Annotated in this window: 54 protein-coding genes, 1 other RNA gene and 2 pseudogenes (2 of these 57 only partly in view); 27 read left to right on the top strand and 30 right to left on the bottom strand. The window is 60.0% G+C overall.

Annotation, left to right across the window (positions count from 1 at the left end; translation table 11 throughout):
• A protein-coding gene (locus tag FHT77_RS09895) for a branched-chain amino acid aminotransferase (protein ID WP_183754712.1) crosses the window boundary here: on the top strand, positions 1-918 show its 3' portion. Its footprint begins 183 nt before the window's first position; the window shows 918 of its 1101 coding nt (coding positions 184-1101); its start codon lies beyond the left edge, outside the window; it ends in the stop codon at positions 916-918.
• Positions 919-1112: 194 nt separating this feature from the next.
• Here FHT77_RS09895 and FHT77_RS09890 read toward each other — a convergent pair whose 3' ends face one another.
• Positions 1113-1583, bottom strand: coding sequence for a YidB family protein (locus FHT77_RS09890; protein ID WP_183754710.1), 471 nt, complete (start codon positions 1581-1583; stop codon positions 1113-1115).
• Between the two features lie 151 nt (positions 1584-1734).
• On the opposite strand from FHT77_RS09890, the gene FHT77_RS09885 reads away from it, so the two are divergent.
• Both FHT77_RS09885 and FHT77_RS09880 read left to right on the top strand, forming a co-directional pair.
• Positions 1735-1992, top strand: coding sequence for a GlsB/YeaQ/YmgE family stress response membrane protein (locus tag FHT77_RS09885; protein ID WP_183754708.1), 258 nt, complete (start codon positions 1735-1737; stop codon positions 1990-1992).
• 92 nt (positions 1993-2084) lie between these two features.
• On the top strand, positions 2085-2672 hold the full coding sequence (locus tag FHT77_RS09880; RefSeq protein WP_183754706.1) for a bifunctional 2-polyprenyl-6-hydroxyphenol methylase/3-demethylubiquinol 3-O-methyltransferase UbiG: 588 nt from the start codon (positions 2085-2087) through the stop codon (positions 2670-2672).
• 49 nt (positions 2673-2721) lie between these two features.
• On the opposite strand, the gene ilvC is transcribed toward FHT77_RS09880, so the two are convergent.
• The 3 genes from ilvC to FHT77_RS09865 form a co-directional block, all read right to left on the bottom strand.
• Positions 2722-3741: a ketol-acid reductoisomerase gene (gene ilvC / locus FHT77_RS09875; RefSeq protein WP_183754704.1), complete on the bottom strand. Its 1020-nt coding sequence runs from the start codon at positions 3739-3741 to the stop codon at positions 2722-2724.
• Between the two features lie 46 nt (positions 3742-3787).
• A complete protein-coding gene (locus FHT77_RS09870) occupies positions 3788-4438 on the bottom strand; it encodes a TetR/AcrR family transcriptional regulator C-terminal domain-containing protein (protein ID WP_405049309.1) in 651 nt (216 codons plus the stop codon).
• Positions 4439-4592: 154 nt separating this feature from the next.
• A complete protein-coding gene (locus tag FHT77_RS09865; protein ID WP_183754702.1) occupies positions 4593-5498 on the bottom strand; it encodes an AraC family transcriptional regulator in 906 nt (301 codons plus the stop codon).
• Positions 5499-5683: 185 nt separating this feature from the next.
• On the opposite strand from FHT77_RS09865, the gene FHT77_RS09860 reads away from it, so the two are divergent.
• A complete protein-coding gene (locus tag FHT77_RS09860) occupies positions 5684-6730 on the top strand; it encodes an NAD(P)-dependent alcohol dehydrogenase (RefSeq protein WP_183754700.1) in 1047 nt (348 codons plus the stop codon).
• A 36-nt stretch (positions 6731-6766) separates the two neighbouring features.
• Here the strand turns inward: FHT77_RS09860 and FHT77_RS09855 are convergent, their stop codons facing one another.
• Both FHT77_RS09855 and FHT77_RS09850 read right to left on the bottom strand, forming a co-directional pair.
• On the bottom strand, positions 6767-8038 hold the full coding sequence (locus FHT77_RS09855; protein ID WP_183754698.1) for an NAD(P)/FAD-dependent oxidoreductase: 1272 nt from the start codon (positions 8036-8038) through the stop codon (positions 6767-6769).
• Positions 8039-8156: 118 nt separating this feature from the next.
• Positions 8157-8621, bottom strand: coding sequence for an Lrp/AsnC family transcriptional regulator (locus FHT77_RS09850; protein WP_183754696.1), 465 nt, complete (start codon positions 8619-8621; stop codon positions 8157-8159).
• A gap of 160 nt (positions 8622-8781) precedes the next feature.
• On the opposite strand from FHT77_RS09850, the gene FHT77_RS09845 reads away from it, so the two are divergent.
• The 4 genes from FHT77_RS09845 to FHT77_RS09830 all read left to right on the top strand — a co-directional run bounded on the left by FHT77_RS09845 (position 8782) and on the right by FHT77_RS09830 (position 12461).
• A complete protein-coding gene (locus FHT77_RS09845; protein ID WP_183754694.1) occupies positions 8782-9501 on the top strand; it encodes an aspartate/glutamate racemase family protein in 720 nt (239 codons plus the stop codon).
• Between the two features lie 64 nt (positions 9502-9565).
• Positions 9566-10483 carry a bifunctional helix-turn-helix transcriptional regulator/GNAT family N-acetyltransferase gene (locus FHT77_RS09840; RefSeq protein ID WP_183754692.1) on the top strand — a complete coding sequence of 306 codons (918 nt, stop codon included), beginning with the start codon at positions 9566-9568 and terminating at the stop codon, positions 10481-10483.
• Positions 10484-10543: 60 nt separating this feature from the next.
• Positions 10544-11161: a TetR/AcrR family transcriptional regulator gene (locus FHT77_RS09835; RefSeq protein WP_183754690.1), complete on the top strand. Its 618-nt coding sequence runs from the start codon at positions 10544-10546 to the stop codon at positions 11159-11161.
• 70 nt (positions 11162-11231) lie between these two features.
• Positions 11232-12461 (top strand): MFS transporter, encoded by a 1230-nt coding sequence (locus FHT77_RS09830; RefSeq protein ID WP_183754688.1) that lies wholly within the window; start codon positions 11232-11234, stop codon positions 12459-12461.
• On the opposite strand, the gene FHT77_RS09825 is transcribed toward FHT77_RS09830, so the two are convergent.
• Positions 12447-12863 (bottom strand): winged helix-turn-helix transcriptional regulator, encoded by a 417-nt coding sequence (locus FHT77_RS09825; protein WP_183754687.1) that lies wholly within the window; start codon positions 12861-12863, stop codon positions 12447-12449. The two genes, FHT77_RS09830 and FHT77_RS09825, sit on opposite strands and share 15 nt — an antisense overlap.
• A gap of 117 nt (positions 12864-12980) precedes the next feature.
• Between FHT77_RS09825 and FHT77_RS09820 the strand changes: the two genes are divergently transcribed.
• A complete protein-coding gene (locus FHT77_RS09820; RefSeq protein ID WP_183754685.1) occupies positions 12981-13868 on the top strand; it encodes an SDR family oxidoreductase in 888 nt (295 codons plus the stop codon).
• A 57-nt stretch (positions 13869-13925) separates the two neighbouring features.
• Here FHT77_RS09820 and FHT77_RS09815 read toward each other — a convergent pair whose 3' ends face one another.
• Positions 13926-14678, bottom strand: a complete 753-nt coding sequence (locus FHT77_RS09815; protein ID WP_183754683.1) for a pyridoxine 5'-phosphate synthase — start codon at positions 14676-14678, stop codon at positions 13926-13928.
• A 420-nt stretch (positions 14679-15098) separates the two neighbouring features.
• Here FHT77_RS09815 and FHT77_RS09810 point away from each other — a divergent pair, with 420 nt between their 5' ends.
• The gene (locus tag FHT77_RS09810) at positions 15099-15785 is read left to right on the top strand and encodes a MerR family transcriptional regulator (RefSeq protein ID WP_183754681.1); all 687 of its coding nucleotides are present in this window, start codon (positions 15099-15101) and stop codon (positions 15783-15785) included.
• A 13-nt stretch (positions 15786-15798) separates the two neighbouring features.
• On the opposite strand, the gene FHT77_RS09805 is transcribed toward FHT77_RS09810, so the two are convergent.
• On the bottom strand, positions 15799-16926 hold the full coding sequence (locus FHT77_RS09805; protein WP_183754679.1) for an ATP-dependent RecD-like DNA helicase: 1128 nt from the start codon (positions 16924-16926) through the stop codon (positions 15799-15801).
• Between the two features lie 212 nt (positions 16927-17138).
• Between FHT77_RS09805 and FHT77_RS09800 the strand changes: the two genes are divergently transcribed.
• Genes FHT77_RS09800 through FHT77_RS09790 form a run of 3 tightly spaced genes read left to right on the top strand, consistent with a single transcriptional unit; the run spans position 17139 to position 18824 of the window.
• The gene (locus tag FHT77_RS09800; RefSeq protein ID WP_016554447.1) at positions 17139-17519 is read left to right on the top strand and encodes a lipoprotein; all 381 of its coding nucleotides are present in this window, start codon (positions 17139-17141) and stop codon (positions 17517-17519) included.
• Between the two features lie 10 nt (positions 17520-17529).
• Complete coding sequence (locus tag FHT77_RS09795) at positions 17530-18045, top strand: RNA polymerase sigma factor (protein WP_183754677.1); 516 nt, start codon at positions 17530-17532, stop codon at positions 18043-18045.
• Complete coding sequence (locus tag FHT77_RS09790; RefSeq protein WP_183754675.1) at positions 18042-18824, top strand: anti-sigma factor family protein; 783 nt, start codon at positions 18042-18044, stop codon at positions 18822-18824. Before FHT77_RS09795 ends, FHT77_RS09790 begins: the two co-directional genes overlap by 4 nt.
• Before the next feature lie 3 nt (positions 18825-18827).
• Here the strand turns inward: FHT77_RS09790 and FHT77_RS09785 are convergent, their stop codons facing one another.
• The 4 genes and pseudogenes from FHT77_RS09785 to FHT77_RS09770 all read right to left on the bottom strand — a co-directional run bounded on the left by FHT77_RS09785 (position 18828) and on the right by FHT77_RS09770 (position 21140).
• Complete coding sequence (locus tag FHT77_RS09785) at positions 18828-19217, bottom strand: nitrile hydratase accessory protein (protein WP_409527439.1); 390 nt, start codon at positions 19215-19217, stop codon at positions 18828-18830.
• Positions 19186-19845 carry a nitrile hydratase subunit beta gene (gene nthB, locus FHT77_RS09780; RefSeq protein WP_183754671.1) on the bottom strand — a complete coding sequence of 220 codons (660 nt, stop codon included), beginning with the start codon at positions 19843-19845 and terminating at the stop codon, positions 19186-19188. The genes FHT77_RS09785 and nthB overlap by 32 nt, the downstream gene beginning before the upstream one ends.
• The gene (gene nthA, locus FHT77_RS09775) at positions 19842-20471 is read right to left on the bottom strand and encodes a nitrile hydratase subunit alpha (RefSeq protein WP_183754669.1); all 630 of its coding nucleotides are present in this window, start codon (positions 20469-20471) and stop codon (positions 19842-19844) included. The genes nthB and nthA overlap by 4 nt, the downstream gene beginning before the upstream one ends.
• A gap of 75 nt (positions 20472-20546) precedes the next feature.
• A pseudogene (locus FHT77_RS09770) lies at positions 20547-21140 on the bottom strand (LysE family translocator).
• A gap of 159 nt (positions 21141-21299) precedes the next feature.
• Here FHT77_RS09770 and FHT77_RS09765 point away from each other — a divergent pair.
• Entirely contained in the window at positions 21300-22148 is an 849-nt protein-coding gene (locus tag FHT77_RS09765; protein WP_183754667.1) for an aldo/keto reductase, read from the top strand.
• Here FHT77_RS09765 and FHT77_RS09760 read toward each other — a convergent pair.
• Positions 22072-23337, bottom strand: coding sequence for an alkene reductase (locus FHT77_RS09760; RefSeq protein ID WP_246719756.1), 1266 nt, complete (start codon positions 23335-23337; stop codon positions 22072-22074). The genes FHT77_RS09765 and FHT77_RS09760 overlap by 77 nt on opposite strands.
• Before the next feature lie 73 nt (positions 23338-23410).
• On the opposite strand from FHT77_RS09760, the gene FHT77_RS09755 reads away from it, so the two are divergent.
• The gene (locus tag FHT77_RS09755) at positions 23411-24400 is read left to right on the top strand and encodes a LysR family transcriptional regulator (RefSeq protein WP_246719754.1); all 990 of its coding nucleotides are present in this window, start codon (positions 23411-23413) and stop codon (positions 24398-24400) included.
• Between the two features lie 71 nt (positions 24401-24471).
• On the opposite strand, the gene ilvN is transcribed toward FHT77_RS09755, so the two are convergent.
• Both ilvN and FHT77_RS09745 read right to left on the bottom strand, forming a co-directional pair.
• A complete protein-coding gene (gene ilvN, locus FHT77_RS09750; RefSeq protein ID WP_016554457.1) occupies positions 24472-25044 on the bottom strand; it encodes an acetolactate synthase small subunit in 573 nt (190 codons plus the stop codon).
• 26 nt (positions 25045-25070) lie between these two features.
• The gene (locus FHT77_RS09745; RefSeq protein WP_183754663.1) at positions 25071-26864 is read right to left on the bottom strand and encodes an acetolactate synthase 3 large subunit; all 1794 of its coding nucleotides are present in this window, start codon (positions 26862-26864) and stop codon (positions 25071-25073) included.
• Positions 26865-27209: 345 nt separating this feature from the next.
• On the opposite strand from FHT77_RS09745, the gene FHT77_RS09740 reads away from it, so the two are divergent.
• A complete protein-coding gene (locus tag FHT77_RS09740; RefSeq protein WP_183754661.1) occupies positions 27210-29303 on the top strand; it encodes a helicase HerA domain-containing protein in 2094 nt (697 codons plus the stop codon).
• 11 nt (positions 29304-29314) lie between these two features.
• On the opposite strand, the gene miaA is transcribed toward FHT77_RS09740, so the two are convergent.
• A complete protein-coding gene (miaA, locus tag FHT77_RS09735) occupies positions 29315-30205 on the bottom strand; it encodes a tRNA (adenosine(37)-N6)-dimethylallyltransferase MiaA (protein WP_183754659.1) in 891 nt (296 codons plus the stop codon).
• Position 30206: 1 nt separating this feature from the next.
• On the opposite strand from miaA, the gene serB reads away from it, so the two are divergent.
• Both serB and FHT77_RS09725 read left to right on the top strand, forming a co-directional pair.
• Positions 30207-31097, top strand: coding sequence for a phosphoserine phosphatase SerB (gene serB / locus FHT77_RS09730; RefSeq protein WP_183754657.1), 891 nt, complete (start codon positions 30207-30209; stop codon positions 31095-31097).
• Positions 31094-31660: a GNAT family N-acetyltransferase gene (locus FHT77_RS09725; protein WP_183754656.1), complete on the top strand. Its 567-nt coding sequence runs from the start codon at positions 31094-31096 to the stop codon at positions 31658-31660. The genes serB and FHT77_RS09725 overlap by 4 nt, the downstream gene beginning before the upstream one ends.
• A gap of 120 nt (positions 31661-31780) precedes the next feature.
• On the opposite strand, the gene FHT77_RS09720 is transcribed toward FHT77_RS09725, so the two are convergent.
• The 5 genes from FHT77_RS09720 to FHT77_RS09700 all read right to left on the bottom strand — a co-directional run bounded on the left by FHT77_RS09720 (position 31781) and on the right by FHT77_RS09700 (position 37055).
• The gene (locus tag FHT77_RS09720; RefSeq protein WP_183754654.1) at positions 31781-33376 is read right to left on the bottom strand and encodes a DegQ family serine endoprotease; all 1596 of its coding nucleotides are present in this window, start codon (positions 33374-33376) and stop codon (positions 31781-31783) included.
• A gap of 189 nt (positions 33377-33565) precedes the next feature.
• On the bottom strand, positions 33566-34492 hold the full coding sequence (gene hflC, locus FHT77_RS09715) for a protease modulator HflC (RefSeq protein WP_114713142.1): 927 nt from the start codon (positions 34490-34492) through the stop codon (positions 33566-33568).
• 3 nt (positions 34493-34495) lie between these two features.
• Positions 34496-35581 carry an FtsH protease activity modulator HflK gene (gene hflK / locus FHT77_RS09710; protein ID WP_016554465.1) on the bottom strand — a complete coding sequence of 362 codons (1086 nt, stop codon included), beginning with the start codon at positions 35579-35581 and terminating at the stop codon, positions 34496-34498.
• 151 nt (positions 35582-35732) lie between these two features.
• Complete coding sequence (locus FHT77_RS09705; protein ID WP_183754652.1) at positions 35733-36248, bottom strand: dihydrofolate reductase; 516 nt, start codon at positions 36246-36248, stop codon at positions 35733-35735.
• A 12-nt stretch (positions 36249-36260) separates the two neighbouring features.
• Positions 36261-37055 carry a thymidylate synthase gene (locus FHT77_RS09700; RefSeq protein ID WP_183754651.1) on the bottom strand — a complete coding sequence of 265 codons (795 nt, stop codon included), beginning with the start codon at positions 37053-37055 and terminating at the stop codon, positions 36261-36263.
• Positions 37056-37410: 355 nt separating this feature from the next.
• On the opposite strand from FHT77_RS09700, the gene ssrA reads away from it, so the two are divergent.
• From ssrA to FHT77_RS32225, 5 genes and pseudogenes are all read left to right on the top strand, one after another.
• Positions 37411-37780, top strand: a transfer-messenger RNA (tmRNA) gene (ssrA, locus tag FHT77_RS09695).
• Positions 37781-37907: 127 nt separating this feature from the next.
• A complete protein-coding gene (locus FHT77_RS09690; RefSeq protein ID WP_016554469.1) occupies positions 37908-38417 on the top strand; it encodes an SspB family protein in 510 nt (169 codons plus the stop codon).
• 50 nt (positions 38418-38467) lie between these two features.
• Positions 38468-38662, top strand: a complete 195-nt coding sequence (locus FHT77_RS09685; RefSeq protein ID WP_183754649.1) for a DUF4169 family protein — start codon at positions 38468-38470, stop codon at positions 38660-38662.
• A gap of 97 nt (positions 38663-38759) precedes the next feature.
• Positions 38760-38981, top strand: a complete 222-nt coding sequence (locus tag FHT77_RS09680; protein ID WP_183754647.1) for a ribbon-helix-helix domain-containing protein — start codon at positions 38760-38762, stop codon at positions 38979-38981.
• 18 nt (positions 38982-38999) lie between these two features.
• Positions 39000-39221: pseudogene (locus FHT77_RS32225) on the top strand (aminoglycoside adenylyltransferase domain-containing protein); the annotation flags it as partial.
• A 23-nt stretch (positions 39222-39244) separates the two neighbouring features.
• On the opposite strand, the gene FHT77_RS09670 reads toward FHT77_RS32225, so the two are convergent.
• The 3 genes from FHT77_RS09670 to FHT77_RS09660 form a co-directional block, all read right to left on the bottom strand.
• Positions 39245-42991, bottom strand: coding sequence for an AsmA-like C-terminal region-containing protein (locus FHT77_RS09670; protein ID WP_183754645.1), 3747 nt, complete (start codon positions 42989-42991; stop codon positions 39245-39247).
• 183 nt (positions 42992-43174) lie between these two features.
• A complete protein-coding gene (locus FHT77_RS09665) occupies positions 43175-44587 on the bottom strand; it encodes an FAD-binding oxidoreductase (RefSeq protein WP_183754801.1) in 1413 nt (470 codons plus the stop codon).
• 106 nt (positions 44588-44693) lie between these two features.
• Complete coding sequence (locus FHT77_RS09660; protein ID WP_183754643.1) at positions 44694-45728, bottom strand: aldo/keto reductase; 1035 nt, start codon at positions 45726-45728, stop codon at positions 44694-44696.
• Positions 45729-45823: 95 nt separating this feature from the next.
• Between FHT77_RS09660 and FHT77_RS09655 the strand changes: the two genes are divergently transcribed.
• Positions 45824-46726: a LysR family transcriptional regulator gene (locus FHT77_RS09655; RefSeq protein ID WP_183754641.1), complete on the top strand. Its 903-nt coding sequence runs from the start codon at positions 45824-45826 to the stop codon at positions 46724-46726.
• A 160-nt stretch (positions 46727-46886) separates the two neighbouring features.
• Positions 46887-47981: an AbrB family transcriptional regulator gene (locus FHT77_RS09650; protein ID WP_183754799.1), complete on the top strand. Its 1095-nt coding sequence runs from the start codon at positions 46887-46889 to the stop codon at positions 47979-47981.
• Here the strand turns inward: FHT77_RS09650 and FHT77_RS09645 are convergent.
• Entirely contained in the window at positions 47941-48828 is an 888-nt protein-coding gene (locus FHT77_RS09645; RefSeq protein ID WP_183754640.1) for an AraC family transcriptional regulator, read from the bottom strand. The two genes, FHT77_RS09650 and FHT77_RS09645, sit on opposite strands and share 41 nt — an antisense overlap.
• 33 nt (positions 48829-48861) lie before the next feature.
• Here FHT77_RS09645 and FHT77_RS09640 point away from each other — a divergent pair, with 33 nt between their 5' ends.
• Positions 48862-49269: a DUF2000 family protein gene (locus tag FHT77_RS09640; protein WP_016554479.1), complete on the top strand. Its 408-nt coding sequence runs from the start codon at positions 48862-48864 to the stop codon at positions 49267-49269.
• A gap of 50 nt (positions 49270-49319) precedes the next feature.
• Here FHT77_RS09640 and FHT77_RS09635 read toward each other — a convergent pair whose 3' ends face one another.
• From FHT77_RS09635 to FHT77_RS09620, 4 genes are all read right to left on the bottom strand, one after another.
• The gene (locus FHT77_RS09635) at positions 49320-49985 is read right to left on the bottom strand and encodes an OmpA family protein (protein ID WP_183754638.1); all 666 of its coding nucleotides are present in this window, start codon (positions 49983-49985) and stop codon (positions 49320-49322) included.
• A 194-nt stretch (positions 49986-50179) separates the two neighbouring features.
• Positions 50180-51175 carry a flagellin gene (locus tag FHT77_RS09630; RefSeq protein WP_016554481.1) on the bottom strand — a complete coding sequence of 332 codons (996 nt, stop codon included), beginning with the start codon at positions 51173-51175 and terminating at the stop codon, positions 50180-50182.
• 248 nt (positions 51176-51423) lie between these two features.
• Positions 51424-54579 carry an efflux RND transporter permease subunit gene (locus FHT77_RS09625; protein ID WP_183754636.1) on the bottom strand — a complete coding sequence of 1052 codons (3156 nt, stop codon included), beginning with the start codon at positions 54577-54579 and terminating at the stop codon, positions 51424-51426.
• The gene (locus FHT77_RS09620; RefSeq protein ID WP_183754634.1) at positions 54576-55748 is read right to left on the bottom strand and encodes an efflux RND transporter periplasmic adaptor subunit; all 1173 of its coding nucleotides are present in this window, start codon (positions 55746-55748) and stop codon (positions 54576-54578) included. Before FHT77_RS09620 ends, FHT77_RS09625 begins: the two co-directional genes overlap by 4 nt.
• A gap of 411 nt (positions 55749-56159) precedes the next feature.
• Between FHT77_RS09620 and FHT77_RS09615 the strand changes: the two genes are divergently transcribed.
• Positions 56160-56280 carry the start of an ATP-dependent helicase gene (locus FHT77_RS09615; RefSeq protein WP_183754632.1) on the top strand. The gene runs 2369 nt beyond the window's last position, so the window shows 121 of its 2490 coding nt (coding positions 1-121); its start codon is at positions 56160-56162; the stop codon falls past the right edge of the window.

The raw sequence follows: 56280 nt of genomic DNA, 5'->3' as shown, positions 1-56280 counted from the left end.
CCTTTGGAACTCGATCCTGCCAGCGCAGTACTGCACTACGCCCAGGAAATCTTTGAAGGTATGAAAGCCTATAAGGCGGACGATGGTCGCATACTGCTCTTCCGGCCTGAAGAGAACGCCCGTCGTTTCGCGCAGTCGGCGGCCAGGATGGCGATGCCTGCCGTGCCGGAAGAACTTTTCCTGAAGGCGGTCGAGGAGCTTGTCCGCGTCGACAAGGCATGGATTCCATCAGGCGACGGCAGCCTCTATCTGCGCCCGTTCATGTTCGCCAACGAGGCGTTCCTCGGCGTCCGCCCCGCTCAGGAATATATCTTCTGCATCATCGCCTCCCCGGTGGGTGCATACTTCAAAGGCGGAGCAAAGGCGGTTTCCCTCTGGGTCGAGACTGAGTACACCCGAGCAGCAGCCGGCGGCACCGGTGCTGCCAAATGCGGCGGAAACTACGCGGCCAGCCTCGTCGCACAAGCCGAGGCGGCGAAGAAGGAGTGCGACCAGGTCGTGTTCCTTGATGCAGCGGAACATCGCTGGGTCGAGGAACTCGGCGGGATGAACGTATTCTTCGTGATGAACGATGGATCTGTGGTAACCCCCCCTCTCGGCGGCACGATCCTGCCGGGCATCACGCGCGCGTCGGTTATAGTTCTCGCCGAAGAAAAGGGCTTGCGCGTCGAGCAGCGCCCCTACTCATTCGCGGAATGGCAGGCCGATGCGGCCAGCGGCAAGCTCGTGGAAGCATTCGCTTGCGGCACTGCAGCAGTCCTCGCGGGCATCGGCCTCGTGCGACACGCCGGCGGCGAGTTCCGTATCGGAGACGGACAGACCGGCAAGCTGACCAGCGAGTTGCGTCAGGAGCTCGTCGGCCTGCAGAAGGGCGTCACAAACGATGAACGTGGCTGGACACGCCGTATCCTCGCCTGAGGTCATCAGCGGCGCGCGAGCAGTCGGCCACCAGTAATCCAGAGACTTCGGAAACCGGGCGACGCCCGGTTTCTTAGAGGCGCGAAGCTTCAACCGCCGGCAAAAGGGGGCGGCATGAAAAAAGCCGTCGTTCCCCGCTTCCGTCGGGGGAGCGGGGAAGTCGTTTCCGAGGCTGCAGCTCGACCGTCCCGCGCTCAGGAATGGAACAGGGCGGCGATCTGCTCTTGTGTCGGCAATTGGCCTCGCGGCGTCAGCTTGTCGACCACTCCAGGCAGAACGGTCGACAATTGGTTCAGCAGCTCCTGCTCGCTGATTCCCGCCTGACGTGCGAGATCGCTGATCGTCTGGGACCCGAGCGCACTATTGAGACTGCCCGGTGCGATCGGTTTGTTCTGCCCGGGTTGGACCCAGGAATCCACCGTATCGCCCTGCCCGGCTTCCGTCAGCTTGCCGAGAAGACCGCCAAGGCCACCGAGACCCCCAAGCCCGCCGAGAAGGCCGCCGTCACCGGCCTGCGGGCTGGCTTGCGGATTGGCCTGCTGGCCAGCCGGATCCGTCTGGCTGCCACCGCCACCGAGGAGTTTGCCCACCAGCAACGCGCCGAGAGCAATCATGATCGGCTTCGATATATTTCCGCCTGGAACAGCGTCGTCAAAGATACCCATGCCATCCTCCTTTTTGGTTTCTTCATTTCACTGAACAACAACTGTAGAATGAAAGCATAAGGCTCTCACGAACCTTGAATTCCCCGGCGAGCTATTTAGCTAAACGGGAAGATGGTCTGAATATTCAACCAATCAAGGAGGGACATGGCGGATGTCAGTAATCAGTTGGATTATCCTTGGACTGATCGCGGGATTCATCGGCAGCAAGATCGTCAACAAGTCGGGCGCGGGGATGCTGATGGACATCGTCCTCGGCATCGTTGGAGCGATCGTCGGCGGCGTCATCTTCAGTTTCTTCGGCGCATCGGGCGTAACGGGCATCAATATCTACAGCCTCGTCGTCGCGGTCATCGGTGCTGTCGTTGTTCTCTGGCTGTACCACGCCGTCAGCGGGCGCCGGTCCGTCTAACTCGCCATTTCTATGTCGACGGGATGAGCGCTGCCTCAAAGGCGGCGACTTTGTGCGTGTAACTCCGGCCTTGGCGCATCGGGCAAACGATCATGGCAGACGAGAGTACATCTTCATTCTACGACGACAACGCGGCAACCTATGCCTCGCGGCAACGCAAGCTGCCGGTACGGCGGCTCGATGCCTTTCTGTCGTTGCTCCCGCCCGGTGCGGCGATCCTCGATCTGGGTTGCGGTGGAGGACAGGACAGCGAGTATATGCTGTCGAAGGGCTTCGCCGTAATGCCGACAGACGGATCACCGGAAATAGCCAGGCAGGCAGAAAGCCTCCTCGGTCACTCCGTCGCGGTCCTGCGCTTCGAGGATCTGGACGAGGAAGAAGCATTCGATGGCGTTTGGGCAGAGGCAAGCTTGGTGCACGTCCCGCGAGCCACCCTTCCCGAGGTGCTGGAACGGATCCGCACTGCGTTGCGGCCCGGCGGCACCTTTCACGCCACTTTCAAGGCGGGCGAGGCCGAAGGGCACGATGCGTTCGGTCGCTACTACAACTATCCGTCGGCGGAGCTACTCTCGGAAATGCTGAGCAATGGAGGCTGGCATAACATAGTCATCAGTGAAGGCGACGGCACCGGCTATGATGGAAAGCCTACCCGCTGGCTTGCTGTACGGACGCAAAAATAAAGGCCGGAACTTTCGTCCCGGCCTTCGTGATCCAGCAGTTTGAAGCCGCTTAGTTGACGGACTTGTCGACCAGCTTGTTCTTGCCGATCCAAGGCATCATGCCGCGGAGCTTGGCGCCGACTTCTTCGATCTGGTGGCTGTCGTTCATGCGGCGGATGCCCTTGAAGCGCGAGCCGCCAGCCTTGTATTCCTGCATCCAGTCGGACGTGAACTTGCCGGTCTGGATGTCGTGCAGGACGCGCTTCATTTCAGCCTTGGTTTCAGCCGTGATGATGCGCGGGCCGGTGACGTATTCGCCCCACTCAGCCGTGTTCGAGATCGAGTAGTTCATGTTGGCGATACCGCCTTCATAGATCAGGTCGACGATGAGCTTCACTTCGTGCAGGCACTCGAAGTATGCCATCTCAGGCGCGTAGCCTGCTTCAACCAGCGTTTCGAAGCCGGCGCGGATGAGCTCGACGAGACCGCCGCAGAGAACGACCTGTTCGCCGAAGAGATCGGTTTCGCATTCTTCGCGGAAGTTGGTTTCGATGATGCCCGAACGACCGCCGCCGACGCCGCAAGCGTAGGAGAGAGCGAGTTCAAGAGCGTTGCCCGAAGCGTTCTGATGAACGGCAACGAGGCAGGGAACGCCGCCGCCCTTCTGGTATTCGCCGCGAACCGTATGACCAGGGCCCTTCGGCGCAATCATGACGACGTCGAGCGAAGCCTTCGGCTCGATCAGGCCGAAGTGAACGTTAAGGCCGTGTGCGAAGGCGATAGCCGCGCCGTCACGGATGTTGCCGGCGATGTCGGCCTTGTAGATGTTGGCCTGCAGTTCGTCAGGCGTTGCCATCATGATCAGGTCGCCCCACTTGGCGGCGTCGGCAACGGTCATGACCTTGAAGCCGTCAGCTTCTGCCTTCTTGATGGTTGCCGAACCGGCCTTGAGAGCGATCGCCACGTTGGCATGGCCGCTGTCCTTCAGGTTCAGGGCGTGTGCGCGACCCTGGGAACCGTAGCCGACGATGACGACGTTCTTCGACTTGATGAGGTTGAGGTCTGCATCACGATCGTAATAGACGCGCATTTGAATGTCCTTCCCTTTGCTTGTCCTGTGACTGTTGTAAGTGGGATCAGCCGACCAGCGGCATCTCCGCCAAAACCTTTTCCGTTCCGTAGAGGCGCAGAAAGGCGGAAACCGCCCTCTCCGCCTGACGCGCGGTATCCTTGAGACCCGGCTCGCCGAGCAGCATGCGGACATGCAGATCAGAAACGATCAGGCCGTAGAGCGTGTGATATGCCTCGTCGGCATCATGGAAGCGCAAAAGCCCGGCGCGCTTGCCCGCGTCGATCAGGCCCATGGCGCGGCGATCAATCTGGCGGCGGCCCCGCTCAAGGAGCAGCTTGCCGAGCTTGGAGCCGTCGCGATGCGACTGGCCGATGGCCAGACGGTTGAGCGCCAGCGAAACATCACCGGCGAGAACCTCAAGCAGGTCCTTTGCGAAGATGACAAGGTGATCGTGCAGGCTGGCTGATGTCAGCCGCTCGCCATTGCGCTCGAAGGTGCGCACCTTGCTGGCCTGATAGGCGATCATGGCGGACAGCAGTCCGTCGCGATCGCCGAACCACTTATAGAGGCTTTCCTTGGAGCAGTTTGCGGCACGGGCAACGCCCGACGTCGTCAACGCCTTTTCGCCGCCATCGACGAGCAGCCGCAATGCCTGCTCTAGAACTGCGTTTTGGCGCGGCGAAAACTCGCTGGGCTCCAAATTATCGACGGCCACGGCCTCACTCCCAATAAGTACCGTACGGTACGGTTCGCGGGCTTTATGCTGCAATCCACCATGCGCGTCAAGCGGCCTGTGGGGAAAATTTCATACTGCAACGCACTCAAAAATCTCGGCCGTTCACGTCCCGCTCGAGATCAACCACGCACGCTCAAGTGCGCTCGACCGGTTCGCGCGCAGCCTCCATGTCTCGCGCGGGTGACAAACCGTAGATCCGGCTGTATTCGCGGCTGAACTGCGACGGGCTCTGATAGCCGACCCGATGCCCCGCCGTTCCGGCATCCAGGCGTTCGACCAGCATTAGACGGCGAGCCTCATGCAGCCTCAACTGCTTCTGATATTGCACCGGCGTCATCGCCGTGATCGACTTGAAATGATGATGGAAAGACGAGACGCTCATATTGACCTGCTCGGCGAGATCCTCGATCCGCAGCGAGCTTGCGAAATGCTGCCGCAGCCAGGCAATGGCTCGCGCGATGCGGTTGCCGTGACTATCGGCGACCGCGATGTTGATCAGCCGACCGCCATCAGGCCCAGTGAGCACACGGTAGAGGATCTCCTGCTCGATCAACGGCGCCATCGCTGCGATATCCTTTGGACGATCGAGCAAACGCAGCAGCCGAACGGCCGCATCCAGAAACTCCGGCGTCGCAACATTCACCGCAATGCCGCGGCCCGGCCCCTGCGCTATTGGCCGTGGAATATCGGCTCGACTTAGCAATTCGAGAACCTTTTCGCTATTGATGCCGAGCGTCAGACAAAAATGCGGAACCTCGGCGCTCGCCTCGACCACGCGCCAGATGACAGGCAGATCGAGCGACGTCAGAAGATAATCGCCTGCCCCATAGTTGATGACGTCGGTTCCGAGACGGAGGCTCTTGGCCCCTTGGATAACAATGGCAATGCAGGGCCGGTAGCTGCCGTGACAGGGTGCGCTCGGCGTATGCCGGCGGCTGATCCCAAGGCTCTCGATGGCGGTGCGGAACTCACCCTCGGCGCCGGCATGTCGAGCGGCAATAGAAGCAATTTCCTGGTAGGGATTGAACGGCAATGTCATGCGAGGAAACCTTCATCTGCGGCGCCGGGATGCGCAGTATCTAGGATAGGTTCGCGCGCCCGAGAATAGCCCGTCCCTTCAATTTTGCAGGATCGTGCAAAAACCGCGGAGGATTGCTCTACCGCATGGAACTCGATCCGATGCATCTTCGGCCATCCTCCCAGCAACCCGAAAGGAAGTCTCGGATGCCTATCGCAAAAGGCTATGCTGCCACTGACGCGTCGAAACCACTTACCCCCTTTACGTTCGAACGACGCGACCCCAATCCGGATGACGTTGTGATCGACATCAAGTTTGCCGGCATCTGCCATTCGGATATCCATACCGTCCGCAACGAATGGAAGAACGCCGTTTACCCGATCGTGCCGGGCCATGAGATTGCCGGCATCGTCTCCGCCGTCGGCTCGGCGGTGACCAAGTTCAAGGTCGGCGACCGCGTCGGCGTTGGCTGCTTCGTCGACAGCTGCGTCGGCTGTGCGACACGCGACGTCGATCGCGAACAGTATATGCCGGGTCTCGTCGGCACCTACAATGAATTCGAAGCCGACGGCAAGACGCGCACTCAGGGCGGTTACTCCGACTCGATCGTCGTCAAGGAAGGCTACGTGATGAACATCCCGGGCAACCTTCCGCTCGATGCTTCCGCCCCGTTGCTCTGCGCCGGCATCACGCTCTATTCGCCGCTGCGTCACTGGAATGCCGGTCCCGGCAAGAAGATCGCAATCGTCGGCATGGGCGGCCTCGGCCACATGGGCGTCAAGCTCGGCGCGGCCATGGGGGCTGACATTACCGTTCTGTCGCAAACCCTCTCCAAGAAGGAAGACGGTCTCAAGCTCGGCGCCAAGGAATACTACGCTACCAACGACCCGGCGACGTTCCAGAAGCTCGCCGGCGCCTTCGATCTGGTGATCTGCACGGTCAGCGCCGAAATTGACTGGAATGCCTATCTCGGTCTGGTCAAGGTCGACGGCGCCTTCGTCGTCGTCGGCGCACCGGAAAACGCGATTCCTGTCCACGCCTTCTCGCTGATCCCGGGCCGCAAGAGCATTTCCGGCTCGATGATCGGCTCGATCAAGGAAACCCAGGAAATGCTGGATTTCTGCGGCGAGCACAACATCGTGTCGGAGATCGAGACGATCAACATTCAGCAGGTCAACGAAGCTTACGAACGGGTTCTAAAGAGTGACGTTCGCTACCGCTTCGTCATCGACATTGCCTCGCTGGCTGCCTGACAAAGACGCAAAGGGCGGCCTTGAGCCGCCCTTTTTCTATTTCCGATCGTCGTCGCGCATCGTTTCTTTCTGCGTAATCAGCCGCGCGCTATGCTGGCCACTCAGATAGATCCACAGCCAACTCCAGGCCACCGCGAAACGCGAACGTGTCCCGATCAGGAAGTAGATATGGGCAATCCCCCATATCCACCAGGCAATCCAGCCTTTCAGTTTGATGCGGCCGAAATCGATGATGGCGGCACTTTGACCGATCGTCGCAAGGCTGCCCTGATGGCGGTAGCGGAACGGCGGAGGCGCCGGCTTCGCCGCGAGGCGCGCCCGGATCACCTTGGCGACATAAGCGCCCTGCTGCTTCGCAGCCGGTGCGATTCCAGGCACGGGAGCACCGCCTTCCTGAATAACCGACGCCGTGTCCCCGACGACAAAGACATCCGGAAGTCCTGGTGCCGTCAAATCCTTCCCAACGATGACGCGCCCCGCCCGATCTGCCGGAACATCGAGCCACTTGGCCGCGGGCGATGCCTGCACGCCTGCAGCCCAGACAATCGTGCGGCTGGCGATGAACCCCTCGCTTGTCGAGACACCTTCTGCTGTGCATTCCATAACCCGTTCGCCGATATGCAACTCGACGCCCAGTTCAGTGAGAGCCTTGCTGGCATAGGTAGAAAGCTCCTCGGCGAAGGTCGGAAGCACTCTTGGCCCAGCCTCGACAAGCACGACCCGCGTCTTTCGCGTATCGATACTGCGAAACTCGCGCGGCAGGGTCTTACGTGCGAGTTCGGCGATGATTCCGGCAAGTTCGACACCGGTCGGCCCAGCGCCGACGATCGTAAAAGTCAGAAGCGCATCGCGAACGGCAGGATCGGCTTCAGTCTCGGCCCGTTCGAAGGCCAGCAGCACGCGCCGACGAATTGTCGTCGCATCCTCCAGTGTCTTGAGCCCAGGCGCCACCGGCTCCCAATCGTCGCGCCCAAAGTAGGCGTGGGTCGCGCCTGTGGCCAGAACGAGGGTGTCATAACGCATCGTCATGCCGCCACGTAAGGAAACTTCCTTTACGGCAGTATTGACGCTAACGACTTCACCAAGCAGCGTCGTCACATCCTGCCGGTCGCTATAGAGATGCCGGATGGGCCACGCGATTTCGGATGTGGAAAGGATCGTTGTCGCCACCTGGTACAGCAGAGGCTGGAAGAGATGATGATTGCGTCGGTCGACGAGCGTGATCCGAAACCCTGCGCCCTTGAGATCGTTGACCAGTTGCAATCCGCCGAAGCCACCGCCGACAACGACAACATGTTGCTCGCTCATGACCTGCCTTTCCGTGTCATTTCGCCAAAGCCAATGTCGTTGATCCAACGCAGCTTTCAAGCTTCCTTTCCGCATAGCTCGCCTGCTCATGGCGATGGTCGAGAAGTAGCGACGGCGGTCAGTCCGCGTAGGCCACGGGGATCGATGTTCCGCTTTTCAGCAACTCCATCGATATGGACGCGGAGACGTCGAAGAGTTCGATCTTGCGAACGATTTGCTTGTAGATCACGTCGTAGTGCTCGACGCGCGGGAGTACGATTTTCAGAATGTAATCGTAGTTCCCTGTAAGGCGGTGCGCCTCGACGATCTCGGGAACAGCGCTGATTGCCCGGCGAAATGTCTCGATCCATTCGTCCGTGTGGTGTGCCGTCTTGATCAACGCAAACACCGTCGTCGGGACGCCCATCTTCGCGCGGTCGAGCACCACGATCCGCCGTTCAATGTGACCGCTCTCCTCCAGCCGCTGGATGCGCCGTGAACAGGCCGAGACCGACAAAGCGACCTTCTCAGCAAGATCCGTCACCGAAATGCCGGCATCAGCCTGCAATAATTCAAGGATTCGGCGGTCGCGATCATCCAGCATTGAGTCCTCCAGGAGTGGCGAGTTAATTTTGCACAATATTGCTATCTTGTGCAAAACTACAGCGCAGATGGGGAGTTCGGATCAAAGAAAGCAAACCATTTGCGCGATGATTGATGCATGATTTCGCCAATAGGAAATTCCAGACGGGAGCATAACCAGAATGCAAACAATCGGACTGATCGGCGGAATGAGCTTCGAAAGCTCGGCGGTTTATTATCGCATGATCAATGAGATGGTGCGCGAGCGCCTCGGCGGACTGTCTTCGGCGGAGCTGTTGATGCACTCCGTCAATTTCGACGAGATTGTTTCGATGCAGAAAGCCGGTGACTGGGACGCCGCCGCAAACCGGCTCGGCGACGTTGCCCTGCATCTGCAAATTGCCGGCGCGCGTTGCGTGCTGATCTGCACGAACACCATGCACCTGATCGCTGATAACGTTGCCTCGCGCATCTCCGTGCCGCTGATTCACATCATCGACGAGACCGCGGAATCACTGAAGGCAGCCGGATGCAAGCGCCCGCTGCTGCTTGCGACCCGATACACAATGGAGCATGGCTTCTATGCCGATCGCATGAAGAGGCTCGGCGTCGACATCGTGGTTCCCGAAGCCGCCGACCGGACATCCGTTCACGACATCATCTTCAACGAGCTTTGCGCCGGCAAGGTGCTAGACAGCTCGCGCGAGAGACTGATGCAGATCATCGAACGGGAGCGTGCCAAGGGTGCAGATGGAATCATTCTCGGTTGCACGGAAATCTGCCTCATCCTCGACCCGAACGGGCTGCCCCTACCCGGCTTCGACACCACTGAGATCCATGCAAGGGCGGCTGTCGAGTTCGCGCTCGCTGACGAAACAGTTGACGAGACAGTCGCCGCCTAATGTGAATTTAATTGACTCAGTCAAATAAAAGCAGGACAAGATCTCCTAATCGGAGGTTTTGTCCATGGCTGTTTCAGGTTTGATCGACGCTGCCCGCGACTTCAATCGCTTCTACACAAACTTCTTGGGGGTCTTGAACAAGGCCTATCTTGATACCGAGTTCACGCTGACTGACGCGCGTGTGCTCTTCGAGATCGGCTCCCGCAAGGGCGTCAGCGCCGTCGCGTTGGCGCGCGACCTGCATCTCGACCCCGCCTATCTCAGCCGTATCCTCAAGCGCTTTCGTGCCGCCGGACTGATTGATACGGCGCCTGATCCCAGTGACCTTCGCAGCCAGATCATCACAGTCACCACCAAGGGACACGATCAGTTCGAGGAACTTGGCCGACGCTCCAACGCTCAGATCGCAGAGCGTTTTGCAACGCTGGTCGATGGCGAACCCCAAAGCATCGTGACTGCCATGACGGCCATCCGTTCACTGCTGGATTCCGACGCGTCGCCACCTCCGTTAATCGTCCGAGCGCATCAGCCTGGGGATATCGGCTGGATCGTTCAGAGCCAGGGAAAAGCCTATACCGAGGAGTACGGCTGGGACATGCGCTTCGAGGGTCTTGTCGCCGAGGTCGCCAGCAAGTTCCTGGCAAATTTCGATCCTTCAATGGAGTATTGTTGGATCGCAGAACGTGCAGGCATCAACGTCGGCTCTATCCTAGTCACCGACGGCGGCGACGGCATCGCCAAGCTTCGCCTGCTCTACGTGGACAAGGCGGCGCGCGGTCTCGGACTCGGCAAGATGCTGGTGGACGAGTGCATTCGGTTCGCCAGGGCGAAGAAATACCGTCAGGTATCGCTCTGGACGAACGACGTTCTGCACGCGGCGCGCGGCATCTATGCGAAGGCGGGCTTTCGCCTTGTCTCCGAAGAGCGACACCGAATGTTTGGTCCGGAGGAGAATGGCCAGACCTGGGTTCTTGACCTTTGATTTGCTGCGCCCCAAAAGTTTTGCTTGATTTGGAAACGATCATTTCCTAATTATTCCGCCATGACCATGGCGACCTTCACTGAGACGACCCGGACACGCGGTAGACCACGCGAATTCGATCGCGACGCAGCGCTCGACAAAGCGCTGCAGGTCTTTTCCGAGCGTGGCTATCAGGCCGCGTCGATCAGTGAGCTTACCGAAGCCATGGGCCTTGCCTCAGGCAGCGTCTACAAGGCTTTCAAGGACAAGCGCGGCGTGTTCCTCGCTGCTTTCGACCGATATCGGACCGTTCGTCGCGGGTTGCTGGACGAACGCATGGCGAAAGCCGAAACCGGCCGCGACAAGATCCGCGAGGTCCTGACACACTACGCGCTCTCCTCGCACGGCGCCGCCGGTCTGCGTGGCTGCCTGGTCGTCGGCAGTGCGAACGATCTCGCCCTCTTCGACGAGAAGGCCGCCGAACATGTCGCTGCTGCCTTTGCCAGCAACGAGGCCCTGATCGCCGATCTCCTCCGACTCGGCCAAAGCGATGGCTCAATCTCAGGCGACATCGACATTGCCGCCACCGCCCGCTCGCTCCTTTGCTTGACCATGGGAATGCGCGTGGTGGGCAAAACGGGACCCAGCGAAGACGAGATGGCCGCGGTCGCTGCAACTGCAATGAAACTTCTGGCGTGAAACGGGTTGAATAAGACCCGCTTCAGCGCGCAACCTTTTTTAACATCCGATAGCCCCACCGGAGCCTACTATGAGCCTTTCGACCAACACGCGAAAAACCGTCGCGCCACAGACGATCTCGCCATTGATGACATTTCTTTTCGCCGCCGCGTGCGGACTTGTCGCGGCGAATCTCTATTATGGTCAGCCGCTCGCTGGCCCGATCAGCGCGTCTCTCGGCTTCACGCCAGCGGCAACAGGCCTGATCGTTACGCTGACCCAGATCGGTTACGGTCTGGGTCTCCTATTGATCGTTCCGCTCGGCGACCTGCTGGAAAACCGCAGACTCGTGTTGACGCTTATCGCCGTCTCCGCCGTTGCCTTGGTGGGTGCAGGTCTGTCATCGACTCCCGCAATGTTTCTTTTGGCCTCATTGAGCATCGGTCTCGCCTCGGTTGCCGTCCAGGTACTCGTCCCCTTTGCTGCTCATATGGCGCCGGACGCAATCCGGGGGCGCGTCGTCGGTAACGTCATGAGCGGGCTACTCTGCGGCATCATGCTGGCACGCCCGTTCGCCAGCTTCGTTGCGGAGGCGACGTCCTGGCACATGGTTTACTTCCTGACTGCCGCCGCCATGGTCGTGCTCGTCGTCATTCTAAGAGCCAAGCTTCCGGTCCGTGTCCCCCACACGCGACTGAGCTACGGCAAGCTGCTTGCTTCGATGGCAGACCTTGCACTCCACTCCCGCGTTCTCCAGCGTCGCGCGCTTTATCAGGCGGGCATGTTCGGTGCCTTCAGCCTCTTCTGGACCACCACGCCGCTACTCCTTGCCGGCCCTCAATTTGGGCTGACGCAGAACGGTATCGCACTATTCGCGCTCGCTGGCGCGGCTGGCGCTGTGGCCTCGCCGATCGCCGGACGGCTCGCCGACCGCGGGCTCACTAGAGCGGCTTCCACACTGGCAATGCTGCTTGGAATGTCGGCGTTTCTCATCAGCCAATTCGCGACGGACGGCTCCCTAACGGCCCTGCTTTTGCTGACTGCGGCGGCTATCCTGCTCGATTTCGGAGTGACCACCAATCTTGTCTGTGGCCAGCGCGCCGTCTACGCGATCAGCGCCGAGCATCGCAGCCGCCTGAACGGCCTCTACATGGCAACGTTCTTTACCGGCGGCGCGATCGGATCGGCGGTGGGCGGCTGGGCCTACGCGACCGGCGGCTGGACAATGACTGCATGGATCGGATTTTGCTTTCCAGCCCTCGCCTTCCTTCTCTTCCTTACGGAAGGCTTCGGCAGGCAGACAGTTTCAGACGTCGGCTGAATCGAATCTGAGCCGGGCGGCGCGAACCAAATCATGGTTTTCTTCCGCCCAGTTCAGCAGTAGCGCCAGAGTGCCGTAAAGCGAGCGGCCAAGATCGGTCATGCGATACTCGACGCTCGGCGGCTTGGTCGGAAAAACCTCCCGCTCGATGTAACCGTCACGCTGCAGGTCTCTCAATGTCTGCGTCAGCATACGCTGCGAGATGTCTGGGATCATCCGCCGTAGCTCTCCAAATCGATACGGACGCTTGGAGAGCGCCTCGAGCATCAGCGTCGACCACTTGCCGCCGATTTGCTGCATCATGTCCCGAACCGGGCAATTGTCGAAGTCGAGGTTGCTGAGGTCGACGTCGCGACGAACGCCGGAAGCCTTGTTCTTCAGGTTGAGGACGGCGCCGCTCATGCATGGTTCCCTTTTGGTAACGTAGAGCGAAAAAACTGCCCTCTTTACAGCTCGCAGTCAATTCCTAATCTAGAGCTAGTCTCTTTTTGAGACCTTGATCGAACCTAGAGGAAAGACATGAGCGAGACCATTCTCATCACCGGTGCTGCCGGCCAGCTCGGCCAGCGGATCATTCACCATCTGCTCGAAACCGAAAAGGTTCCTGCTGCAAACATCGTCGCCGCAACGCGCGACACCGCCAAGCTCGGAGACCTTGCCGCCAAGGGTGTCGCCACCCGCAGGGCCGACTTCGACGACGCCGCCTCGCTCGAAGCTGCCTTCAAAGGCGTCGATCGGCTGCTGATCATCAGCACTGACGCGCTCGCCGTCCCCGGTCAACGCCTCAAGCAGCACAAGGCAGCGGTTGATGCAGCCGCCAAGGCAGGCGTAAAGCACATCGCCTACACGTCAATGCCATCGCCGGACAAATCGCTGGTAACCTTCGCGCCTGACCATCTCGGCACGGAGAACGCGATTAAGGCGACGGGCATCCCCTACACGATCATTCGCAATGCCTGGTACATGGAGAACTATCTCCATGGGATGCCGCACAATCTCCACTCCGGCACTTGGTATACGGCCACCGGCGAAGGCAAGATTTCAAACATTTCTCGCGAAGACTGCGCGCGTGCGATCGCCGCATCTCTTGCCTCGAACACCAGCCAAAGCGCGACCTATACGCTGACTGGAACAGAATCCCTGGACGCTGACAAGATTGCCGCCGTCTTGGCCGATGCAGTCGGAAAACCATTGAAGGTCGTCAGCGTCACGGACGAGCAACTCGGCCAAGGCATGCGCGGCGCCGGCCTGCCTGATTTCGTCGCCGACATGCTCGTCTCCGCCGATGCGAACATCCGCGCCGGCAACTTTGATCTCGTAACGGCTGACTATGAGAAGCTGACCGGCAAGAAGCCTGAAACGCTCAAGGACTTCTTCGTCGCACATAAGACCGCGCTCATCGCTTGAGGCAGGCCAGAAAGCCCGCTTGCCAACTCGCAGCGGGCTTTCGTTCTTTTGCCGATCTTAGATCTTCTGGCCGCACGCCCGGCAGAACCGCCGCACCGTTTCCGCCATGCCGAACTCAAGTGCATCTGCCGTCAATCCGTGGCCAATGGATACCTCGGCAAGCTTCGGAATGCGCTTTACCAGCGGCGGTAGGTTCGCCACCGTCAAATCGTGCCCGGCATTGACGCCCAAGCCGATCGCCAATGCCGCGTCCGCAGTCTTGCCCAGTGCCTCGAGGATTGGTCCGGCCCGCTCCGGGGCGTCGTAACACCCGCCATAGGGACCCGTGTAAAGCTCGATTCGGTCAGCACCTACGGCCTTGGCAATCCCAACAGCCTCCGCATCACCGTCGCCGTCGGCAAACAGCGATACACGCGTTCCCATCTTCTTGAGCCGCCCGATCACGTCAGCCAAGAAGTCCCGATGCTTGCGGAAATCCCAGCCATGATCCGACGTCGCTTGCGTCGGATCATCAGGAACCAGCGTCACCTGCTCCGGCGCAACGCTGGCGCAGAGCTCCAGAAATTCGTCAGTCGGGTAACCTTCGATATTGAACTCGGCATCCGGAAACTCATCGTCGATCAAGTTGCGGATAACCGGCAGGTCGGAGAAGCGGATGTGCCGCTGGTCGGGGCGCGGATGCACGGTCAAACCGCTTGCGCCGGATTGCAGCGCGATCCGCCCGAGTCCTTCTACGCTTGGCCACGGTAGATCGCGGCGGTTGCGGAGCATCGCGACGGCATTGAGATTGACGGAAAGCGTAGTCGGCATAGCGGGTTCCACTGAAACGAAGCACAAGTGTTTCTAAGCCAATGAGTCGTCAGGGGCCAACGAGATTCGTACATGAATGCATGCAAATCCGTGATGGCGCGAGCGTTTCGTCCGTTAGCGGAACGGCTGCAAGTAGATTCGGTTCGGCCTTCGCGCATTAAACGGCCAAATATTTCGCCAGGGCCCCTTTCGCCGCGAATCAATGTCGCTTCGTGAAGCTTTCAAGGCGGATTGCCCTGTAAATTAAAAGTCACTAATTTTGATACTAACAAAATACGTCAATCACGGGTAACGTAAGCTTGCGATATCGAAGAAGACACCGCCAAGTCCTTCGATAACTGAACAGGAACGCTAAGAGGAAACCCCACTCAACCACACCCTTTGCAATGCAGTCGCATAATGAACACAACGGGAGGGACCATGGCAGAAGGTTACAATCAAGGGTTCACCTCAGACCACGTGACGCAAACTCGCCCGAGGCACCGTTTCCTCCCTTCAGCGGCATTGCCCGCCGACCTGCCCCGCGGAAGAGTGCCTATAGCCGATATGGCCAATGCCTTCGGCGTTACCCATCGCACCCTGCACTTCTACGAGGAGAAAGGCCTGATCTCCGCCGGCCGAATCGGCCTGATGCGCGTCTACGAGCCGGGCGACGTCAGGCGCATGGCGGTCATCAACGCTTGCCGCGAGGCCGGAATGGCGGTTGCGGTGATACAAGACCTGATGAATGACCTGATTGAGGCAGAGACGCAGGAAGCTGCGGAAACCTTGTTTCGCGACGCGCTTAACACCCGCAAGCGCGAACTCAGCGCTGAAATGTCCACGCTACACCGGCAGATGCAGCAGGTGAGTAACCTGCTCGATCGTGAAACAAGCGATGATCCGCCGCTGAACGACAACCAGGGTGGATCGGCACTCACGGATCAGGAGTCGCGATGCCTGGCTCTGATGGCGGCAGGTCTTTCCACGCAGCGCATTGCGCGCACCCTCGATCTCCGGAACGAAGACGCACACTCTCTGGAAACCGGCATCATTCAAAAGTTCCGGGCCAACAACCGTTTCCAGGCGATAGCCAAGGCTGTCATGTTGGGTGTAGTCCAGATCTGACCCGGAGAAGCACCTAGCGCACGATCGTCAACGTTTCGGCCGCGCGCGTGATGGCGGTGTAGAGCCAGCGTTCGCGGGTATCACGGAAGGCCCAGCTTTCATCGAACAGCACGACATTGTTCCACTGCGAGCCCTGTGCCTTGTGGACCGTTAGCGCATAGCCGTAATCGAACTCGTCGTAGCGCTTGCGCGTGTTCCAGGGAATCTCGCCCTCGCCATCCTCGAACGCCTGCTTCAGCAGCTTGATCTTGGCCGCGCCGCGATCCATGTCATCGTCCTCGGGGCGGATCAGCAGGTTGATCCCCGGCTTCGTCGTCTCCTTGGACGACGTCATCACCTGCCAGAGCGAGCCGTTGAGCAGCCCTTTTGCCGGATCGTTGCGCAGGCAAACGAGCTTGTCGCCCGTTTGCGGATACTCGGTCGTGAAGCCCTTCAGCTCGCGAAGACGCTGATTGTATCTGCGCCGCGTCCGATTGGTTCCGACGAGGACCTGATCAGCATCCAACACCAGAGACTGGTTCACCTCGCCCTTTGAGATAACCTGCGCTGTCCCGTAGTCGCCATAGCCGACTTCGTTGCCTTCTCGCACCTGCATCGCGAGCTGGATAATCGGATTGTCGCGAGCCTGGCGGTGAATATCCGTCAGCAGATAGTCCGGCTCCTGATTGGTGAAGAAGCCGCCGCCAGAAACCGGAGGAAGCTGACCCGGATCGCCGAGCACCAGGATCGGGGTTCCGAAGCTCATCAGGTCCCGGCCGAGGGCCTCATCCACCATCGAGCACTCGTCGACTACAATAAGGGCCGCTTTGGCAACCGGGCTCTGCCGGTTGATGGAAAACATCGGGGCGATGGAGGTCTTGCCTGTCTCTTCGTCCTCGACGGCCTCCTCGCCCCGCGGGCGATAGATCAGCGAGTGAATCGTCTTGGCGTTGCTGGCGCCGCGCGACCGCAGAACCTGAGCCGCCTTGCCAGTAAAGGCGGCAAACAGCACGTCACCGTCCACATGTTCCGCGAAATGGCGCGCAAGCGTCGTCTTACCCGTGCCGGCATAACCGAACAGGCGGAAAAGCGGAGACCGCCCCTCCTTCAGCCATGTGGAAACGGCCTTGAGGGCTTCGTCTTGTTGCGGAGCAAATTGCATCGTGGATCGACTTGGCAGGATTCGCCTGACATAGGCAACCCTGAAAATCCGGGCGCACGTCTCTACGGTGTCTCGGCACCCTTCCCGCTCTTCCAAGGCTGCCACAAAAATAAGGGCGCCACCGACAGGCGATAGGGGAATAAAACCGGTGGGGGTGGTGTCTCATGTCAGGCAAGGCAATCAAGCCTGCCCAAGATGTGAGGAGAGAGCCCATGAAATCCGCAAAGATGCTAGTTGCATTTGCCGTCGCTTCCGCTGCCGCAACGGCTGCCTTTGCCGCCCCGCCCGTCGAGACCGTCGACACCGCCAAAGGCAAGGTCCTGGCCGGCGAAAAAGGCATGACGCTTTACACCTTCAAGAAAGACCATAAAGGCATGTCGAATTGCTATGAGGATTGCGCCAAGAACTGGCCGCCACTCATGGCCGCTAGCGGTGCGAAGCCGGAAGGTGCATATTCGATCGTCGAACGGAAGGACGGCACCAAGCAGTGGGCGAAAGACGGCATGCCGCTGTATTATTGGGTCAAGGACAAGAAGATGGGCGATATCACCGGTGACGGCGTCGGCGGCAACTGGGATCTCGTCAAGCCGTGAGCGAACGGACTTGAAGACACCGGGTCATGATACGTTCGAGGGCCAAATCCTGGCCCTCCTTCCCTCGCTGAGGCGCTACTCCCGTAGCCTCACCCGCTCCGATGCGGATGGGGAGGATTTGCTGCAGGACTGCGTCGAGAAGGTGCTCACCCGTCGTGGACAATGGCGGGGCTTGAACCTGCGCGGTTGGGTCCTGACGATCATGACGAACCTCTATCGCAACAGTCGGCGCCAGACCGGCCGTGCCCCGTTCGTGGAACTCGATAGCGCCGAAGAGATCGTGTCGGTGGATCCGGCTCCCGATCCGCTCGAACGTTCGCGGCTGGAGGACGCGCTCAACAGCCTTTCGGAAGAAAACCGCTCGGTGCTGATGCTGGTCGTCATCGAAGGCTATACCTACCAAGAGGTTGCGATCGCGCTCGACATCCCGATCGGTACCGTCATGTCGCGCCTGTCGCGCGCACGCCAGCGCATAGGAGAGCGGATGAAGGCCGACAATGTCATTACGCTTCGGAGACCGAAATGAAAGATATCAACCAGACCGTGACCGAAGCGGATCTTCATGCCTACGCCGACGGGCAGCTTCCAGACGAGGGACGCGCGCGCATCGAGGCATGGCTCGATGACAATCCGGATGATGCCGCCAGAGTGGCGGAATGGACTGTGCAAAATGCCCAGATCCGATCGCTCTTTGCTGACTATGAGAAGTCCACGGACGCGGACGTCCAGCTTGTCACAGGTCGGAGCCAGCCTGCCAATTGGCGGAAGCGACTGGCAATGACAGCCGCGATAGCCGTGGTTTTCGGATTTGGAGCGCTGAGCGGACATTACGGACCGACACTCCTTGAGAAGCCCGATCTGCAATTGACTGAACTCGAAACACTTCCCAACGAAGCGCGCACCGCTTTCCTGGTCTACGCCGGAGAAGTGCGCCATCCCGTGGAGGTCTTTGCAAACGAGGAAGCGCATCTTGCGACCTGGCTGGGCAAGCGGCTTGCCGTGCAGAACCTCAAGGTTCCCAACCTGCAGGAACTCGGCTTCAAGTTGGTCGGCGGCCGCTTGTTGCCCGTCGATGGCAGTCCTGGTGCGATGTTCATGTACGAGGATCAGGCAGGCGAGCGCCTGACAGTGCTCGTTGGGCGCAACGCGGATAACAAATCGACCAGTTTCCGCTTTGCCTCATCAGGCGATGTCGAAACCTTCTATTGGATCGATGGAGAACTCGGCTATGCCGTTACCGGCGAAGTCTCGCGCGACCTGCTGAGGAAGGTCGCGGAGGAATGCTACAGGCAGTTTCCGTCCTGAGCCTCAGCGCAGCGGATCGTTGGCAAGTTCGATCGGCTTGCCGTGCGGTGTCGCCTCGGCCGCCCGCTGCCAACTCCGCTGCAGATCGATGATCGTGTCGGCGTCGGCCACGCCGAGTTTGACGAGCAGCGCCGAAAGCGCTGCCACCCAGCAATCGAAGTAGTCGCTACCGTCTTCGGCCCGGCCGGGCTCATGCAGCTCCCGGGACAAGGCGTCCGCCCATTCGCTCCAGGTAAACAGCCCCCGCTCATGCAAATGGACTGTCATCGCAAACGCCTCAGCAGCCCAGGGCTCCGGAAAAACCGGCTCGCCGTCAGCCGATTTCGGCAATCGCGGCGATCGCGCCAGCGGCGAACGTGTATCACACTGGTTCAAGATAGCTCTCCCAGGCATCAATCGAAACGCTGAGTGTCGGATCGGCACCCTCGCCCCAGATCTCGCCGCCATCGAACACGACGGTATACACCCATTGCGGGTTTTCACCCCTTCCGTGGGCATTGTCGTCCGGAAAGACGAACGAGCCCTGAACCGCTTCCACCACGCCCGATTTCGCGCGCGCATAACGTGGCAACCGCGTATGGGTGGTCGGATTGAAATTTCTGGTTCGAACCTTGTCACCGGCAGCGAACCGGGGCGCCGTTGTCACCGGTCGGTCACAGGGGCCGCCTTTGGCGAGCACACCCGCCACCATATCGGCTTTGAGTACCCGCTTCGGCATTGCGCCATCCGACTGCTTGCGGCCGGCATCGATCTCCGCAGCCGTGACGAAGCCATGCCGCTGCAACAGCACCTCCAGCGCCCGCGTCCAGATCTCGTAGTAGCTCGCGCCAAGGTAATCGGCCGGCGGGATGCTTTCGCGCGTATGGCGGCTCTCATCGATGTTCCAGGCGCCAAGCGCGCCGCTGGACAGCGTAAGTCCAAGCGCCCGCTTCTCCCACTCGGCATGGAAATACGGCTCGTTCTTTTCCGGCGCGACTGGGCCAAAGCCCATCTGGCCACCAAGGTCATGCGGGCCGTTCATCTTGCACTCTCCGGAACAGTTGCCAGACCTGTTCCAATCATCGCGTCACGGCTGACGAGATCGGCGAGTCGTTCCTCGCTCCAACCGTCCGTGCCGTTCGGCCGCTCCGGAACAACGAGATACCGCAACTCGGCCGTAGAATCCCAGACGCGGATCTTCTTGCTCTCCGGCAATGTGACGCCGAACTCTGCCAGTACGCCGCGCGGGTCGATGACTGCCCGCGAGCGATAGGCCGGTGCCTTGTACCACACCGGCGGCAAGCCGAGCACAGACCAGGGGTAACAGGAGCAGAGCGTACAGACGACGAGGTTGTGCGTGTCGTCGGTGTTGAACACCGCACGCATATGCTCGCCCTGGCGTCCGGCATATCCGAGACTCGCGATCGCAGCGGTCGCATCTTGCCGCAACCAGTCCGCAAATTCGAGATCGCTCCAGGCCTTCGCGACGACACGCGCTCCGTTGCGGGGACCGACCTTTGTTTCGTAGGTCTCAACAATCACGTCTATCGCTGCCGGATCAATCAGCCCCTTCTCTGTCAGGACAGTCTCCAGCGCCCTCACCCGCGCCTGCATGTCCGTGTAGCGGTTGTCGTGATGGTGATGATGGTCGTGATCGTCGTCGTGCAAGGGACATCCTCCGCCAATGCGTGACGCATCTTAGGCGGTTGAAATCCAGCCGCCAAGCTTACCGCCAGCTGGTGTCTACTTTAACAACGGCCACAGGCTTAGCACCAACAGCACGGCCATGGTGATGTTGAACCATTTGAGCCTCGTCGGCTCTGACAGCCAATCGCGCAGCGCCGAACCAAAGCCCGCCCAAGTCGACACGCTTGGCACGTTGACCACTGCAAACGCGCCGCCGACGATCAGAACGCTCGCCAGATAGATGTCGGGGATCGTATAGGTCGCCATTGCTGTGACGGCCATGACCCAGGCCTTCGGATTGATCCACTAGAAGGCTGCCGCCGAGAGAAATGACATCGGCTTCGCGCCGCTCCTGCCTTCGCCGATAGAACGCGACGTCGCAATCTTCCACGCGATCCAGGCAAGATAGGCGCCACCGGCAAACTTCAGCGTCATGTAGAGCGCCGGAACCGTATGCAGGAGCGCCCCGAGCCCGAAACCGACGCCGATCAGCAGTGAGAAGAAGCCTGCCCCGATACCCAGCATATGCGGAACGGTACGGCGGAAACCGAAATTCACGCCGGATGCGAACAGCATCATATTGTTCGGCCCCGGCGTTATGGATGTCGCAAATGCAAACAGCACCAGGGCAAGAAATGTGTCCAGCGGCATGGAACCTCCCGAAGCCCACGTCCGGTACGGCGAGGCCTTTGAATTTAGGTCAGTGTACGTGACCTAAATTCGTCTTTCCACACGGTCATTGTCATGGTGACAGGATTGGTTGAAAGATCATCGATCTGTCCAATCTTCTCCTAAACCGGGAACGACATCATGCAAGGCGACGCCATCCCAACGATCCGCTTTCCGAACGGTGCGGAGGTCCCGGCCCTTGGCCAGGGCACCTGGAACATGGGCGAGAGATCCTCGGAGGCAAAGCGGGAAATCGAGAGCCTGCGGACAGGCCTGGATCTCGGCATGACGCTGATCGATACGGCGGAAATGTACGCCGATGGCGGTGCTGAGAAGATCGTCGGCGAGGCAATCCGTGGGCGCCGAGAAGAGGTCTTTCTCGTCAGCAAGGTCTATCCCTGGAACGCCAGCCGGCGGGGCACGATCGACGCCTGTGAAGGCAGCCTGTCGCGTCTCGGGACGGATCGGATCGACCTCTATCTGTTGCATTGGCGCGGCGACCACCCTTTGTCGGAAACCGTCGAAGCGTTCGAGGGGCTCAAGGCATCGGGCAAGATCGGAGCTTGGGGTGTTTCCAACTTCGACAAGAGCGATATGGAGGAACTGTTTGATGTGCCTCATGGGCACAACGTCGCCACCAATCAGGTGCTCTACAATCTGTCGCGTCGCGGCGTCGAATATGATCTGCTGCCATGGTGTCAGGAGCGTCAGATCCCGGTCATGGCCTATTCGCCGATCGAACAGGGTCGTGTCCTGCATCATCCGGAACTGATCCGCATTGCCAAGGCATACCAGGCGACGCCGGCGCAGGTGGCGCTTGCCTTCCTTTTGGAACGCGAGGGTGTAATCGTTATCCCGAAGACATCGAGCGCTGCCCGCGCCGCCGAAAACCGCGACGCCGTTTCGCTCGATATTACCGACGAGGACTGGGCGGCACTCGATGCTGCCTTCCCGCCTCCAGCAAGAAAAAAGCCGCTGGAGATGCTGTGACATCCAGCGGCTTTCTATGACGTCGCGTTGCGATTTCCTGGAAATCGCTGGTCGGCGCCGCGACTAGGCAGCCTTTTGCCTCAGCGCCACCCGCGTATACCGGGTAGTCAGTGTATCCCTCGGCGCCGCCGCCGTAGTAGGTGTCACGGTTGGGCGTCGCCAAAGGCAGATCCCCCTGCAGACGTTCTACCAGATCCGGATTTGCGATGAACGGCTGACCAAAGGCGGCAAGATCAATCAAGCCGTCCCGCAGAAACTCTTCGGCGCGACCCTTGTCGAGGGAACCAGCAAGAATCAGCGTACCGGAGTAGCTCTGGCGGAACTTGCGCAGGAAATCTCTCGAAAGAGCCGGAGCACTGGCCGGACCCTGGTCCTTCAAGTGCACATAGGCAAGGTTGCGTTCAGCGAGCGCAGTAGCAAGGTGCAGGTAGGTTTCCTCGATCAATAGATGATGCGGCATGTCGAACAGCTTGCCGAATGGTGAAAGCCTGATGCCGACCTTCTCCGCGCCAATCCGCGCCACCACCGCATCGACGATCTCGAGCACGAAGCGCGTCCTGTCCTCGACGTTGCCCGCTCCATACCGATCGGCGCGGTCGTTGATTTCAGGATTGAGAAACTGCTCAAGCAGATAGCCGTTTGCGCCGTGGATTTCGACGCCGTCAAATCCGGCCGCAATGGCATTTGTCGCGGCATTCGCAAAGTCGTTTACAACCCTCGCAACCTCGTCGGTCCCGAGCGGCCGCGGTACGCTCGCTTCGACGAAGCCGGCAACGCCGTCCTCATTGAACGCATAGGCCGTGCTCTTTTCGTCGCGCGCCGGCTTGGCGCTGGAACTGACTGGCTGTCCGCCGGCCGGCTGAAGAGAGGTGTGCGACATGCGACCGACGTGCCAGATCTGCGCAAAAATCTTCCCGCCCTCCTCGTGCACGGCCTCAGTCACACCCTGCCAACCGCGGACCTGCTCGTCCGACCAGATGCCAGGGATAAAGGCGAAACCCGTCCCTTCTTGCGAGATCGGCGTCCCCTCAGAGACGATCAGACCGGCGCCAGCGCGCTGCCGGTAGTAGCGGGCGGTCAGCTGGTCAGCGATCCCGTCCTTCGCCCGGGCGCGGGTCATCGGAGCCATGACCACGCGGTTGCGAAGCTTCTGGCCGCGAAGGTCGTAGGCTTGAAAGAGAGACTTCATGAGCGTCATTCCTTAATTCGGTTGATTGTGATCGACGGAATAGATATCTGTGGGTCACCCAGAAATCCAACAGATGGAAATCATGATGTCGATCGATCACGCTCATATCTTGAAGTTCGACCTGAATCTGCTGGTTGCGTTTGACGCCCTTATGAGCGAGCGCAACGTCACGCGGGCGGCACAGCGCATCGGCACTTCCCAATCCGCCTTGAGCCACAACCTCGGGCGCCTGCGAGCGCTTCTGTCCGACGAGCTGTTTGTTCGCTCGGCACGCGGAATCGAACCGACGCCACGGGCGCAGGAACTCGCGGAAACCGTGAGCGGGATCCTGTGCACGATCCAATCCCGCCTGATCGAGCCAGAGCAATTCGACCCGGCAACGGATGAGCGAACCTTCACGCTCGGAATGACTGACTATCTGGAAAGCCTGTTGATGCCGCCGCTGCTCGCTTCCGTTCGCGAGCAGGCACCACACGTCGATTTCGTAATCCGGTCGCTCGACCAGGATTATCCCACGGATCTGCTGGACAACGGCGAGATCGACCTTGCAATCGGCAAGGTGGAGACCGGCAACGAACTCCACAAACGTCGCAAGCTCTGGTCCGAGCGCTACGTCATTCTCAGCAATCCCGAGACAACCGGTGGTTCCGGCACGATCGACCTCGAGGCGTTTCTCGCGACCCCACAGGCGGTGATCGTCAGCAAGGACGGTCGCTGCCGCCTCGTGGATGAAGTGCTGGCCGAGCGTGGACTGAAACGACGTGCAGCGGTAACGACGCCACACCTCTTCACGCTGCCGATCCTGGTTCGCGACACGCATGTGATCGCCGCCGTGCCGGCAAGCTTCGCCCGGGCGTGGGCGCCGGTGTTCGGTCTCGCCATCAGCCCCGGACCGGTGGACATCCCGCCCTACGACATCTCGCTTGGATGGCATACCTCGTCCGACCGCAACGCCGGCCACGTGTGGCTGCGCCAACAGGTCCTTGCGGCGCTAGAGCCTGTGCGTGCCAAGGTTTTGGAGGCGAATGCAGGATCCGATATCGCCTTGATCGCTGCCGAATAGTTTGACGCCCAGATCCATGGGCGGCATACGGAAGAAGGAAGTGCCGGACGCTGTCCGGCACGTCTGTTTTCTTACATGCCCTGCTGGCCGCGATTCATGGCGGCAATGCCGGTGCGGCAGACTTCGATCAGGCCAAGCGGCTTCATGATCGACACGAACTGGTCGATCTTCGAAGACTTTCCAGTGATCTCGAGAATGAAGTGATCGACGGTCGCGTCCACCACCTTCGCATGGAAGGCGTCAGCGAGCCGGAGCGTTTCGGCGCGCGTCTCGCCCGTGCCGACCACCTTGACGAGCGCCACTTCACGCTCGATCGGACGCTCCTGGCCGAGCTCGCGGGCGCGGACCGTGAGATCGACAACCCGATGAACGGGGACGATGCGTTCAAGCTGCGCCTTGATCTGTTCGAGCACGTGCGGCGTGCCGCGCGTCACGATGGTAATGCGCGACAGATGCGCCTGGTGCTCGGTCTCGGAGACGGTCAGGCTCTCGATGTTGTATCCGCGGCCGGAAAACAGGCCGATGACGCGGGCAAGGACGCCGGGCTCGTTGTCGACGAGGACCGAAAGCGTGTGGCTTTCGGCCGCCGCCGTCTCCGGCGAAATGAAGTAGGCAGAGCCCGTCGGCTGAAGATGTGCGTTCATGATCGTGGGTTTCCTCTACCTTGATATCAAACGAGCTGACGGCCCTTGGCGTCGATCGCGTTGGCGACCGCCTCGTCCGTGGCTTCGTCCGGCAACAGCATTTCGTTGTGAGCCTTGCCCGAGGGGATCATCGGGAAGCAGTTGGCGAGATTGGCGACACGGCAATCGAAAATGACCGGCTTCTTCACGTCGATCATTTCCTGGATGGCGCCGTCCAGATCATCGGGCTTGTCGCAACGCAGACCAACGGCACCATAGGCTTCGGCGAGCTTGACGAAGTCAGGCATCGCTTCCGTGTAGGAGTTGGACAGACGGTTGCCGTGCAGCAGCTGCTGCCACTGGCGGACCATGCCCATGTACTGGTTGTTCATGATGAAGATCTTGATCGGCGCCTCGTACTGGATCGCCGTCGACATCTCCTGAATGCACATCTGGATCGAGGCGTCGCCGGCGATATCGATGACGAGACTATCAGGATGGGCAATCTGCACGCCGAGCGCTGCCGGCAGGCCGTAGCCCATGGTGCCGAGGCCGCCCGAGGTCATCCAGCGGTTCGGCTTCTCGAAGCCGTAGAACTGTGCTGCCCACATCTGGTGCTGACCAACTTCCGTCGTGATGTAGGTGTCGCGATCCTTGGTCAGCGCATAGAGGCGCTCCAGCGCGTATTGCGGCATGATCACGTCGTTATTCTTGGTGTAGGCGAAGGAATTACGCGCGCGCCAGCGAGCGATATCAGCCCACCAATCGGCGATCTGGCTCTTTTCCGGCTTCTTCGGCAATGCGCGCCACAGGCGAACCATATCTTCCAGAACGCTTCCGACATCGCCGCGAATCCCAAGATCGACGCGAACGTTCTTGTTGATCGAGGACGGGTCGATGTCGATGTGGATCTTCTTCGAGTTCGGCGAGAAGGCATTGATGCGGCCGGTGATACGGTCGTCGAAGCGGGCGCCGATGCAGACCATCACGTCGCAATCATGCATCGCCATGTTCGCCTCGTAGGAGCCGTGCATACCGAGCATCTTCAGCCAGTTCTTGCCCGATGCCGGATAGGCGCCGAGGCCCATCAGCGTCGAGGTGATCGGGAAATCCGTCAGTTCGACCAACTCGCGCAGCAGTTTGGTAGCTTCGGGGCCGGAATTGACAACGCCGCCACCGCTATAGATGACCGGACGCTTTGCGCTTGCCATCAGTTCAATGGCAGCCTGGATCTGGCTGAGATCACCCTGAACCTTCGGCTGGTAGCTCTTCTGGATCGCATGGGCTGACGGCGGCGTGTAGGTGCCGGTCGCAAACTGAACGTCCTTCGGGATATCGACGACAACAGGACCCGGACGGCCGGACTGGGCGATGCGGAAGGCTTCGTGGATGATCGCGGCCAGATCGTTGACGTCCTTGACCAGCCAGTTGTGCTTGGTGCAGGGGCGCGTGATGCCAACAGTATCGCATTCCTGGAAGGCATCCGAACCGATCAGCGAGGTCGGAACCTGACCGGTCAGGCAAACGAGCGGGATCGAGTCCATCAAGGCGTCCTGCAGCGGCGTGACGGCATTGGTCGCACCCGGACCCGAGGTCACGAGCATGACACCGACCTTGCCTGTGGAGCGGGCATAGCCTTCGGCGGCGTGGCCGGCGCCCTGCTCATGGCGGACGAGAATGTGCTTGATATCGTCCTGCTGGAAGATCTCATCGTAGATCGGCAGCACTGCGCCACCCGGATAGCCGAAGATGTGCTCGACGCCATTGTCCCTCAGCGCCTGGAGGACGATCTCCGCTCCCGTCATCCGATTGCCTGCTGCCTGATTGTCCGTGCCCGTCATGTTTCTTTTCCGTTTTGACTGCTGGGATTTGAGTTTTATGGTCCGGAAGCCCGAATTTCGGGCATAAAAAAAGGCCCCTGTGGGAGCCTTCGTCTAGCGCATGGGTGGCTGTCGCCGGATGGTTAAACCATCCTGCCCATGCGCCTTCCCACCACGATAAGAGCTACTGCGATTTTCATGGGGCGAATTGATAGACAGAAAATTTCGCATCGTCAACGCATGCCGCAATAAAAAATCGAACGCCATCGTCCCGGTCAGACGTGCGCGGGACTGGCGCGCCTGTCGCAAAAAGACTTTCTTAAACGTTCGCTCATATCCTTCTTAGCTACCGCAGGGAGTAGCCCTTTGCTGAACAAGGACTTGCACACGGCAGGCAAGGCAGGCGAGCATGACCGCCGCGACGACCAGACCCCGGGTAACCGGTTTCTTGGCCGCGTTGTTGCGTGTAGCGGGTCTCGCGCCACGATCGCTGCCGTCGCAGAAGCTGGCGGCACAGAGCTGGCCGAACTGTGGTCGGTCGGAAGGCTCATTTCGATCAGCGTCGGTCGAAACCGGGTGGTCGCCCTCGTCTACTCCATGAACACCGGCGGTCACAGTTGGGGCGAAGGAGAAGACAACTACTTTCAAATCGAAACCGAATTGCTTGGCGAAGTTCGCGTTGACGAGGATGGCCGCGAGCAATTCTCGACCGGCATTTCGCGCTATCCCTATCTCGGCGCCATCGCTCACCGCATCCGCTCGACCGACTTGATGCGCATCTATGACGCCGGCAGCGGAACAACAGCCGTGATCGGCAAGCTCACGCAAGACGAGAGCATCGATGCCGCCATCCATATTCCCTCGATGCTGTCCAAGCATTTCGCCATCGTTGGCTCGACCGGCGTTGGCAAGTCGACAGCAGTCTCTCTGCTTTTGCACAAGGCGATCGAGGCTGACCCGAAGCTGCGCGTACTGATTCTCGACCCGCACAACGAGTTTGCTGCCGCCTTCCCGAAGCACTCCGTTGTCATTGATACGGACACGCTCGACCTGCCGTTCTGGCTGATGAAACTGGAAGAGTTCGCGGAAGTGGTCTTCAGAGGCCGAACACCGATTCCGGAAGAAGTCGACATCCTGCGGGATTTGCTGCCGGAGGCAAAGCGCGCCTTCCGCGGCAGCGACAATTCGCTCGTCAGGCGCACAACGGAAAAGAGCTCGATTACCGCGGATACGCCGGTTCCCTATCGCATGGCCGATCTGCTGGCGCTGATCGACGAACGCATCGGCAGGCTCGAGGGACGCAGCGAAAAGCCTCTGCTCCGGTCGCTGAAGATGCGCGTTCTCGCTGCCATCAACGATCCGCGCTACCACTTCATGTTCTCCAGCAACACGATCAGCGACACAATCATGGAGACGGTGGCGGAAATCTTCCGCATCCCTGGCGACAATAGGCCGATCTGCACCTTCCAGCTATCTGGCATCCCCTCCGAGGTCGTGAACTCAGTCGCTTCGGTCCTTTGCCGCATGGCTTTTGAAATCGCATTATGGAGCGACGGCGCCATCCACATGCTCGTCGTCTGCGAAGAAGCACACCGCTACATTCCGTCGGATCCGAATCTCGGCTTCTTCCCGACAAGACAGGCAATCGCCCGCATCGCCAAGGAAGGCCGCAAATACGGCGTGTCGCTGGGGATCATCACCCAGCGTCCAGGCGAACTCGATCAGACGATCTTGTCGCAGTGCTCGACGCTGTTTGCCATGCGCCTTGCCAATGATCGTGACCAGGAAATCATCCGTTCGGCGATTCCCAACTCGTCGATCTCGACGACCAGCTTCATTTCCTCGATCGGCAACGGCGAGGCGATTGCCTTCGGTGAAGCGATCAGCGTTCCAATGCGAATGCGCTTCTCGCGCGTCGAGGAACGCTACTTGCCGAAGGCCAACGGCGCTAATGTGAAGGTCAGCGACGAGGATCCTGACAACGTCGATCTACGCAAGATCGTAACCCGCATGCGCGCCACCAGCGGCCCGGATATTTCGGCGTTCCAGCAAAGCTACTCCGCTGCAATGCCACCAAGCGGTCCTTATGAGGACGAAGAGGACTATGACAACGACTACGACGGCCCGGTAGCACCCTCCTCTTATCCGTCAGCGCCATTGCCGGGTCATTCTCTGGCGGCTCCACCACTCGCGCCGATCGAACCATATCGTCGCGACATGTTGCCGGGATCAGGCACCCCGCGAGAGCCATTTGCCGCTCCTCAGCGCGCGCCTCTTGCAGCGCCGGAAACGTCTATCGATGGCCGCCTGGAAGCCCTACGACGTGAAATGCGCGGAGAACCGGCACCCAGGACCGGCGACGGCCCAGCTGTCGCAGGAAGCATTCGCCGTGAACCCGGTATGTCCCTCCGTGACAGCATCCTGAAAAAGCCGCTCAGCAGCCTAAATAACAAGGACTAGCCGGTACCACGCTACCGCAAGCGCTCCCAGCTTTCGTCCATCTGGTTGCGAAACCAGGTCATCTGTCGCTTGGCATATTGCCGCGTCGCCGCAGCGCCCCGCTCCAGAACCTCGTCGCGCGTAAGCTCGCCATTCAACATCGCCGCAATCTGCGAAACGCCAATGGCTTTCATCACAGGCATGTCAGGCGACAATGAAAGCGAGAGCAGCGCTTTCACTTCACCCTCAGCCCCCTGCTCCAGCATCTTTTCAAATCGCCCGTTGATCCGCTGGTGAAGGACGGCACGCTCCGGCTCGACCACGATCTTGCGAGCCGCCGAGGGGTCGATAATCACTGGTCCCGCTTGCGCCTGAAAATCGACGATCGAGCGGCCGGTCGCCTCGACAACCTCGAGCGCCCTCACGATCCGCTGCCCATCCTGCGGACGAAGACCTTCGGCGACAGCGGGATCGCGCTCTTGCAGTTGCCGATAGAGTTCGTCAGGCCCCTCTTGCTGCAAGCGTGAACGAAGGCTATTGCGCACGTCCTCCGGTATCGCAGGCATGTCGGAAAGGCCGCCCGTCAACGCTTTGAAATAGAGGCCCGTTCCGCCAACGAAAATCGGTTTGCGCCCATCGGCGCGGAGACGCTGGCGCAGATCCGTAACGTCGCGCAGCCACGCCCCTGTCGAATAGGCACGACTAGCGGGGACGTGACCGTAGAGGTAATGGGGAATACCCTGCATATCGTCTTCAGATGGCCGCGCGGTCAACACGCGCAGCGTATCGTAGACCTGCATGCTGTCGGCGTTGACGACGACCCCACTGTGCTCTTTTGCCAATTCGACCGCGAGCGCGGACTTGCCGCTGGCGGTCGGCCCGGTTATCAGGATCGCGTTCATTGCGCTCAGAAGGTTTTCCATCATGGCCCTCGTTGCCACGCTTGTTGCCAATCCGTCAAATCCTGTTCTCACGCAGTCGATTGCCGAGCAGGCGGCCGATGCAATCAAGGCTTCCGGCCTCTACTGGCTGGCTGACGGAATTGCCTGCGATATCGCACTGAGGGATGGGGCCGACGTCGAAGCCACTCGAGCCAACATTCTCGCCGTCATCGGCAGCGCTGCCATCGACCTCGTCATCCAGGATGCCGAGACACGCCGCAAGAGACTTCTGATCGCCGATATGGACTCAACCATGATTGGCCAGGAATGCATCGACGAACTCGCTGCCGAAGTGGGGCTAAAGGAGAAGGTCGCCGCGATCACGGCTCGCGCCATGAACGGCGAGATCGCTTTCGAGCCGGCCCTCCGTGAGCGCGTTGCGCTCTTGAAAGGGCTACCGATCTCGGTCGTCGACGACGTTATTTCCAGACGCATCACGCTCACTCCAGGTGGCCCAGAATTGATCGCCACCATGAAGTCGAAGGGACATTATACAGCGCTGGTCTCCGGCGGCTTTACCGTCTTCACCGGCCCCATCGCAAAGACGCTCGGCTTCGATGAGAACCGCGCGAATGTTCTGCTGGAAGAGGCTGGTGTTCTTTCCGGCTTCGTCTCTGAACCTATCCTCGGCAAGCAAGCCAAGGTCGATGCGCTGAACGACATTTCCGAAAGGCTCGGCATTTCTCCCGACGACGCCATTGCCGTTGGCGACGGCGCCAACGACCTCGGCATGCTTCAATTGGCTGGATCCGGCGTCGCTTTGCACGCTAAACCAACCGTCGCAGCCCAGGCGAAGATACAGATCAATCACGGCGATCTCAGCGCCCTGCTCTATATCCAGGGCTACCGCAAGACCGATTTCGTAGTGCCATGACGGTAATCCTAGAGACCGATCGCCTGCTTTTGCGCAACTGGACCGACGGTGATCGGCCGCTGTTCCACGAGATCAACTCCGATCCTGAGGTGATGGAATTCTTCGCCTTCCGTCGCGACCGCGCTGAAGCGGATTCGATGCTCGACACGATCCGCGACAGTATCGCCGAGACCGGCCTCGGCTTCTATGCGATAGCCCTGAAGGAAACCAATGAGCCGATCGGTTTCTGCGGTCTCTGGAGACCCAAGCTCGAACCGTTTCTGCCAGCGGGCACGATCGAAGTCGGCTGGCGTCTCGCGAAAAGGCACTGGGGCAGCGGATATGCGACAGAAGCGGGAATGGCCGCACTGCGCCATGGCTTCACCGAGTTCGACCCCAGCGAAATCGTTTCGTTTGCTGTAACCGACAACCATCGTTCGACCGCTGTCATGCAGCGGCTTGGCTTGCATCATGAACCTGATCGCGATTTCGACCACCCCAGCATTCCGGACACGCATCCGCATCTGAAACGCCACGTTCTTTACACGATCAGCCGTCAGCAATGGGAATGCGGGATCCGCTAACGCCAATTGCCGGCGCACGGCACCATAAGAAGTTGGTGCCGCTTGCCTTGGTCGCCGCACGGACTTCCGACGACGACGCCATTTGACGCTTCTTGAAGGGATGAGCGAGCCCTCGTCTCGCTACTCCATCGGCACAGCTACGAAGCGCAAGTCGCCGTTTGCCGACGCGATCATCATCTGCGCGTTCCGCCGGCCTTCCTGCTTTAGCGACTGCACCTTCGCGGCGACGGCCTCGGGCGAGCGCATAAACTCCTGCGCCACCTCAACGATAACGTCACCAGGCTTCAAGCCCTTTTCCGCCGCCAAAGAGCCGGCTGCGACCTCAGCGACAAGCACGCCATCGACACTTTCAGCGATACCGAAGGTTTTCCGGGTCTCCGCGCTTAGCTCAGACAGCGACAGGCCGAGTACATTCTTCGGATTTGCTGCATCGGGTGCAGCCTGATCCGTCTTGCCCTTGCCATCCGGCATGGGTTGGGTCTGCTGGTCATCGGGCTCATCCATATCCTGGTTTTCATCAGGATCCGGATTGATGACACCGCCCTTGTTGTTGGCGTCGGCATCGTTCGAGGCGGCCTGATCGCTATCCTCCAGGCGGCCGAGCTTCACCTTCACGGTCTGCTCCTTGCCGTCACGAAGCACGACAACGTCGACTTCCTTGCCGACGGGGCTTTCCGCCACCACGCGCGGCAAATCACGCATTTCGTTGACCGGCTTGCCGTCGAACTTGAGGATGACGTCGCCAGCCTTGATCGAACCGTCATCAACGGGACCACCCTTGATGACCCCCGCCACCAGCGCACCCTTGGCGCTCGATAGGCCGAGGCTGTCAGCAACATCGTCGGTAACCGGCTGGATGCGCACACCGAGCCAGCCACGGCGCGTTTCGCCGAACTCGCGCAACTGCTCGACGACGCCTGCAGCCAACTCCGACGGCACCGAGAAACCGATACCGATCGATCCGCCGCTCGGCGAAATGATCGCCGTGTTGATGCCAATAACCTCGCCCTTCATGTTGAAGAGCGGGCCGCCGGAATTGCCCTTGTTGATGGCCGCATCCGTCTGGATGAAGTTGTCGTAGGGTCCGGCGTTGATGTTGCGCCCGCGTCCCGAAATGATGCCGACAGTCACCGACCCGCCGAAGCCGAACGGATTGCCGATCGCCATGACCCAGTCACCGATGCGCATTCCGCTGGAATCGCCGAATTTCACGGCCGTGAGCGGCGCCTTTGGCTCAACCTTCAGCACCGAAAGATCGGTCTTGGTATCGGTGCCGATCAGCTTCGCCTTCAGCTTGGTGCCATCCGCGAAATTGACCTCGATATCGTCGGCGCCTTCAATCACGTGGTTGTTCGTGACGATGTAGCCCTGAGGGTCGATCACAAAGCCGGATCCCAGCGAATTGACGTTGTGGTTGCCGCCCTTGTTGCCCTTCTGCTTGTTGAAAAAGTCGTTGAAGAATTCCTGGAAGGGAGAACCGTCAGGCGCGCGCGGCGCCGGGCCAACACCCTCGTCATCCTTGACATTCTGCGAAGTCGAAATGTTTACAACGGCATTGAGGAGGCCTTCTGCGAGATCGGCAACGGATGCCGGGCCGTTCATCGGCGGCGTGCCCTGAGCTTGCACCGAGCCGGTGAAACCAACATTTGCCAGAAGTGCGGCGCCGGCCAGGAGAGCGAGCGATCGTCTGAAGGTCGGGCGGGTCGTCGGGGCCATCAAGCATCCTCATTTCAAATAAAACGCACTCTGAGCACCAGCATAAGGCGGAATGATGGAGGGTGAAATCACCTTTTCGCGAAATCCCGTGCAATCCTGTTCACCGCGCTCGCAGCCCTCGTGCCGCAACGCAAAAAGGCCGGCAGATTAGCCGGCCTTCGCGTTTTGTCAGGCGCCGCAACGCGGCGATCAGTTGGTCGGTGCCGTCGGCATCGCCGGCGCTGCGTTTCGAGGCGCGCCGCTTGCGTCGTTGAAGAAACGGAAGAACTGCGAGTTCGGCGAGATCACCAACGTCGTGTCTTGCGAGGTCAGAGCCGTCGAATAAGCGGCCATCGAACGATAGAACTCGAAGAACGCAGGATCCTTGCTGAATGCATCCGCAAACAAGCGGTTGCGCTCGGCGTCGCCCTGACCGCGCAGGACTTCAGAATCGCGTTGCGCTTCGGCGGTGATTTCGACCACCTGCCTGTCTGCGATAGCCCGGCGGCGTTGGCCCTCTTCAGTACCCTGCGCACGCAGGAGTTCAGCTTCGGCAAGACGCTCGGCGCGCATCCGGTCATAGGTCTTCGGCGCGACTTCGCGCGTCAGATCCGTACGACGGATGCGGACATCCTGAATGTTGAGACCAAGATCTTCGGCATCGCGATGCAAGTCGTCGCGAACCTCGAGCATCATTGCCACACGCTCTTCAGACAGTGCAGCATCGAAGTCGCGCAGACCGTAGACACGCCGAAGCGAAGAATCGAGTTGCGTGCGAAGGCGCGCTTCCGCTGCCTCGCGATCGCCGGAGACGGTTTCACGGAACTTGCGGACGTCCCTGATGTCATAGACCACGAAGGCATCAACATCGAAGGTCGCGCCGCCACGAACCTGAACACGAATGTTGTCGAGGTCGAAGCGCAGTGCCTGCCGTTCCACGATCTGGACGCGGTCGGCATCCATGAAGGCAAACGGCAGCTTGAAGTAGATACCCGGCTCGGTCTTCACCGACTGGATCTGACCGAAGCGGACAACAATCGCCTGCTCACGCGCATTCACGACGAAGACCGACGAGTAGAGCGCAATCAAGACGACGGCGAGAAGGCCGAGAATGAGGGGAAGCCTGTTCGATGTCATGGCTCAACCTCCCTGCTGCGCCGGTTTGCCGATCTCATTAAGCGGCAAGTAAGGCACAACCCCTTGCTTCTCGTCGATCACGACCTTCTTGGAATTCTTCAGAACCTGCTCCATCGTTTCAAGGAAGAGACGTGTGCGAGTGACCTCGGGCGCCTTCGCATATTGTTCGTTGATGAACGAGAAGCGCTGAGCCTCACCTTCGGCTTCCTTGACCACGCGGTTCTTGTAGGCCGCTGCCGCTTCGCGGATCTGGGCGGCGTCACCGCGCGCCTGACCGAGCTTCTGGTTGGCGTACTGATTGGCCTCTTCGACCAGTCGCTGCTTGTCCTGGTCGGCTCGCTGCACTTCTTCGAACGCATCGGCAACTTCACGTGGCGGAGCCACGTCCTGAATCGTCACGGCGCCGATGGAAATACCAGCCCTGTAGCGATCCATGGTTCCTTGGACGATGTTGGCGACTTCCGTTTCAATCGGCTGACGATTGTCGCGGAAGGCATCCTGGGCCGGACGGCGACCGACAACTTCGCGCATGGCGCTTTCGGCGACCTGCTGCAGCGTCTCCGCCGGGTTCTCTACGTTGAAAAGATAGGCCTTGGGATCGCTCACCGTGAAGAAGACTGAAAACTGAACGTTCAGGATGTTCTGGTCACCGGAAAGCATCAGCCCGCTCGACGAGGAGGTCGACGTCGATGCCGCACCGATATTCTGCTGCTGCATCGTCACCTTGACGATCTCGACGGTTTCCATCGGCCACAGGTGGAAATGCAGGCCCGGGGTCGAAACCTCTTCCTTGGGATTGCCGAAACGCAGTTCGACGCCGCGCTCGTCCGGCTGGACGATATAGATGCACTGGAAGAGCCAGAACACCACCAAAATCGCCGCGACGATTACAAGCACGCCGCCGTTGAACCCGCCAGGCACAATGTTGCGCAGCTGGTCCTGACCGCGCCGGATAATATCCTCAAGATCAGGCGGCCCGCCCTTGCCGCCACCGCGCGGGCGATTGGGCCCTTGCCCCCATGGTCCCTGATTGTTACCGCCGCCGCCGCCCCAAGGGCCGCCGCCGCCATTCTGATTGCTCCAGGGCATCAAAACCTCTTATTCGTTGAACTCCGATCGCCTAACCCACGGGGGCGGCGGATAGCTGCGATCGTGACCGTTATAGGTATCGCCGCATCTGCTTTCAACGCAGCATGAGGAACTTGACGATATTTATTGGAAAATAGTTGGTTTTCAGCGGTTAGCGCCGGTCATAGATCACGAATTTCGTGGGATAGCTATCCTTGTCGCCTGCAGGCACGTCGATCGTCGCCGTCGCCCTCCAGAGCGCTGGGTCAATCGCCGGAAATGACGTATCGCCTTCGACCGCGGTTTCGACATGCGTCACGCACAGCCGATCGGCGAGATCGATGGCCTGCTCATAGATCTGCCCACCACCGATGATGCAGATTTCGCTCCCACCATTTTGCTTGGCAAGGTCCTCTGCAAGGCTGATGGCCTCGGTCAGCGAACGAGCCATATGCACGTCCGGATTCGCTACCGCGGCAGACTGCCGGGAAATCGCAATGTTTGGTCGCCCGGGCAGCGGCTTACCAATGGAGTCATAGGTCTTCCGCCCCATGACAACCGGCTTTCCCAGTGTCAGCGCCTTGAAGCGCTTGAGATCGGTGGAGAGCCGCCATGGCATGTCACCATCCCGCCCGATGATGCCGTTCTCGGAAACGGCGACCACGATCGTCTTGCGAATGTCAGACATCGGCCTCTCCAATCAGACCGCGATCGGGGCCTTGATGCTGGCGTCGGCTTCGTAGCCGACCAACTCGAAATCCTGGAACTTGAAGCCGAAGATATCCTTCACATCGGGGTTGATCCGCATGAACGGCAACGGCTTCGGCGTGCGGGTCAGTTGCAGCTTCGCCTGCTCGAAATGGTTGTGATAGAGATGCGCATCCCCAAGCGTATGCACAAAATCACCGAGTTTCAGACCGGCAACCTGCGCCACCATCATCGTCAGCAAAGCGTACGAGGCAATGTTGAATGGCACCCCGAGAAAGATATCAGCGGAACGCTGATAAAGCTGGCAGGAAAGCTTGCCGTCGGCGGCGTAGAACTGGAACAGGCAATGGCATGGCGGAAGCGCCATGTCATCGACCTCGGCAGGATTCCACGCAGAAACGATATGGCGGCGCGAATTCGGATTCTTGACGATGCCGGCAACAAGTTTGGCGATCTGATCTATATGGCCGCCATCCGGCGATGGCCACGAGCGCCACTGCGCGCCATAGACCGGCCCCAGATCGCCATTCTCGTCCGCCCATTCATCCCAAATCGAAACGCCATTGTCCTTGAGGTAGCGGATATTGGTGTCGCCACGTAGGAACCAGAGCAGCTCGTGGATGATGGACCGCAGATGCAGCTTCTTTGTCGTAAGAACCGGAAAGCCTTCCTGCAGGTCGAACCGCATTTGATAGCCGAACACAGAGCGCGTGCCCGTGCCGGTACGATCGCCGCGATCGGTTCCGTGTTCCATCACATGCTTCAGAAGATCGAGATACTGCTTCATCGTTCGCCGCCAATTCCGTTCTCAGCTTATTTAAGCGCTTCGCGCATCGAAACCAATCGTCGCACGGGCTTTATCCCGACAAATCTCCGTCACGGCCAGCGCCCACGTATCCATTCGCTGACTCGGATCAGCCTATTGGCGATTTGACGTTCAATGCGAAGGTTGCCGACGCCTTTGATGACTGCCGCTTTCCTGCGTCTCTCTCCTTGGCTTGTTTGTAGCGATAGTCGGAGCAGCGACCGGGATCGTCAGTATGTTGAAAGCGTGGCGCCTTCACGATCGGAAGGTGATCTCTCTCTTAGGCTGCCGAGCATCCTCTCGCTTTCTGACCGGACCACACGGTTTTGTGACAACACCTCTTCCCATCCCTGACGGAAAACACTATATCACCCATGCCGGTCTTCGGGCCGGCTATGGCGATAAATGAGCGGTGTAATAAACCTATTGGACCCGGGGGCGGTACCCGGCGCCTCCACCAAAAACCGGCGGCCCAGCAATGAGATGGCCGGCTTTTGATGGGGGCGAAACAGGATCGACAAGGGTGTAAAGATCGTCTTTTTGCTCGGCATTGTACCGCCGTTATCGGGCTAAAATTGTAGTTGCAAACGACAACTATGCGGAAGCTCGTCTCGCTGCTTAATCGCGGTGTGACACTTCAAATAAAGCCCTAGTGGTTCGCACCTCTAGGCGGGGTCCGAAGGCACCTGGCAACAGAAGCCTTCACCTTCTCCCTTGCGCGCAAATCATGTATGGTTTGGTCAAGCATGACTCGGCTCAGGCCTTTTCCAGGGCGTCTTGGCATGCCATACAGCCTTGGGAAACGAGTCCGAACCTAACGAAAGACAGGAAAGCATGGGGCAGGATCACATCCGTTACGACATTCTGGCACAGGACGCACTGCGTGGCGTCATCCGCAAGGTATTGTCCGAAGTTGCCGCGACGGGCCGCCTGCCGGGCGAGCATCATTTCTTCATCACCTTCCTTACCGGCGCGCCCGGTGTTCGCATCTCGCAACACCTGAAGGCGAAATATCCGGAACAGATGACCATCGTCATCCAGCACCAGTTCTGGGAACTGAAGATCACCGAGACGACGTTCGAGATCGGCCTGTCCTTCTCGGATGTTCCGGAAAAGCTCTTCATCCCATTCAATGCGATTCGCGGCTTCTACGATCCCTCCGTGAACTTCGAGCTCGAATTCGACGTGCCTCTCGCTGACAGCGACGAGCTTCCCGCCGCAGAGATTACCGCTTATCCGGTGGCATCCGAGAAGTCGGAGGAAACACCCGCCGCCAAAGCCGACGGCGAGGAAAAGAAGCCCGGTTCGGTCGTCTCGCTCGACGCTTTCCGAAAGAAGCAGTAAAACCGAGGGAAGCAACTGCTTCCCTTTTTCAATTCCGATCGAGGCCAGTCGTGACCGCCGAAGTCGTCAATCTCCGTCAGTTCAAAAAGAAGCAGGCCCGCGCCAACAAGGAAAAGCAGGCCGAGCAAAACCGTATTTCCTTCGGCCGTACCAAGGTTGAGAAGCAGCTCACCAAGGCGCTCAACGAGAAAGCCGAACGCTCTCATCAGCAGGGCCACATCGAGAAATCCGACGACGACAAATGACCATCCGGGAAAATGAAAAAGATCCCCGGATCAATCACTTGAACGGCTGTCCGGATTCAGATTATCAGCTGCTTGAATCGAATCCTGAAGCCTTGCGATGATCCGCAAGCACTCGGCTACCCTACACGGACACCGCACCAGTTTTTCTCTGGAAGAGGAATTCTGGGCCGAACTGAACAGCATCGCCAAGGCGCGCGCCATTCCGCTCGCAGCTCTGATTTCAGACATTGACGATCAGCGTCAGCCCGAAAGCAACCTTTCTTCGGCCCTTCGTGTTTACGTCCTGCATTGGCTGAAATCCGAGGGTGCCGTCAGATAGCCCCGATGGCGAACCGCGACCACAGGCGAGTTCGTCACCAAGGACACCGCGGCTATATGGGCCACGCAACATCTGCCAACGCCATTCGCGGAAGTGCCGGTTTACGCTCGCAATGGATATCTTGGTCTGATTGATGACGATCCGGAGAGCCGCCAAAGCGGCCCACGTCAAACGGCAATATACCCTTTAGCAACAGGTAATAGAGCGTCTATGATGGCAACACGCTCGAATCTGCGGTGACTTCGGTAATATGGCCGCCGCAATTACTGCGGCATCTGCACACCGGGCAACCCCGGTACAGTTCCGAAATTGAGCGAGTTTTCTGGGGGAACGGAAAGCTGCTCCTGTGCGCGCCGCGCCGCATCCGCGGCGGCCTTTTCTTCCGCCGCCCTCGCGCGTGCTGCTGCATCGGCTTTCGCCTTTGCCTCGGCCTCAGCCTTTGCTTTCGCTTCGGCCGCTTGCCGCTCACGCTCTGCCTGGGCGGCAGCCAGATCTCTTAAACGCTGCTCTTCGGCCTGCTGCTGCGCTTCGAATGCCGCGGCCTTTTGGCGTTCCAAATCATTGAACTTGAAGAGAGCAACTTCGCGGCGCAGTCGCTGCTTTTCCAACACATTTGACTGCAGGCGCTCGACGCGCCGGCGTTCACGCTCGAAGGCACGCAAGGACAGGAAGCCGGTGATATCGGTGACGTCCATGGTTCGGCCAGGCGACGCGAGCAGCCCCGAAAAGTCCAGGCGGATCGCAGGTTCGGCACCTGGAAGCACCTCACTGCCTGGATTGAGCGCAATGTTGAGTGATGCGTTGATACGCTCTTGCGGCAGGTCGATCTGGCCGTTACCAACCACCTTCGCCTGATCGGTCGTCACGCTGACGTTCTGAAAGCGCAGCACACCATCTGTAACGTTGAACGGGATGGCAGTCGGCGGCAGCTTCGCTTCGCCGTTGTTGAGCAAGGTCTCGACGATCGGATGGACCTTGCCGGCATTCAGCTGATCCTGCATCGGATCGGTGGCTGCCAGCAATGGCGCCAGCATCCCAAGATTGAGCCCGCGAACGCTCGTTTCGCCGAGCCGAAGCTCCCCGGAGCCGTTCAGCGAACCGGCGATATCCTTCATGGATTTGCCGGATGCTTCCATGGAGAGCCCCAGTCCGAACTTGCCGCTGGCCACGGGCGCGCCGTCGCGCGGCCACACCACAGCGGCAAGGTCCGCATTCGCCAGCGCCAGCTTCGTCTGGAAGAAGCCCGTCCCATTGGCATTGGTAAAGAGGAGACTGCCGTCGAGGCTGCCGCCGTCCCAGCCTCCCTTGATGTTGTTCAATTGTAGTTCGTCGCCCCTGTACGCCACATCGGATGTGAAATCCGAAATCGCGCCCGACCAGCTTGGCCAGAATTGCTTGGCCGAGAGCTTGAGGCTGACGTCCATGTCCTTGAAGACGGGCAAGCCGAGCCCCCCCGCTGACAGGTTGCCGGTCGCCGCATCCGTCATTGGCCCGTAGATGGCTTCTCCGAGCCAGGCGGCATCAGCCTTTGAAAGCGCCAATTCGCCAGTTGCCGTCGTCGTCTCGGCCTTGCGGTCTAGGGTCAGCGCGCCGCTGAACTCATTGTCGGCGGCATGGCCGGCAACGTCAGCAAGGGCAATCTTGTCGCCGTCGATCGTCGCGTTTGTCGTCAACTTGAACGGCAGGCCCGTACCCATTTGCGGGACAGCGATGCCGTTCATGACAAGGTACGGATCAAGGTCCGCGCTCTCCAGCGAAACCGCAAGCTGTCCGTTCATGAAGGTTTGCGGCCGGACGTCGACCTTGCCGCCGGCGGTAAACGAGGTGCGGTCGGTGGCAAACGTCAGCTGCGCGTCTGCAGGCTCTGTTCCCTCGGCTTGCACCTTGAGGGTCATACGCCCGTTGGCGTCGGCTTCAACCGGCAACGGATCAAGGCCGGCCTGCCCGAACAGGATGGAGGTGACGCTGTTCTCGAGCGTCGCCTCAAGGCTCGTGGTGCCCTTGCCTGTCAGAGCCAGAAGGTCCGACATTCGGTAGTCGAGATTGACGCGGCTCCCGTTGCTCACGCCGGCCAATGTCAGGGTCAGGCCATCGCCCTCGTCCCCGCCAAGCGTCAGGGCACCACGCAAAGCAGTATTCGTGTACCAGGCGGCATTGCGCACGAGCCGATCCATGACCGGATGCTGCGGCAGGTGTTGCTTGAGCATGGTGAAGAAGGAGCCCGGATCGGCTGATTTGAAGGTGATTTCCCCTGAGCCCTTGTAATCGAGCAGCGATCCCTCGGCGCGACCGGTCGCAGTCACCTCGGCGCCTGCCAGATTCTTGACCGAAAGCTTCTCGACCGCCAAGGCGCCATCGGCAATTGTAAAGCTTGTCTCGACATCCGCCGCTTCGACGCCGAAGGCCGTGAATTTGTCGGCCTTCAGCTGCGCAGCGATCTTGTGATCAAGCACATTGTCGCCCGCGTCCTGACCGGTAAGCAATCCTGTCAGCGCACGCAGCGCATCCAGATCGAGCGCGTCGCCGGCAAGTGCGACATCCAGCGTCGGCGTCTGATTGGCCGCAGCCTGGCGATCCAGCCTGCCCTTGAGCGTCGCCTGCCCGACGGCAATCTCCAGGTTGTCGAATGTCTGGCGGTCGTGGGTGAGGCTGACATCGGCGGAAAAACCCGCTTGCCTCAGCTGTCGGATCGCCGGATCCACGGAACCGGCGAGCCAGGCCGCAAGACCGGTGGGCTGATTGGACGCCACTGTCATCTGCCCCACGAAGGACGCCTGCCCCTGCAGATTGAGCTTGCCTTGGCCTTCGACCTGCGTGCGACCGGGAAGCGTGCCGACCGCATTGTCGATCGTCCAGCCGCTGCCAGCGGGTTGGACATCGAGCTGAATGTCGCGGATCGTCGTGTCGCCCGCAACGATGGCCGGCAAGCGAACGCTCGCCTTCCCTGGCACCTGCGGTACCGGCACCTGTGAAACTATCTGGATCAGCGCGTTCAATCGCTGTCGAGCCGAGAGGCCGGCATCGCGGGTCGTTTTGCCGTTCGCGCCTTGATTGCCGATGCGATTGACATCGATCTGCTGGCCGTTTGCGATCAGGAGGAATTGCGGCTTGCTTCCCGTATCGAGCGTCGCCTCGCCGGTGACGACATAGGGATCGTCTGCCGCCCCAACCTCCAGCCGATATTCCGGTATCCGAACGCTCTCGTTGGTAAGCTCGAACTTCCCTTTCAGGCGTGGAGGCAGATCGCCCTTGGCGGTCTTCTTGCCATCCCGGTTCTCAATCGAAGCCGACACCGTTCCCTGATAGTTCGGCCGGCGATCGACGAGCTTCAGTTCTCCGTCGAGATCGACCGTCACCGGCTGCTTGTCGGGCTGCAACCGCGTACGCATCCGCAGGATTCCGTTCTCGTCCGGTTGATTGCTGGCGATCGTGAAGTTGCCGTGCGCGCCATCGAGCGCCGCATCACCTTCGATCCGCCATGGACCGGCAAGCGACTTGGCCGACATTTCGGCATTCAGGCCGGTAACGTGCCGGGAGCGCCCCGACTGGTCGTCGATGAATTGAACATCGCCGCCGCTGACATGGACGTTCTCAAGAACAACCGTCCTGGCCGGAATCTCAGGCTGGCTGCCGCGTGTCCAGTCGAGCGTGCCGTCCTTCAACAGCCTCAGCTTTATCTTCGGGTTGACCACGCGCATGTCGAAGATCAAAGCCTCGCCGGAGAGGAACGGCGCGAGTTCGGCATCCATCGAAAACTGCTCGACCTGCACGAGGGGCGACCCGTCGAGTTCCTGCCCGACGCGCACGTCATGCAGTGTCACCGATGGAAACGGCAGAAGGCGCGCATCCACCGCACCGTGGACGACGACTTTCTTGCCTATGATCCGGCTTGCTTGATCCTCGAAATTCTTTCGGAAGTCCGTCCAGTCGATAAACAACGGCGCCAGCAGCGCCACGAACAGCGCTACGACAATCACTCCGCCCAAAAAGACGAGGAACCGGCCTACCAACTCAACAATTCTCCATTTGGGAATCCATCGCGGACACTAGAGCATCATACCGAAAGCTGTGAAGCCGCTTTCCGGCAACATCGTGCTCTATTTACTTGATTCCGAGATGAATTCTCCTCATGCCCGGTTATTTCCCTCTCGGTCGGTCTCGCCCGGTAGACAAGCGCAACAGAGTGTTCGTTTTCAGGCAGTATGGAATATCTTTCCGGGATTGAAGATATCGTCCGGATCGAGCGCCTTCTTGACCTGCCGCATGAGGTCGACCGTGCCGCCAAGCTCCTCTTCGAGGAACGCCATCTTGCCTTGGCCGATTCCGTGTTCGCCGGTGCACGTCCCGTCCATCGCCAAAGCGCGGGCATTGAGCCTGCCGACAAAGGTCTCAGCGACAGCAATACCTTCGTCGGTCTTGTCGTCGAACAACAGGAGCACATGGAAATTCCCATCGCCGGCATGTCCGACGATCATCGCCAACAGGCCATGTTCCTCTATATCGGCCTGCGTCTCGCCGATGCAATCGGCAAGACGGGAAATCGGCACGCAGACATCCGTCGAGAGCGCAGCCATTTCCGGCGCCAGCGCACGCGATGCCCAATACGCATCGTGCCTTGCCTTCCAGAGCTTGCTGCGTTCCTCGGCGTTAACGGTCCACGAAAACGCGCCACCCCCGCATTCGGAGGCGATCTCGGCAAACTGTTCCGATTGCAGCGCAACGGTCTCATCCGTACCATGAAACTCGAGGAAGAGCGTCGGCTTCTCCTCGTAGTTCAGCTTCGAATAGGCATTGCAGGCGCGAATTTGCAGCGCATCCAAAAGTTCGATGCGGGCAACGGGAATACCCATCTGGATGGTCATGATCACGGCGTCGCAGGCGGCTCGAATGGTCGGAAAGGCACAAACGCCACCGCCGATCTTCTGCGGGATGCCCTGCAGCCTCAACGTCACGGACGTCAATATGCCAAGCGTGCCTTCCGCGCCGACGAACAGCCGGGTCATGTCGTAGCCGGCGGACGACTTGCGTGCGCGTCGCGCAGTGCGGATTTCCTCGCCATTTGCTGTCACTGCCGTGACCGCGAGCACATTGTCCTTCATCGTGCCGTAACGCACGGCATTCGTTCCGGAGGCCCGCGTCGAGGTCATGCCGCCGATCGAAGCGTTTGCTCCGGGATCGATCGGAAAGAACAGACCGGTATCACGGAGATAAGTGTTCAATTCCTCACGCGTCACACCGGGCTCGACGGTGCAGTCAAGATCCTCAGCATTGACTTCAAGAATCCGATTCATTCGGCTGAAATCGATCGATATACCGCCATTCGGCGCATTGACCTGCCCTTCCAGCGACGAGCCGGTGCCGAAGCCAATGACCGGCACCTTGTGCTCGGCGCAAATCTTGACTGCAGCCTTCACATCGTCGGCACGCTCTGCAAAGAGCACGCCGTCTGGCAGCTGAGCCGGGATGTAGGTAGTGGTATGCGCGTGCTGTGCACGGAACGCCTCGCCGGTCTGGAAGCGCTCACCGAAGCTCCGTTTCAGAATACCAAGAGCGGCGGTGATGCCTGCCTCGTTGCGTGTTCCGGATTTTGCATCCTTGAGCGCCATCTCTTTGATCTCCTTCACCTTCACACCCGGAGGCAGGTTGGTATGAGACAAGAGATGGCGCCTGTCTAGTGCATGATCGGGGAGAACCGTCCCCTATCGTGCGCCCTTAGACCAACGGCGGGTTGAGCCGCGCAAAAGCTTCCTGCCTGCGGTATGGAAAGTAGGGATAAGGCGCGGTAACTCCACTCGCTTTATCGAGCTTTTCAACCTGCTCCTTCGACAATGACCACCCGACAGCTCCGAGATTCTGCCGCAGCTGCTCCTCGTTGCGCGCGCCGATGATGACACTGGAAACCGTTGGGCGGCCGATAAGCCAATTGAGGGCGATCTGCGGGACAGTCTTGCCCGTCTCTTCGGAAACCTCGAACAATGCATCGACGATATCGTAGAGCTTCTCGTCATCGACCGGCGGCCCGTATTCTGCCGTCTGGTGCAGCCGACTGCCCTCCGGCAACGGCTGACCGCGCCTGATCTTGCCGGTGAGACGGCCCCAGGCAAGCGGGCTCCAGACCAATGCGCCGACGCCCTGATCGGCGGCGAGCGGCATCAGTTCCCATTCGTAGTCACGACCCGCCAGCGAATAATAGACCTGATGTGCAACATAGCGCGGATAGCCATGCTGCTCGGCAATCCCGAGCGACTTCATCAACTGCCATCCCGCGAAATTCGAGACGCCGACATAGCGGATTTTCCCTGCAGCAATCAGCCCATCCAGCGTTGCGAGCACTTCTTCGATGGGTGTCGAGGCATCGAATGCATGAAGCTGCAGCAGGTCGATGTAGTCCGTGCCGAGGCGCTTCAACGCCTCGTCCGTCGAACGTATGAGACGCGAGCGCGACGTTCCCCAATCCGCCGGTCCATCGCCCATCGGCAATGCGATCTTGGTTGAGATCAGCACAGCGTCGCGCCGACCGGCGATCGCCTGGCCAAGGACCTCTTCGGAGGCCCCGGCCGAATAGACGTCTGCCGTATCGAAAAGGTTGACGCCCGCTTCCAACAAAATGTCGACCAGGCGTCGGGCTTCGGCTGCGTCCGTAGTTCCCCATGCGCCGAAGAGCGGGCCCGAGCCTCCGAATGTTCCCGCGCCGAAGCTCAAAACCGGCACCCTGAGGCCTGATGCGCCGAGATTTCTGTATTCCATGATCGGTCTCCTGTGTGGACTTCAGAAGAGATAGACACTGAATCTACCGTGATATAGATTGCCGGAAGGAAAACCATCCGTGAATTGAAGTCATCATGAGCAGGCAAGACATAAATCGCTCCGGCGAAATGGAAGTCTTCGTGCGCGCCGTCGAACTCGGCGGCTTCACGGCCGCGGCGCGTGCCTGCCGAATGACTCCGTCTGCAGTAAGCAAGCTCATAGCACGCCTTGAGGCACGCCTCGGTGCTCGCCTCGTCAACCGTTCGACCCGCAAGTTGCATCTGACGCCTGAAGGATCCGCCTTTTACGATCGCAGCGTTTCCATCCTTGCGGATATAGCGGAGGCCGAACGCTACGCGTCATCAGGTGAACAGGCCACAGGACCTATACGCATCAACACCAGCGCCTCCTTCGGCCATCATATCCTTGCGCCGCTGGTTTCCGAATTTCTGGCGCTTAATCCCGCCGTCACACTCGACATCTCGCACACAGACGCCATCGTCGATCTCGTCGAGGATCGCGCCGATGTCGCGATCCGCGCCGGACCGTTGAAGAGCTCCAGCCTCATTGCGCGCAAGCTCGGCTTCACCCGCAACGTCATCGTGGCATCGCCGGACTACCTGAAGCGCGAAGGCGAGCCGAAGACCATTACCGACCTGACGCACCATCGCCGCGTTGGCTTCTCCTACGCGCGCAGCGTTCGGGGCTGGCCGTTAGTCGATGGCGGCGAGACCATTGCGCTGCCGATTACGCCAGGCGTCCAGGTGGGCGACGGCGAAGCGATGCGATATATGGCGCTGTCAGGTGCAGGCCTTGTCCGCCTCGCCACCTTCACCGTTCGCGCCGATATCGAGGCCGGCCGGCTGGTCCCCGTTCTCGAGGACATCAACCCCGGCGACATAGAAGAATTCTACGCCGTCTACCTTGGCCAGGGCGGCCCACTGCCGGCGCGCGTCCGAGCGCTTCTCGACTTCCTCGCGGAGCGCGTCAGCCTCTGACATCGCGTCTGCAGGATTTCGCAATTGACCCCTTCACCGGCTGGCGCCTATATCGGCACATATCCTCCGGCCTCCTCTGCCGGCCTCTTTTGCCAGCCAGTGCTGCTCCCCTGTTTCGCTCGATCGCGGTTCCAGCATTGGCAAGACATGCATGGGAATCATGCCGTTGCACGACGCCAGCCGCTTCTTTCGATACGCCAGCCTGCCGCGGTGGATCCTCCTGCTCAGCGTCTCCACCGTGCTTGTAGTCGGGCTCGAATTGCTCGGGCTGCCGGCCTCGCTCCTGATCGGCCCCATGGTGGCGGCGATTGTCCTTGCCTTATCCATTGGTCAGGGATCGCTCAAGGTCCCGCGCTGGCCCCTCCTCTTCGGGCAGGCGCTCGTCGGCTTTCTGATGGCGCGCGCCATTACCGTTGACATCCTCAAGACCATGGCCACTGACGCGCCACTCTTTCTCGCGATGATCCTCTCCGTCATCGCTGCCGCAGCCGGTCTTGGCTGGTTGCTGACCCGCTGGCAGGTTCTACCCGGTACGACGGCGGTCTGGGGCTCTTCGCCGGGCGCAGCCTCCGCGATGGTGATCATGTCCGAAGCCTATGGTGCCGACGCCCGTCTCGTCGCGTTCATGCAATATCTCCGGGTGGTCTTCGTCGCTGTGGCGGCCTCGGTCGTCTCGCGCCTCTGGGTCGCCGCCGATGGTGGCGAACCGCCGCCGTTCATCCTCTTCCCACCGGTCGACTGGCCGGAGCTGGCTGCGACCATCGCACTCACCTGCCTGTCCGCCTACCTTGCGGTGCGTTTTCGCATTCAGGGCGGCACGATCACGGTGCCTCTGGTCCTTGGCGCCCTGCTTCAAGGCCTCGGTCTACTCAAGATCGAACTTCCGCTCTGGCTGCTGGCGATCAGTTATGCCCTGATAGGCTGGAACATCGGGCTTCGTTTCACCCGCGGGATCGTCATGCACGCCGCTCGCGCACTGCCGCGCGTCGCTGCCTCTATCCTGCTGTTGATGTCGATCTGTGGCTGCATGGCGTTTGCCTTGCACAAATTCGCAGGTGTCGATCCGCTCACAGCCTATCTGGCGACAAGCCCCGGCGGCGCCGATTCTGTGGCAATCATCGCAGCTTCGAGCGATGTCGACGTGCCCTTCGTCATGGCGATGCAAACCGCTCGGTTCCTGGTGATCCTGTTCACCGGCCCGATGTTGGCACGCTTCATCGCACGCCGCTCCGGCCTTGCGGAAAAGTCCGTCTAAGGCTCGCCCATTGGCCGGGTGTCATTCCATAGGCCTTTTTGAAATGGCGGGTGAGATGGCTCTGGTCGGCAAAGCCGGTCGCCGCCGCAACATCAGACAGCCCGTCGCCTGCGCCGATCATCGCACGCGCCTGCTGCAGCCGCCGCATGAGCAGATAACGATGCGGGCTTGTTGCAAAAGCCGCCCTAAAGTGCCGGGAGAGAGAAAAGCGGTCGAGACCGGTGACAGTCTCAAGCTCGCCGGATCGCACGGCTTCCGTGGCATGCGCTTCGAGATAGTCGCGCGCCAATCTTGCGCGCTGCCACGCCACGCTGCCGAGCGGCCGTTGTGGAGCCTTCGCATGCTTTGCAAGTCCGCCCGCAACACGCGAAACGAAATCGTCGACGAACAACTCGTCGAGCTCGCGATCGAGCTCTGTAAGGGCTCCGAGCAGCGTACCTGCAAGAATCGGATCCCGGATGACAGGATCGTCAACGAAGGGAAGCCCGATCTTCTGCGCTCCAAGGCATTCGAGCAGTAGCGCCGGCTCAAGATAAAGCATGCGATACTGCAGCCCGTCGTCAGTACCAGCCCCACCGTCGTGCTCCTCATCTGGGTGGAGTACGAGCACCTGTCCCGGCATGCTGAAGCGCCGCTGGCCACGATACGAAAACGTCTGCACGCCCTTCATCGTCACACCGAGAGCGTAGGTATCGTGGCGATGAGGCTCGAACGCCTTGCCGGAAAACTGCGCTTCCATCCGCTCGATTCCGGGAAAGGCCGGCGCAATCACGATCCCGTCTGCGCCGGGCTCGGTGCACAAACGTTCAAGACCCTCGAAGGCGCGACTGTTTACATCCTGGTCCAACGCGACTTTCGAACCCTTATGAAAGAGACTGGAATGTTTGATACCAAAATTGCGATCGTCCTGCGAAACAATCTTGCATCCTGGCAGAAGCTGAACGTCACCGCCTTCCTGATGAGCGGCATTGCCGGACAGCACCCGGAGATGATCGGCGAAGCGTACAAGGACCGCGCTGGCAATCTCTACAATCCGCTGTCCATCCAACCGATCATCGTCCTGTCGGCCGAGGACGAAACGATGTCGGCAATCCACCGCCGTTCCCTGGAGCGCGGCGTAACCTCATCGCTGTTCATCGAAGAGATGTTTGCAACCGGCCACGACGTTGCCAACCGGGCCGTCTTTGCAGAATACGCACCTGACGATGCCAAGGTTGTCGGCATCGCCATCCGGGCGGAGAAGAAGATCGTCGACAAGATCACCAAGGGCGCGACGATGCATCAATAACGAAAACGGCCGGGCGTTGGCCCGGCCGTTTCTGTTGACTCCAGCCTGGATCAGCTCTGGGTGACAGGCGCGATCTGGATTTCGACGCGGCGGTTCTGAGCACGCCCGGCTTCCGTCGCGTTGGAAGCGACCGGTTGCGACGGACCGAAGCCGACGGCCGAAACGCGGCGCGGATCGATGCCCTGCGTGCCGAGATAATCGGCAACCGACATCGCGCGGCGCTGCGACAGGTCCTGGTTGTGCTGCAGGCTGCCGGTGGAATCGGTGTGGCCGTTCACATCGATCAGCGTGCGGTTGAACTTGCGCAGGACGATCGCCACAGAATTCAGCGTCGGATAGAAGCCAGACTTTACGGCGTCCTGGTCGACATCGAACGTGATGTTGGACGGCATGTTGAGGATGATGTTGTCGCCGCGGCGGGTCACCGAGATTCCGGTTCCCTGAAGCTGGGCGCGCAGTTCCGATTCCTGCTGGTCCATGTAGTTGCCGATCGCGCCACCTGCGAGCGCGCCTACGCCGGCGCCGATCAGCGCGGCATTGCGACGTCCGACCGGCGAGCCGCCGACTGCCAGGCCGGCAAGCGCGCCAACACCGGCACCGAGCAGCGCGCCGCCCGACGTGTTCGACATCTTCTGTTCGCCCGTATAGGGGTCGGTCGTGGTGCAGGCGCTAAGGTAAGTTGCAGCAACGGCCAAAAGTATGAATTTCTTGATCATGGACAGGCGGATCTCCAGTTCGGTGTTGATGCGACCAGTATTAAGGATTGCGGCAACAAGATGAAACCGACGCTTTCAGACACTGGAAATTGGGCAAATTACACAACTACTGCGGATCGCAAGCAACAGCGATGAGCCAAGTGGCCGCGTCGCCCGTCGGATTCCGGGCGACGGTTGTATCGCAAGACGACCGGTCAGAAGTTCTGGAAGAGCTGGCGAACCGTGTCATAGCTGGCGTTGGCGATGTTCAGCGACTGCAGGCCAAGCTGCTCTTGGGTCTGAAGGGCACGCAGCCGGCTTGACTGTTCCTCCATGTCGGCATCGATCAGGCGGCTGATACCGCGGGCGTATGAATCATCCAACGACTGCGCGAAGTCGCTCTGGATGCTGATGCGCTTCTCGAGCGCGCCGAAGGCCGAACCCACTGTCGTCATCTGGTTCAGCATCATGTCGACGACGGTGATCATCTCTTTCACCTGCGCCTGCGTCGTGCTGCTCGAAACACCAATTTCGACCTGCCCGGCCGTATTCCCCGCGCCCTTCAACATCACGTAGTTTTGTGAGGCTCCCGCCTCGGTCGCGAAATACTGCGAGGTAAGAGCGCCATATTCACCGGAGCCCGTTGTCCGATCGTCGATCAGGTAGCGGGCATCCTTCGATGTCGTCGCCCCAACTGGGGCAAGATCGACCTCATAGCTCAGCATGTCGACCTTCACCGTCCCGTCGGAATAGCGGATGAAGGAAGATGGGATCTCCCTTGGTTTGGAGGGATCAGCTGAATCGTCGATCGCAACCCAGTTATCACCGTTAAACTCGGCAGACTGCGCAACCGACCGCAGCTGATCCTTGAGGTGGGCGATATCCGTGTTGATCTTGTCCTTGTCGACGCCGGATTCGGTCGCCGCGACCAGCTTGGCCTTGATCTCGCTCACCAGATCGATCGCGTTGTCGACGGCATTGTAAGCCGTGCCCATCGTCGCGGCAGCGAGGCCGAGAGCGTCGCGAATGGCTGATTGGGCTTTCTGATCGGTTTTCAGCGTTGAACTGATTGCCCAATAGGCACCGTTGTCGGACGCCTTTTCCACTCTGAGGCCGGTGGAAACCTGCCTCTGGGTCTTTGTCATATCACGACCAATGTCGCGCAATACATACAGCGCGGCATCCACCGAAGTGCGCCGATAAATGCTCAAGGTACTGTACTCCGAACACAACAATGCACTGATACAAACAAACCGTACCGCGAACGATCATGTCCGGGAGCGCCTGAACGAGGCGCCAGGGCGGTCCTCTCAAAACGCTGGAGGACCTATCGGCTTCTGTGGGAATGATTACCGCTCATGCTTAAAAAATATCTAAAATTGAGAGGAAATTCATCCAATTCTACAACTTTTTATAAGCTATAACTCGCAGGATTTTACGCGCTGAAGGCGCGCTGCGTTCACTCGGCCGCCTGAAGCCGTCCTGCCTTGGCGGCAGGGCGCGGACGAGAGGCGTGCGCCATTTCTTCGTGTAGCCGCTCCTCTTCGTGAGCATGCGGCTTCGCAAAGCGCGCGATGAGCAAGTAAGCCACCGGGGTAATGTACAGCGTCACCAGCGTCGCAAAACCGAGGCCGCCGACAATCACCCAGCCGAGGGCAATGCGCGCTTCCGCGCCGGCGCCATGCGCGAAGACCAGTGGTACACCGCCAAGGATCGTTGCGATCATGGTCATCATCACAGGTCGCAGCCGCAACGCACATGCCTTTTCGATCGCCGCACGCACCTCCTCGCCGCGATCCCGCAGCTGGTTCGCGAACTCGACGATGAGAATGCCGTTCTTCGCCATTACGCCGACGAGCAACACAAGGCCAATCTGGCTGTAGATGTTGAGGCTGGAGCCGGTGATAACAAGCGCGAACACGGCGCATGCAAGCCCGAGCGGCACGGTTGACATGATGATGACCGACGACAACACGCTCTCGAACTGCGCGGCCAGAACCAGGAAAATAATAACGATGGCAAAGCCGAAGGTCAGCGCCATGCCACTCGAGTTTTCCTCAAGCGTTGCGGCCTCCGCGAGAGGCACAAGGCGAGCGCCAGCGGGCAGGATCGACTTGGAGATTTCAGTTGCCTCCTTGACCGCGTCTCCGAGCGAGAGGCCACCCTTCAGGCCCGCAGTGATCGCAACCGAAGCAAGTTGCTGTTCGCGGTTGAGCTGCGGTGCGACCGAGCTTTCCGTCAGCGATGCAATCACCGACATCGGGACAATCTTGCCATCACCGGTCTTGAGGAACACATTCTCGAGATCCGTCGGGTCGTCCAGCGGTCGTGTGTTCGAGGTGAGCAGTACCGGGTAGGCTTCGCCCTTGACGAAGACGTCGACGACCGAGCGCCCCTCAAGCAGCGACTGCATGGCCGTCGAAAGGCCGGTAATGTCGATCCCAAGATCGGAGGCGCGCTCACGGTCGATCGTCACCGACACCTGAGCCTGGGTCGGCTCGTTGGTCAATCTCGGCGTGTCGTAATGGCCTGTAGCATCGAGCGCCAGGACCAATTGTGCAGCCGCGGTCGTCAGCGCCTCGTGATCGTTACCGACCAAAGCCATCTGCAGGCCGTTGCCGGCGCCGCGAATGCGCAGGCTGTTCGACTGGATGGCGTTGCCACGGAGCGCCGGGACCCTCGCAGCCGTGCGATTGATGTCTGTCACGATCTCCGCCTGCGTACGTTGACGCTCGCCCCAAGGCGCCAATGTCAGCACCATGAAGCCGCTGTTGACCTGTCCGCCCTGCCCGGAGATGGAAAAGATGTTGCTGATATCACCGCTGTCGACGAGCGGCTTAAGATACTCTTCGACCAGCTGCATCTTGTCGCGCGTGTATTCGAGACTGGAACCCTGCGGCGTCGTTAGGCGCATCATCACCAGCGCCCGGTCTTCATTCGGCGTCAACTCGCTTCGAACCGTCTGGAACGCGAGGACCGCCGCACCCGCGAAAATCAGGCAAGCGACGATGACGATCAGCGGCGCATTCAGGCAGGCATGCAGCGACCAACGGTAGGCATCGGCGAACCATGTGCCGAAACGTCCGAGGAGGCCGTGATCTTCGAGCATCTCCTTGGTCAATATCCGCGAGGCCAGCATTGGGCACAACGTCAAGGCGACGATCGACGAAAGGCCGACGGAGAAAGCCAGCACGAAACCGAATTCCCGGAACAGCCCACCCACCTGCCCCGGGAGGAAGGACAAAGGTATGAAGACCGCGGCAAGCGTTGCGGTCGTCGCGATGACGGCGAAGAATACCTCGCGCGTGCCAAGCACGGCGGCCGCCCTTGGGCCCATGCCTTCCGAGCGTCGGCGCACGATGTTTTCGAGAACGACAATGGCGTCGTCGACAACGAGACCGGTTGCCAGCACGATCGCAAGCAGCGTCAGGATGTTGATCGAGAAGCCAACGAGATAGACAGCCGCCAGCGTCCCGATCAAAGCCACCGGCATGCTGACCGCCGGAATGATCGTTGCTCGCCAATCCCTGAGGAAGAGATAGATGACGGCGGTAACGATCACAGCGGCCAGGATCAGTGCCAGCACGACCTCATGAATTGCGCCCTGGATGAACACGGCATCATCGCTGGTGATGGCGATCCGCGTGCCCTCAGGCAGCGTCTTTGAGAGCTCGGCGACAGCATCCTTGATGCCGTTCGAGATGTTTAGAGTGTTTGATTGCGCCTGGCGAATGATGCCGAGACCGATGCCAGGGACACCGTTGGAGCGCAGAGCCGTCTGCCCGTCGCGCGGCCCAAGTGTCACGTTCGCCACATCGCCGAGGCGAACGTGGTTCTGCAGGATGACGTTGGAGAAGTCTTCCGGTGTCTGCAGGCTTGCCATCGCACGCACGACGATCGTCTGCGTCGGGCTCTTGAGCGATCCTGCGGGCACGTCAAGAGCCGCGCTCGACAGCGCCTTCGTGAGATCCCCGACGGTCAGTCCTCGGCTCGCAAGCTCGCTCTGGTTGACGTCGACGCGGAACACCTTCTCCTGGTCGCCATAGGTTTCGACATCGGCAACGCCGTCGACCGAAGCGAGGCGATCGATGACCTGGTTTTCGACGAGAAGGGTCAGATCGTCCATGTTGAGTTTGGACGAGGTGACTGCGAGGCGCATGATCGGCTGGGAATCCGAATCCGCCTTGACAATCTGTGGCGCATCCGCCTCTTCGGGCAGGCGATCGGCGATGCGACCGATGGCATCGCGCACATCGTTTGCGGCAACCGCGAGATCGACGGAATCGGAGAATTCCAGCGTCACCCGGCTCTGGCCGAACTGCGAGCTGGAGGAAATCGACTTGAGGCCGCTGACGCGCGCGGCCGCCCCCTCGATCACCTTCGTCAGTTCCTGATCGATCGTCTGCGGCGAGGCACCGTCGAACGTCGTGCGAACGGTGACGACGGGCCGATCTACATCAGGCAGTTCGCGCACTTCGATCCCGGCATAGGCTGCCAGGCCTGCGACAATCATCAGGGCATTGAAAACCAGCGCAAGGATGGGGCGCCGGACGAACAGCGCCGTAAATGTCTGTTTGCCGGAAGCCGGCTTGTCCTGCATTTCAATCACGTTCATTGCGTGACGGGCTCCAAATTCGACGCGACTTCGCCGGCAACCCGCACTGCCCCGCCTTCACGGACGCGCTGCAGGCCCTCGGTAACGATGGCGTCGCCATCCTTCAGATCAGCCTTGACGAGAATGTAGTCTGGATTGCGCTGCACGATACTGACCCGCACTTTGCCGGACTTGCCATCGACGACCTGCCAAACAAATGCCCCTTGCGAGTCCCACTGGACAGAAAGCGGATCGACCGCGGGATATCGGTCGCCGCCGAATTTCATTCCGACATTGAAGGACATGCCCGCGCGCAACTCGTCGGAGGCGTTGTCGATCCGGGCCCGCACGCGCATCGTCCGACTTGCGGCGTCTATACGGTTGTCGATTGCTTCGACCACACCTGAAAAAACGCGTCCCGGTCGGGCGACCGACGTCGCCTCGACCGGCTGACCGACTGTTATGGTGTTGGCGAAGCGTTCAGGCACCCAGTAGTCGACGAGGATTTCGGTCCGGTCGTCGAGCGTCGCGACCGGTGTCGTCGTCGAAACGTTGTCGCCGATGTTGACCGGGATGATGCCGACAATGCCGTCGATCGGCGCAACGATGCTGCGGCGCTCAAGATTGAGTTCGGCCGCCTGCAACTGCAAGCGTGCACCCTGCTCCGCAATCTCGGCATCGAAAACATCCATGCGCGACACGCTGGATTTGATGTTGTGGTAGAGGCTGGATTTCTCGACAGCGCTCTTCAATGCGACATCGGCCTGGCCGCGAGCGATGACTTGCTCTTCGCTGTCCAGCTTTGCCAGAACCTGCCCTTTGGTGATCCTATCGCCCGACTTGATCAGGATCTCGCGGATCGTGCCGCTCGCCTGCGGCATGACCACCACAGAACGAATGGCATCTCCCGTCCCGATGGCGCTCAAGCGATCATTGACGACACCACGGACGACAGCTTGAGTGGCGACGAGAACCGGAGCATTGGCGCCGCCACCGCCGCCGCCACGCCGCCGTTGTCCCTCTCCGCCGGCGGCCGGTTGCGAACTAGCCTCGCTGGGCGCCAATTTTGAAACCTCTGAAAAACCGGCCTTACGCAGCGTCTCGCCGGCCCCAGGCACAAAGTAAACCCATCCGGCAAAGCCGGCCGCAATTACGACAACGCAAACTACAAACTGCTTCCAAAATGGCATTCACGTCTCCAGAGGGACTCGAGGCTAGTCCAGGGTCTATCGAAAGAGGCGTTCGCAGGACAAATTGCCGCGCGTCTGCGACAATATTGTCCCTTTGCTGACCACCGGCAAGCGAATTGGTCCCGCATTACTGAATTGTAATATCAAGACTGAGTTACTGTTGTGGCAACTCTCAACCCTCTGGACCGTGTTGTAGAATTTCGTTCTCAACGTCAAATGACGGTTTTGTTTTCTAACGTTTATTGACGATGCTTACGCGCAACCGCAGCTGTCTCTTGTCGCATATGCGGGCAGTTCCCGGAGCCGGCTTTCTCGAATGCCCGGCGTAAGCTGAGGAAAGCTGGCATTGAGGGGAATGAAAGCAGAACATCTTTTCTGGCCTTTCCATCCCGAATCACTACATTACGCGCCATGAGCAATAGTTTCGACGATATCCCCTTCTTCGACGAAGAGCCGGATGAGGCGCCGCGCAAGCAGCCGGCTCCTGCCGCTCCCGCCGCCGGAGGGCTCGCCGCCCGCGCCATGGCTGCGC

This window comes from Rhizobium sp. BK181 (genome assembly GCF_014193305.1).
GTDB lineage: Bacteria > Pseudomonadota > Alphaproteobacteria > Rhizobiales > Rhizobiaceae > Rhizobium.
This window is presented reverse-complemented; position numbering and strand designations above follow the sequence as displayed.

Bases quoted from the DNA above. Each gene is read 5' to 3' on its own strand.
- FHT77_RS09890 (WP_183754710.1), bottom strand. From the start codon at position 1,583: ATGGGTATCTTTGACGACGCTGTTCCAGGCGGAAATATATCGAAGCCG.
- FHT77_RS09885 (WP_183754708.1), top strand. From the start codon at position 1,735: ATGTCAGTAATCAGTTGGATTATCCTTGGACTGATCGCGGGATTCATC.
- FHT77_RS09880 (WP_183754706.1), top strand. From the start codon at position 2,085: ATGGCAGACGAGAGTACATCTTCATTCTACGACGACAACGCGGCAACC.
- ilvC (WP_183754704.1), bottom strand. From the start codon at position 3,741: ATGCGCGTCTATTACGATCGTGATGCAGACCTCAACCTCATCAAGTCG.
- FHT77_RS09865 (WP_183754702.1), bottom strand. From the start codon at position 5,498: ATGACATTGCCGTTCAATCCCTACCAGGAAATTGCTTCTATTGCCGCT.
- FHT77_RS09860 (WP_183754700.1), top strand. From the start codon at position 5,684: ATGCCTATCGCAAAAGGCTATGCTGCCACTGACGCGTCGAAACCACTT.
- FHT77_RS09855 (WP_183754698.1), bottom strand. From the start codon at position 8,038: ATGAGCGAGCAACATGTTGTCGTTGTCGGCGGTGGCTTCGGCGGATTG.
- FHT77_RS09850 (WP_183754696.1), bottom strand. From the start codon at position 8,621: ATGCTGGATGATCGCGACCGCCGAATCCTTGAATTATTGCAGGCTGAT.
- FHT77_RS09845 (WP_183754694.1), top strand. From the start codon at position 8,782: ATGCAAACAATCGGACTGATCGGCGGAATGAGCTTCGAAAGCTCGGCG.
- FHT77_RS09840 (WP_183754692.1), top strand. From the start codon at position 9,566: ATGGCTGTTTCAGGTTTGATCGACGCTGCCCGCGACTTCAATCGCTTC.
- FHT77_RS09835 (WP_183754690.1), top strand. From the start codon at position 10,544: ATGACCATGGCGACCTTCACTGAGACGACCCGGACACGCGGTAGACCA.
- FHT77_RS09830 (WP_183754688.1), top strand. From the start codon at position 11,232: ATGAGCCTTTCGACCAACACGCGAAAAACCGTCGCGCCACAGACGATC.
- FHT77_RS09825 (WP_183754687.1), bottom strand. From the start codon at position 12,863: ATGAGCGGCGCCGTCCTCAACCTGAAGAACAAGGCTTCCGGCGTTCGT.
- FHT77_RS09820 (WP_183754685.1), top strand. From the start codon at position 12,981: ATGAGCGAGACCATTCTCATCACCGGTGCTGCCGGCCAGCTCGGCCAG.
- FHT77_RS09815 (WP_183754683.1), bottom strand. From the start codon at position 14,678: ATGCCGACTACGCTTTCCGTCAATCTCAATGCCGTCGCGATGCTCCGC.
- FHT77_RS09810 (WP_183754681.1), top strand. From the start codon at position 15,099: ATGGCAGAAGGTTACAATCAAGGGTTCACCTCAGACCACGTGACGCAA.
- FHT77_RS09805 (WP_183754679.1), bottom strand. From the start codon at position 16,926: ATGCAATTTGCTCCGCAACAAGACGAAGCCCTCAAGGCCGTTTCCACA.
- FHT77_RS09800 (WP_016554447.1), top strand. From the start codon at position 17,139: ATGAAATCCGCAAAGATGCTAGTTGCATTTGCCGTCGCTTCCGCTGCC.
- FHT77_RS09790 (WP_183754675.1), top strand. From the start codon at position 18,042: ATGAAAGATATCAACCAGACCGTGACCGAAGCGGATCTTCATGCCTAC.
- FHT77_RS09785 (WP_409527439.1), bottom strand. From the start codon at position 19,217: ATGCCTGGGAGAGCTATCTTGAACCAGTGTGATACACGTTCGCCGCTG.
- nthB (WP_183754671.1), bottom strand. From the start codon at position 19,845: ATGAACGGCCCGCATGACCTTGGTGGCCAGATGGGCTTTGGCCCAGTC.
- FHT77_RS09765 (WP_183754667.1), top strand. From the start codon at position 21,300: ATGCAAGGCGACGCCATCCCAACGATCCGCTTTCCGAACGGTGCGGAG.
- FHT77_RS09760 (WP_246719756.1), bottom strand. From the start codon at position 23,337: ATGAAGTCTCTCTTTCAAGCCTACGACCTTCGCGGCCAGAAGCTTCGC.
- FHT77_RS09755 (WP_246719754.1), top strand. From the start codon at position 23,411: ATGGAAATCATGATGTCGATCGATCACGCTCATATCTTGAAGTTCGAC.
- ilvN (WP_016554457.1), bottom strand. From the start codon at position 25,044: ATGAACGCACATCTTCAGCCGACGGGCTCTGCCTACTTCATTTCGCCG.
- FHT77_RS09745 (WP_183754663.1), bottom strand. From the start codon at position 26,864: ATGACGGGCACGGACAATCAGGCAGCAGGCAATCGGATGACGGGAGCG.
- miaA (WP_183754659.1), bottom strand. From the start codon at position 30,205: ATGGAAAACCTTCTGAGCGCAATGAACGCGATCCTGATAACCGGGCCG.
- serB (WP_183754657.1), top strand. From the start codon at position 30,207: ATGGCCCTCGTTGCCACGCTTGTTGCCAATCCGTCAAATCCTGTTCTC.
- FHT77_RS09725 (WP_183754656.1), top strand. From the start codon at position 31,094: ATGACGGTAATCCTAGAGACCGATCGCCTGCTTTTGCGCAACTGGACC.
- FHT77_RS09720 (WP_183754654.1), bottom strand. From the start codon at position 33,376: ATGGCCCCGACGACCCGCCCGACCTTCAGACGATCGCTCGCTCTCCTG.
- hflC (WP_114713142.1), bottom strand. From the start codon at position 34,492: ATGACATCGAACAGGCTTCCCCTCATTCTCGGCCTTCTCGCCGTCGTC.
- hflK (WP_016554465.1), bottom strand. From the start codon at position 35,581: ATGCCCTGGAGCAATCAGAATGGCGGCGGCGGCCCTTGGGGCGGCGGC.
- FHT77_RS09705 (WP_183754652.1), bottom strand. From the start codon at position 36,248: ATGTCTGACATTCGCAAGACGATCGTGGTCGCCGTTTCCGAGAACGGC.
- FHT77_RS09700 (WP_183754651.1), bottom strand. From the start codon at position 37,055: ATGAAGCAGTATCTCGATCTTCTGAAGCATGTGATGGAACACGGAACC.
- FHT77_RS09690 (WP_016554469.1), top strand. From the start codon at position 37,908: ATGGGGCAGGATCACATCCGTTACGACATTCTGGCACAGGACGCACTG.
- FHT77_RS09680 (WP_183754647.1), top strand. From the start codon at position 38,760: ATGATCCGCAAGCACTCGGCTACCCTACACGGACACCGCACCAGTTTT.
- FHT77_RS09665 (WP_183754801.1), bottom strand. From the start codon at position 44,587: ATGGCGCTCAAGGATGCAAAATCCGGAACACGCAACGAGGCAGGCATC.
- FHT77_RS09660 (WP_183754643.1), bottom strand. From the start codon at position 45,728: ATGGAATACAGAAATCTCGGCGCATCAGGCCTCAGGGTGCCGGTTTTG.
- FHT77_RS09655 (WP_183754641.1), top strand. From the start codon at position 45,824: ATGAGCAGGCAAGACATAAATCGCTCCGGCGAAATGGAAGTCTTCGTG.
- FHT77_RS09650 (WP_183754799.1), top strand. From the start codon at position 46,887: ATGCCGTTGCACGACGCCAGCCGCTTCTTTCGATACGCCAGCCTGCCG.
- FHT77_RS09640 (WP_016554479.1), top strand. From the start codon at position 48,862: ATGTTTGATACCAAAATTGCGATCGTCCTGCGAAACAATCTTGCATCC.
- FHT77_RS09635 (WP_183754638.1), bottom strand. From the start codon at position 49,985: ATGATCAAGAAATTCATACTTTTGGCCGTTGCTGCAACTTACCTTAGC.
- FHT77_RS09625 (WP_183754636.1), bottom strand. From the start codon at position 54,579: ATGAACGTGATTGAAATGCAGGACAAGCCGGCTTCCGGCAAACAGACA.
- FHT77_RS09620 (WP_183754634.1), bottom strand. From the start codon at position 55,748: ATGCCATTTTGGAAGCAGTTTGTAGTTTGCGTTGTCGTAATTGCGGCC.